Source organism: Lactiplantibacillus brownii (assembly GCF_031085375.1).
GTDB lineage: Bacteria > Bacillota > Bacilli > Lactobacillales > Lactobacillaceae > Lactiplantibacillus > Lactiplantibacillus brownii.
Map to the genome: position 1 here is coordinate 2710560 of NZ_JAVCWF010000001.1, position 57671 is coordinate 2768230.

45 protein-coding genes, 3 rRNA genes, 1 pseudogene and 1 riboswitch (1 of these 50 only partly in view) are annotated in these 57671 nt (G+C 44.3%); of the genes and pseudogenes, 17 read left to right on the top strand and 32 right to left on the bottom strand.

The window, feature by feature from the left end:
• The 3 genes and pseudogenes from RA086_RS12715 to RA086_RS12725 all read left to right on the top strand — a co-directional run.
• Positions 1 to 130, top strand: partial view of a GMP reductase gene (locus RA086_RS12715; RefSeq protein WP_308704150.1) — the end only. It extends 842 nt beyond the left edge of the window; only the last 130 of its 972 coding nucleotides appear in the window; its start codon lies off the left edge, out of view; the stop codon is at positions 128 to 130.
• A 102-nt stretch (positions 131 to 232) separates the two neighbouring features.
• Positions 233 to 1024, top strand: coding sequence for a tyrosine-protein phosphatase (locus tag RA086_RS12720; protein ID WP_308704151.1), 792 nt, complete (start codon positions 233 to 235; stop codon positions 1022 to 1024).
• Positions 1025 to 1180: 156 nt separating this feature from the next.
• Positions 1181 to 1887: pseudogene (locus RA086_RS12725) on the top strand (SDR family oxidoreductase).
• Positions 1888 to 2022: 135 nt separating this feature from the next.
• Here RA086_RS12725 and cls read toward each other — a convergent pair.
• On the bottom strand, positions 2023 to 3468 hold the full coding sequence (gene cls, locus RA086_RS12730) for a cardiolipin synthase (protein WP_308704152.1): 1446 nt from the start codon (positions 3466 to 3468) through the stop codon (positions 2023 to 2025).
• A gap of 128 nt (positions 3469 to 3596) precedes the next feature.
• Here cls and RA086_RS12735 point away from each other — a divergent pair, with 128 nt between their 5' ends.
• Both RA086_RS12735 and RA086_RS12740 read left to right on the top strand, forming a co-directional pair.
• Positions 3597 to 3749, top strand: a complete 153-nt coding sequence (locus RA086_RS12735) for a hypothetical protein (RefSeq protein ID WP_308704153.1) — start codon at positions 3597 to 3599, stop codon at positions 3747 to 3749.
• Between the two features lie 308 nt (positions 3750 to 4057).
• Positions 4058 to 6124, top strand: coding sequence for a KUP/HAK/KT family potassium transporter (locus tag RA086_RS12740; RefSeq protein WP_308704154.1), 2067 nt, complete (start codon positions 4058 to 4060; stop codon positions 6122 to 6124).
• 62 nt (positions 6125 to 6186) lie between these two features.
• Here RA086_RS12740 and RA086_RS12745 read toward each other — a convergent pair whose 3' ends face one another.
• Positions 6187 to 7215: an AI-2E family transporter gene (locus RA086_RS12745; RefSeq protein WP_308704155.1), complete on the bottom strand. Its 1029-nt coding sequence runs from the start codon at positions 7213 to 7215 to the stop codon at positions 6187 to 6189.
• A 458-nt stretch (positions 7216 to 7673) separates the two neighbouring features.
• On the opposite strand from RA086_RS12745, the gene RA086_RS12750 reads away from it, so the two are divergent.
• Positions 7674 to 8801, top strand: coding sequence for a vitamin B12 independent methionine synthase (locus RA086_RS12750; protein ID WP_308704156.1), 1128 nt, complete (start codon positions 7674 to 7676; stop codon positions 8799 to 8801).
• A gap of 120 nt (positions 8802 to 8921) precedes the next feature.
• On the opposite strand, the gene RA086_RS12755 is transcribed toward RA086_RS12750, so the two are convergent.
• From RA086_RS12755 to RA086_RS12775, 5 genes are all read right to left on the bottom strand, one after another.
• Positions 8922 to 9302, bottom strand: coding sequence for a DMT family transporter (locus RA086_RS12755; RefSeq protein WP_308704157.1), 381 nt, complete (start codon positions 9300 to 9302; stop codon positions 8922 to 8924).
• A gap of 16 nt (positions 9303 to 9318) precedes the next feature.
• On the bottom strand, positions 9319 to 9627 hold the full coding sequence (locus RA086_RS12760; RefSeq protein ID WP_308704158.1) for a DMT family transporter: 309 nt from the start codon (positions 9625 to 9627) through the stop codon (positions 9319 to 9321).
• A gap of 152 nt (positions 9628 to 9779) precedes the next feature.
• On the bottom strand, positions 9780 to 10412 hold the full coding sequence (gene trhA, locus RA086_RS12765; protein WP_308704159.1) for a PAQR family membrane homeostasis protein TrhA: 633 nt from the start codon (positions 10410 to 10412) through the stop codon (positions 9780 to 9782).
• A gap of 1209 nt (positions 10413 to 11621) precedes the next feature.
• Positions 11622 to 13532 carry a metallophosphoesterase gene (locus tag RA086_RS12770; protein WP_308704160.1) on the bottom strand — a complete coding sequence of 637 codons (1911 nt, stop codon included), beginning with the start codon at positions 13530 to 13532 and terminating at the stop codon, positions 11622 to 11624.
• Between the two features lie 536 nt (positions 13533 to 14068).
• On the bottom strand, positions 14069 to 14413 hold the full coding sequence (locus tag RA086_RS12775) for an ArsR/SmtB family transcription factor (RefSeq protein ID WP_308704161.1): 345 nt from the start codon (positions 14411 to 14413) through the stop codon (positions 14069 to 14071).
• Positions 14414 to 14552: 139 nt separating this feature from the next.
• Here RA086_RS12775 and RA086_RS12780 point away from each other — a divergent pair, with 139 nt between their 5' ends.
• Positions 14553 to 15440 (top strand): cation diffusion facilitator family transporter, encoded by an 888-nt coding sequence (locus RA086_RS12780; RefSeq protein ID WP_308704162.1) that lies wholly within the window; start codon positions 14553 to 14555, stop codon positions 15438 to 15440.
• Between the two features lie 133 nt (positions 15441 to 15573).
• Here RA086_RS12780 and RA086_RS12785 read toward each other — a convergent pair whose 3' ends face one another.
• Positions 15574 to 16389, bottom strand: a complete 816-nt coding sequence (locus RA086_RS12785; RefSeq protein WP_308704163.1) for a MurR/RpiR family transcriptional regulator — start codon at positions 16387 to 16389, stop codon at positions 15574 to 15576.
• 165 nt (positions 16390 to 16554) lie between these two features.
• On the opposite strand from RA086_RS12785, the gene RA086_RS12790 reads away from it, so the two are divergent.
• Positions 16555 to 17244 (top strand): N-acetylmannosamine-6-phosphate 2-epimerase, encoded by a 690-nt coding sequence (locus RA086_RS12790; protein ID WP_308704164.1) that lies wholly within the window; start codon positions 16555 to 16557, stop codon positions 17242 to 17244.
• Positions 17245 to 17441: 197 nt separating this feature from the next.
• On the opposite strand, the gene RA086_RS12795 is transcribed toward RA086_RS12790, so the two are convergent.
• The 11 genes from RA086_RS12795 to RA086_RS12845 all read right to left on the bottom strand — a co-directional run bounded on the left by RA086_RS12795 (position 17442) and on the right by RA086_RS12845 (position 28804).
• Positions 17442 to 17645 (bottom strand): AbrB/MazE/SpoVT family DNA-binding domain-containing protein, encoded by a 204-nt coding sequence (locus tag RA086_RS12795; protein ID WP_308704165.1) that lies wholly within the window; start codon positions 17643 to 17645, stop codon positions 17442 to 17444.
• Between the two features lie 136 nt (positions 17646 to 17781).
• Positions 17782 to 21825 (bottom strand): immunoglobulin-like domain-containing protein, encoded by a 4044-nt coding sequence (locus tag RA086_RS12800; RefSeq protein WP_308704166.1) that lies wholly within the window; start codon positions 21823 to 21825, stop codon positions 17782 to 17784.
• A 268-nt stretch (positions 21826 to 22093) separates the two neighbouring features.
• The gene (locus tag RA086_RS12805; RefSeq protein ID WP_308704167.1) at positions 22094 to 22852 is read right to left on the bottom strand and encodes a CPBP family intramembrane glutamic endopeptidase; all 759 of its coding nucleotides are present in this window, start codon (positions 22850 to 22852) and stop codon (positions 22094 to 22096) included.
• Between the two features lie 152 nt (positions 22853 to 23004).
• The gene (locus tag RA086_RS12810; protein ID WP_308704168.1) at positions 23005 to 23532 is read right to left on the bottom strand and encodes a DNA-3-methyladenine glycosylase I; all 528 of its coding nucleotides are present in this window, start codon (positions 23530 to 23532) and stop codon (positions 23005 to 23007) included.
• The gene (folP, locus tag RA086_RS12815; RefSeq protein ID WP_308704169.1) at positions 23529 to 24677 is read right to left on the bottom strand and encodes a dihydropteroate synthase; all 1149 of its coding nucleotides are present in this window, start codon (positions 24675 to 24677) and stop codon (positions 23529 to 23531) included. The genes RA086_RS12810 and folP overlap by 4 nt, the downstream gene beginning before the upstream one ends.
• Positions 24678 to 24686: 9 nt before the next feature.
• A complete protein-coding gene (locus tag RA086_RS12820; RefSeq protein ID WP_308704170.1) occupies positions 24687 to 25289 on the bottom strand; it encodes a non-canonical purine NTP pyrophosphatase in 603 nt (200 codons plus the stop codon).
• The gene (locus RA086_RS12825) at positions 25279 to 26622 is read right to left on the bottom strand and encodes a bifunctional folylpolyglutamate synthase/dihydrofolate synthase (protein WP_308704171.1); all 1344 of its coding nucleotides are present in this window, start codon (positions 26620 to 26622) and stop codon (positions 25279 to 25281) included. Before RA086_RS12825 ends, RA086_RS12820 begins: the two co-directional genes overlap by 11 nt.
• A gap of 65 nt (positions 26623 to 26687) precedes the next feature.
• Positions 26688 to 27257 (bottom strand): GTP cyclohydrolase I FolE, encoded by a 570-nt coding sequence (gene folE / locus RA086_RS12830; RefSeq protein WP_308704172.1) that lies wholly within the window; start codon positions 27255 to 27257, stop codon positions 26688 to 26690.
• A complete protein-coding gene (gene folK / locus RA086_RS12835) occupies positions 27250 to 27759 on the bottom strand; it encodes a 2-amino-4-hydroxy-6-hydroxymethyldihydropteridine diphosphokinase (RefSeq protein WP_308704173.1) in 510 nt (169 codons plus the stop codon). Before folK ends, folE begins: the two co-directional genes overlap by 8 nt.
• Positions 27749 to 28117 carry a dihydroneopterin aldolase gene (gene folB, locus RA086_RS12840; protein ID WP_308704174.1) on the bottom strand — a complete coding sequence of 123 codons (369 nt, stop codon included), beginning with the start codon at positions 28115 to 28117 and terminating at the stop codon, positions 27749 to 27751. Before folB ends, folK begins: the two co-directional genes overlap by 11 nt.
• Before the next feature lie 156 nt (positions 28118 to 28273).
• Entirely contained in the window at positions 28274 to 28804 is a 531-nt protein-coding gene (locus RA086_RS12845; protein WP_308704175.1) for a CvpA family protein, read from the bottom strand.
• Positions 28805 to 28977: 173 nt separating this feature from the next.
• Here RA086_RS12845 and RA086_RS12850 point away from each other — a divergent pair, with 173 nt between their 5' ends.
• On the top strand, positions 28978 to 29877 hold the full coding sequence (locus tag RA086_RS12850) for a metal ABC transporter solute-binding protein, Zn/Mn family (protein WP_308704176.1): 900 nt from the start codon (positions 28978 to 28980) through the stop codon (positions 29875 to 29877).
• 41 nt (positions 29878 to 29918) lie between these two features.
• Here the strand turns inward: RA086_RS12850 and RA086_RS12855 are convergent, their stop codons facing one another.
• From RA086_RS12855 to RA086_RS12875, 5 genes are all read right to left on the bottom strand, one after another.
• Complete coding sequence (locus tag RA086_RS12855) at positions 29919 to 31331, bottom strand: MFS transporter (RefSeq protein WP_308704177.1); 1413 nt, start codon at positions 31329 to 31331, stop codon at positions 29919 to 29921.
• 432 nt (positions 31332 to 31763) lie between these two features.
• Positions 31764 to 32024, bottom strand: coding sequence for a DUF2187 domain-containing protein (locus tag RA086_RS12860; RefSeq protein WP_308704178.1), 261 nt, complete (start codon positions 32022 to 32024; stop codon positions 31764 to 31766).
• A 170-nt stretch (positions 32025 to 32194) separates the two neighbouring features.
• Positions 32195 to 32311: ribosomal RNA gene (rrf, locus tag RA086_RS12865) — 5S ribosomal RNA — on the bottom strand.
• Between the two features lie 72 nt (positions 32312 to 32383).
• Positions 32384 to 35304, bottom strand: a 23S ribosomal RNA gene (locus RA086_RS12870).
• Between the two features lie 205 nt (positions 35305 to 35509).
• Positions 35510 to 37075 (bottom strand): 16S ribosomal RNA (locus RA086_RS12875).
• Together the 16S, 23S and 5S rRNA genes form the textbook arrangement of a ribosomal RNA operon.
• Positions 37076 to 37600: 525 nt before the next feature.
• Between RA086_RS12875 and RA086_RS12880 the strand changes: the two genes are divergently transcribed.
• Positions 37601 to 38092 (top strand): VanZ family protein, encoded by a 492-nt coding sequence (locus tag RA086_RS12880; protein WP_308704179.1) that lies wholly within the window; start codon positions 37601 to 37603, stop codon positions 38090 to 38092.
• A 71-nt stretch (positions 38093 to 38163) separates the two neighbouring features.
• On the opposite strand, the gene RA086_RS12885 is transcribed toward RA086_RS12880, so the two are convergent.
• Complete coding sequence (locus tag RA086_RS12885) at positions 38164 to 39147, bottom strand: serine hydrolase domain-containing protein (RefSeq protein WP_308704180.1); 984 nt, start codon at positions 39145 to 39147, stop codon at positions 38164 to 38166.
• Positions 39148 to 40058: 911 nt separating this feature from the next.
• Between RA086_RS12885 and RA086_RS12890 the strand changes: the two genes are divergently transcribed.
• Together RA086_RS12890 and RA086_RS12895 are read left to right on the top strand one after the other, a co-directional pair.
• Positions 40059 to 40979: an aldo/keto reductase gene (locus tag RA086_RS12890; RefSeq protein ID WP_308704181.1), complete on the top strand. Its 921-nt coding sequence runs from the start codon at positions 40059 to 40061 to the stop codon at positions 40977 to 40979.
• A 242-nt stretch (positions 40980 to 41221) separates the two neighbouring features.
• Entirely contained in the window at positions 41222 to 41635 is a 414-nt protein-coding gene (locus tag RA086_RS12895; RefSeq protein WP_308704182.1) for a hypothetical protein, read from the top strand.
• Between the two features lie 81 nt (positions 41636 to 41716).
• Here RA086_RS12895 and RA086_RS12900 read toward each other — a convergent pair whose 3' ends face one another.
• Positions 41717 to 42946: an ArgE/DapE family deacylase gene (locus RA086_RS12900; protein WP_308704183.1), complete on the bottom strand. Its 1230-nt coding sequence runs from the start codon at positions 42944 to 42946 to the stop codon at positions 41717 to 41719.
• Between the two features lie 321 nt (positions 42947 to 43267).
• On the opposite strand from RA086_RS12900, the gene RA086_RS12905 reads away from it, so the two are divergent.
• Both RA086_RS12905 and RA086_RS12910 read left to right on the top strand, forming a co-directional pair.
• Entirely contained in the window at positions 43268 to 43795 is a 528-nt protein-coding gene (locus RA086_RS12905; protein ID WP_308702430.1) for a helix-turn-helix domain-containing protein, read from the top strand.
• Between the two features lie 38 nt (positions 43796 to 43833).
• Positions 43834 to 44655, top strand: a complete 822-nt coding sequence (locus tag RA086_RS12910; RefSeq protein WP_308702431.1) for an IS3 family transposase — start codon at positions 43834 to 43836, stop codon at positions 44653 to 44655.
• A gap of 243 nt (positions 44656 to 44898) precedes the next feature.
• Here RA086_RS12910 and RA086_RS12915 read toward each other — a convergent pair whose 3' ends face one another.
• Positions 44899 to 45057, bottom strand: a complete 159-nt coding sequence (locus RA086_RS12915; protein ID WP_308704184.1) for a hypothetical protein — start codon at positions 45055 to 45057, stop codon at positions 44899 to 44901.
• A 376-nt stretch (positions 45058 to 45433) separates the two neighbouring features.
• Positions 45434 to 47101 (bottom strand): BCCT family transporter, encoded by a 1668-nt coding sequence (locus tag RA086_RS12920; protein WP_308704185.1) that lies wholly within the window; start codon positions 47099 to 47101, stop codon positions 45434 to 45436.
• Positions 47102 to 48022: 921 nt separating this feature from the next.
• Here RA086_RS12920 and RA086_RS12925 point away from each other — a divergent pair.
• Together RA086_RS12925 and RA086_RS12930 are read left to right on the top strand one after the other, a co-directional pair.
• Positions 48023 to 49861, top strand: a complete 1839-nt coding sequence (locus RA086_RS12925; RefSeq protein ID WP_308704186.1) for a heavy metal translocating P-type ATPase — start codon at positions 48023 to 48025, stop codon at positions 49859 to 49861.
• A 33-nt stretch (positions 49862 to 49894) separates the two neighbouring features.
• Positions 49895 to 50089 (top strand): hypothetical protein, encoded by a 195-nt coding sequence (locus RA086_RS12930; RefSeq protein ID WP_308704187.1) that lies wholly within the window; start codon positions 49895 to 49897, stop codon positions 50087 to 50089.
• Positions 50090 to 50632: 543 nt separating this feature from the next.
• On the opposite strand, the gene ade is transcribed toward RA086_RS12930, so the two are convergent.
• A complete protein-coding gene (ade, locus tag RA086_RS12935; protein WP_308704188.1) occupies positions 50633 to 52312 on the bottom strand; it encodes an adenine deaminase in 1680 nt (559 codons plus the stop codon).
• A gap of 71 nt (positions 52313 to 52383) precedes the next feature.
• Positions 52384 to 52482: riboswitch (purine riboswitch) on the bottom strand.
• Between the two features lie 149 nt (positions 52483 to 52631).
• Between ade and RA086_RS12940 the strand changes: the two genes are divergently transcribed.
• On the top strand, positions 52632 to 53735 hold the full coding sequence (locus RA086_RS12940) for an SIS domain-containing protein (RefSeq protein WP_308704189.1): 1104 nt from the start codon (positions 52632 to 52634) through the stop codon (positions 53733 to 53735).
• Positions 53736 to 53772: 37 nt separating this feature from the next.
• Here the strand turns inward: RA086_RS12940 and nhaC are convergent, their stop codons facing one another.
• From nhaC to RA086_RS12955, 3 genes are all read right to left on the bottom strand, one after another.
• On the bottom strand, positions 53773 to 55200 hold the full coding sequence (gene nhaC, locus RA086_RS12945; RefSeq protein WP_308704190.1) for a Na+/H+ antiporter NhaC: 1428 nt from the start codon (positions 55198 to 55200) through the stop codon (positions 53773 to 53775).
• Between the two features lie 419 nt (positions 55201 to 55619).
• Positions 55620 to 56609 (bottom strand): NAD(P)-dependent oxidoreductase, encoded by a 990-nt coding sequence (locus RA086_RS12950; protein ID WP_308704191.1) that lies wholly within the window; start codon positions 56607 to 56609, stop codon positions 55620 to 55622.
• Between the two features lie 56 nt (positions 56610 to 56665).
• On the bottom strand, positions 56666 to 57562 hold the full coding sequence (locus RA086_RS12955) for an alpha/beta hydrolase (RefSeq protein WP_407659071.1): 897 nt from the start codon (positions 57560 to 57562) through the stop codon (positions 56666 to 56668).
• Positions 57563 to 57671 lie beyond the last annotated feature (109 nt).

Sequence of the window (57671 nt, forward strand, 5' to 3'; positions counted from 1 at the left end):
GGCTGACACGTTAAATGAAATGCAAGAAGATCTTCAATCATCGATTTCCTATGCTGGTGGTCGCGACCTCAAGTCCATTACCAAATGTGATTATGTGGTCGTGAAGAACTCCATTTATAACGGAGATTAACTTAAAGAAACGAGTTTGGAAAAATCCAGACTCGTTTCTTTTTGTCACAACGGTAATGAAAGCGGTTATACTATAGTAAACGATTAATCGAGGTAATTTAGTATGGAACACAATCGCGTCTTACGTTTGGAACACGGCATCAACTTTCGCGAACTCGGCGGCTACGAGACCACTGGCGGTGCCACGATCAAATGGCAAAAGCTCTTACGCTGTGGCGGTATGTCGCTGTTAAGCAAACATGATCTCACTTATTTAGATGACTACGGCCTCCGCTATGACATTGATCTTCGGCAAACTAATGAAGCCAAGATGTCACCCGACCGCTACCCGAAACGGACAAAATACATGAATACATCCGTCTACCCATTTTCAGATAATCGTCGCTTCGATCGGCGACTCAAGCGACTTATTAAACGCTTGATTATCGATGATAGTTTTAATGCTCAGACCTACGCTCAAATGGTGACGGACAGCCATCCGGTCAAAGTTTGGCAAAATCTCTTCGCCACGTTGCTTGCTAACGATCAACCTGATCAGTCAGTGCTCTTCCACTGTGCGGCGGGCAAAGATCGGACTGGTGTCGCCGCTGCGTTAATCATGACCGCGTTAGACGTGCCGCGAGAAACCATTCTCAAAGACTATTTACTGACGAACGCCGTCTTCATGGCCGCTGATCAGCTCGATAATGACAGCATTATCACAGAAGCCAACAACGGTGACTTAGCCAGTCATTTTAACTCGGCCTTAGATGTGGAAGCTGACAACTTGAAAATGGTCTTTCATGTTTTCGATGATCTCTATGGCGGCGGTCTCGGCTATCTACGCGATGTCATCGGTTTAAGTGTTGCGGATATCAATACTTTGAAACAGCTCTATCTGGAAAACGCATCGTAAATCACCAGTGGCTTTAGTCCCAATATGGGGCTGCTTAGGATAGTCTGCCTAGTTTTTAACCATCGAACAAGTCACTTGTAGATTCAGCTATTTATGATATCCTCAGCCTTAGATGATCAATCTTAATAAACTTATCAAATAAATGAGGCGACTATTTTGAAACAAGTAAAGACGATCATTATTACTGGTGCAACTAGTGGTATCGGTAAAGCAACAGCATTATTAGCAGCCAGCCATGGGCATCAAATTGTCCTAGCTGCTCGTAAAGAAGCTGAGCTGCGTGCCACCGCTGAAACCATTCGGCAAGCAGGTGGTCAGGCGATTTTTAAACCAACCGATGTTAGCAAAAAAACTGAAGTTCAAGCTTTAATTGATTTTACCTTAGCGAAGTACGGTCGAATTGACGTTTTAGATTTAAATGCTGGCGTGATGAACTTTGCACCTATGAATGAAACTAGAGTTGATGAATGGGAAAAATGATAGATATCAACGTTAAAGGTGTTCTGTATGGTCTAGCTGCGGCAATTCCGGTGATGGAAAAACAAAAAAGTGGTCAGATTATTGCGACCGATTCAACAGCTGGTCACCAAGTTGGGCAAAATAATACGGTTTACGCTAGCACCAAATTTAGCATCCAGGCAATTATGGACGGTGTCCGAGCTGAAGAAGCGAGCTCACATATTAGAACCATGATGGTTTCTCCGGCATTTGTTAAAACTGGTTTCTTTGAAGATCAAAGAAACGCAAACTTGGATAAAGTTCCTAAATTGCGTCCCGAAGACATTGCTGCGGCCGTTCTTTTTGCTATTGAGCAACCGGATAATGTTGACATTAACGAAATTGTCTTACGCCCCACTTTATAATTCAGATTATTAGCTTTAAGAGGCAACTTAGAGATGACTGCAATACCGCTTGCCTATTTTAGAACGATACACGCTATCTAAATTAAAAAATCACTGATTTAGTTTTATGAATTAACTAAATCAGTGATTTTTTGACTATAAGATTGGTGATAGCAAGCGTGAAAAGGTTTGCTTGAACTTCAACCAGAATGACTGGTCTTTAAAGTCTTGTACTGTAACCAAACTACTCAAAGCCTGATCTTCCAAAAAGGCTGCTTCCAGCTCCTGCGCTAAGACCGTGTCATACAAGAAAGCATTCACTTCAAAGTTCAATTTAAAGCTACGGAAATCCATATTTGCCGAACCAACTGAGGCAACTTGCCCATCGATCACCATCGTTTTGGCATGAATAAACCCATTATTATAATAATAAATTTTTACGCCAGCTTCTGCTAATTCACGGGCATAGTATTGCGTTGCCCGGTAAACAAAGGCGTGGTCCGGTTTATCAGGTACCATGATCCGAACATCGACTCCCGACATGGCAGCGATCCGGATGGCATCCAAAACTGAGTCATCTGGAATCAAATATGGGGATTGAATCCATAAATGATCCTGTGCAGTCATAATCATTTTGATATAACCCATTTTGATCTGTTGACCATCATTATCTGGGCCACTGGACACAATTTGTAATGACGTATGCCCCTTGACCTTGATGACTGGAAACATCTCCGCTGAAGGAATGATCCGATGTTCGGTATCCGTGGCGTTCCAATCACGAATAAACCGTTCCTGCAATTCGAAGACTCCTGAGCCCACAATCCGCAGATGCGTATCACGCCAATAACCGAACTTTTTATCACGACCTAAATATTGGTCACCCACGTTGAAACCACCGACGTAGCCTACGCGGCCATCCGTCACCACAATTTTTCGATGATCGCGGAAATTCAATCGAAAGTCTAAAACTGCCGAACGTGCGCCCAAGAATGGTCGCGCATGACCACCAAGTTCTTCTAAGTGTTTGAAGAAACTCCGGAAAGTTCCCATCGACCCCCATGGATCGTAGAGCACCCGGACATCCACACCTTGAGCAGCTTTACGTTCCAACAAATGTAACAGTTCGTTACCAATTTTATCATTATAAAATGTGTAATATTCTATATGAATATGTTGCTTAGCCGCTTCAATATCTTGAAACATATCGTGAAACTTTTTGTGACCATCGGTATAAATTTTAACCCGATTCTTACGACTCAACAACGCGCCATCTGAATTCAGAAACAGACTGACCATGCCTCGGACCGAACTAGTAACCGCATCGGCCGGCATGAGGTCCGACCCTAATTCATCGCGTTGACGTTGAATCATCTGTTCCAACCGAATCTGGGTCTCTTTTTTCAAACGGAACAAGCGATTTTTCGGTAGCTTACGGCCGATAAACGCGTATGCGATAAAACCGACGACTGGAATCATGATCAAAACTAACAACCATGCCCAAGTTGCCGCAATATCGCGACGGTCTCGGAAGACCGTCACAACCGCTGCCACCGCGTTAAGCACAATGATGACATTGATGATTGGCAAAATATATTGCAATTGAGGCACCCACCTATTTTAATGATAATTTTATTTTACCGCAGATAGTGATTTGATAATAACCATTACGATTATAATTGTTGCTTTTTTTCAATAAAAAAGTAATAATTTCGTCAGGAGGAATTCCCATGTTAGCAATGTTAGCCATTCACGGGCTCGGACCCATTCGTATGTTTCATTTAACCGAACGTGTTGCCGGGCCTAAAGGTGCTATTGGCATCTTATTGATTATTGTTTTATTAATCGTCGCCTATCGTTACTTCAAGCGACATCAATCATAAGTACAACTGTAAAAGCGTGAGCTACCTGCTCAACGCTTTTTTCTTTTGTCCCCAAGACCTTCGAACAATTGGCTCACATTTTCAGCTATCTCAAAAACTAATTAGGATTTAGTCGCTGATTAAAAGACGAAGCGACGAGCCAAACCCACGACATTCTAAAAAAGCCAGAATCTTCAGTCAGTTAACACAAAAAAATGACCAAACGTCATAATTTAATTTATTTCAAATGATAAATTAAGCCGTGGCAATTGAAATCTAGTATAGTATGAGGCACCAATTAGATTGGGGTAATTGGGGGAGGATGCAGAATGGAAAAGCAGCAAGTTCAATCACGAACATTATTTGGAATGCTAATTACGTTAGGTGTCGTCTACGGAGATATTGGGACCTCGCCGCTATACGTGATGAATGCAATCATCAACGACGCCGGCACGCTACAACATGCGACGCCGGACTATGTTATTGGCTGTGTCTCATTAATTTTCTGGACACTGATGCTAATTACGACCATTAAATACGTCCTGATTGCCTTGCGTGCTGATAACCACCACGAAGGCGGGATTTTTGCGTTGTATGCCCTCGTACGCCATCGCGCGAAGTGGTTGATCATCGTCGCGCTAATCGGTGGCGCCGCACTATTAGCGGATGGGACTTTGACACCCGCCGTGACCGTGACTTCCGCAGTCGAAGGCTTGCGTGGTATCCCCGGTATGACGAGCTTTAGCCAGTATCCTTGGCTTGTTCCTCTAACAGTTACTGGAATCTTAGTTGTTTTGTTCATGATTCAAGGATTTGGGACAGCCATGATTGGCCGCTCCTTTGGTCCCATGATGCTGCTATGGTTCACCGGCATCGGCGTGCTAGGTGCGGTTAATATCGCACAGGCTCCCGGTATTCTTAAAGCCTTTTCGCCGATCTACGCGATTCAAGTGCTCTTTAGTCCCACGAATAAAATGGGTATTTTCATCCTCGGTAGCGTCTTTCTAGCGACGACTGGTGCGGAAGCTTTATATTCTGATATGGGACATGTGGGTAAAGCCAATATTGACGCGACTTGGCCTTTCGTTTACCTGACTTTAATCCTCAACTATCTTGGCCAAGGTGCCTGGATCATACAGCATTATCAAGATGCCGCTTACCGTAATACCACCAACTTGAACCCTTTTTATGAAATGATTCCGGCAGAACTGCGCGTGGCCGCAATCGTGATTGCCACTTTGGCCGCAATTATTGCTTCGCAAGCCTTGATTACCGGTTCATATACTTTAGTAGATGAAGCCATCGGGTTAAAATTTTTGCCCCGAATGGTTATTAAGCATCCGAGCCAAGTTCGCAGCCAAATTTATATTGGCACGATCAATTGGCTGCTCTGTGCCGTAACGTTGACGATTGTTTGGCTGTTTCAAACGTCTGCCCACATGGAGGCTGCCTATGGTTTAGCCATTACGATCACCATGTTGATGACCACAATTTTGCTGACACAATGGGTCTTAACGAAGGGCCATCGCGGCCTGGCACTCACGTTGGGTATCGGTTTTGGTACGCTTGAAACGATTTTCTTTGCCGCCAGCCTAACCAAATTTATTCACGGCGGCTACTTAACACTAGGGCTGACACTACTCATTTTCCTCGTGATGGTCGCCTGGTACTTTGGCAATCTTCGCCGCCTACGCTATAACCAAGACGAAGAATTAGTCAGTCTTTTGGACTATCGTCAGCAACTGATCCAACTCAGCCACGACGATGGGATTCCGCTATTCGCCACTAATCTGGTTTATTTAGCCAAAGTCGATAAACAGTACCGGCTAAAACGGACCATTTTGTATTCCATTTTAGATAAGCGGCCTAAACGTGCTAAAGTTTACTGGTTCATTACAATTAACGAGACTAATCAACCTTATGATTGTAACTATACTGTCGACATGCTGGGCACTCGTAACATTGTGGAAGTCCAGCTCAACTTAGGTTTCAAGAAGTCGCAACATGTCACTATCTATCTACGCGAAATCGTGACCCATCTCATTGCCAATCGGATTATTGATCCCCAACATCCCCATTTTGGGACGGAAAAGAACTCTCAAGTCGGCGATTTCAAATTTGTCGTCCAAAATCAGCAAATTATGGACTTAGCCAGTTACCCAGCGATGCGCCAACTGGATCGTTTCTTAATTGGTGGTCGGGTATTGTTGCAAGATATCACCCCATCGCCTGCCATCTGGTATGGCCTAGAATTCAGCGATGTGCTTGAAGAAACGATTCCACTCTTCACGATTCCTGCGACCGATATCACCTTGACCAATCAGGCGGTTCGCCATCAAATGCGGCCACCGAAAACTAGCAAGCCACGAAAAAAGAAACTAACTAAAAAGTCTTAATCAAAATTAAAAAGGGACGGCGATAATTTGGCAAAACCAAGTTATCACCGCCCCTTTTAGCTTTATTTCGAGACGATTCGCTTATGTTCCGAGTCTTGAACGCCTAAAATGTCCAAGAAGAATGCCACAATCGGAATCCCAACAATTAGGCCCCAAGCCCCGAGCAAGCTTTCCATAATAATTAACGTAATAAAAGTAGCAAAGACCGGTAGATCGGTCCGATCAGCCATCAAACGTGGATGGAGGAAATAAGATTCAAACGCATGAATCAAAATTACCAAGACGATAATCCAAGCAACCCGAACTAACCCACCAGAAGCAAATGCCAGCAACGTCAATGGAATCATCGATAGCAAGACCCCCGCGACGGGCACTAGTCCTAGGATAAACACGATAATCGACAACACCATAATACTAGGCATCCCGATAATGACGAATCCAATGGTCATTAAAATCGTATTAATTGTACAAATAATTAATTGGGTTTCAATAATTTTGCCAAGAATCAGTACAAATTTCCGTGATAAATAATAAACATTATAGAAAAATTTACTGAATTTAGAGGTCAAAAACTGTCGACCAAAACTCATCATCCGGCCACGAGTCAACGTGAAGATAAAGCTCAAGAAGATGGCTAAAATCACGTGCGTAAAACCAGTTCCCACGTGGCCAACCTCTTTCAGCCCCGTGACCAAAAGACTTTTACCATTTTGAATCAATTCGCTGCTATGAATCGCTTGATTGACCCATTTATCAATATTTTTATTTAAAACCGGATGATTCGTGATCGCCTTAGCCAGCATGTCTGGAATGACTTTCAGCTGTGTGACCAGTGTTGGTGCGGCATACGATAGCGCACCAATCAGAACTCCCAACACTAGCACGTAAACTAAGATGGCGGCGATCCAATACGGTAGATGGGTTTTTAAATTTAGCCACCGACTGACTTTGACGCCCAGAAAGGCGAAAATCGTGGTCAATAACACCACGGTCGCAAACCCGCGCATCAGATATACCACCACGATGAGAAACGCTAGCGTAAGATATAGTGAGACATCATCACGCTTCAAAAACCGACTGATTCGATCCATACCCGTACCCCCAATTAATTGCTAGTTGCCATTATAGCATTGCCATCGCATTAACACTGGTTCCAGCAATCAACTTAAATGATATTTGACTTTTAAAAATAAAACCGGTAATATGGGTTTAACATTAAAGAACGATTAAAAGATGAGTAGATAAGCAAACCGTTCAGCGAGTATCGGGTTGGTGTGACGATACCGGGGCACTTATCGAAGATGGTCTGAGTTAAAAGTTCACTAAGGTGAGTCGGTGTACAAGCCTTAGTCGTACTAACTGCCCGTTACCGCAGTTTCGGATTATATGTTACACAAACACTGTCCGACAGAGGAAATTCTAGCCATAGAATTTTAAACTCAGGTGGTACCATGACCAAACGTCATCCTGATTGATAACAATTATCAATTCAGGATGACGCTTTTTTTCGTTCTCCAAAATAAAATTAATTTAATGAGGTGCTCCAATCATGACAAAAACAACTTTAACCGTTCCCTTCCGTTTCGACGTTGTTGGCAGTCTTTTACGTCCCGCAACTTTGAAAAAAGCACATACTCAGCTAGCCGCTGGCGAAATTACCGCCGCTGAAGAACTCGCGGTCCAACACGCTGAAATCAAGCGCATCGTTGCTGAACAGGTCAAACTTGGCTTACACGCAGTGACTGACGGTGAATTTTCACGCAGTTGGTGGCACCTAGACTTTCTCTGGGGACTCAACGGTGTCAGCAAGTATGATTATCATCAAAGTTATAAATTCAAGGGGGATCACACGCGGACCGATAATGCCGAACTCACTGGCAAAGTCGCCTTTAATCCAGATCATCCGTTCTTCGCTGCTTTCCAGTACTTACAATCAATCGTTCCAGCCGGTGTACTCGCCAAACAAACGATTCCGTCACCCACGATGTTATTCCGAGACAACCGGAGCGATAATTGGGCAAAATTCTATCCTAGCTGGGAAGCGTATTTGACGGATCTCGCCCGCGCCTATCATGAAACCATTCAACATTTTTACGACTTAGGGTGTCGCTATATTCAATTAGACGATACGACTTGGGCCTTTTTAATCAGCAAGCTAAACGACAAGACACTCAGCGCCGATGACCACGCCAAATATTTACAAACTGCGGCGGATGCGGTTACCGTCATTAATGCCGCCTTAGCCGATTTACCGAGCGACTTGACCGTCACGACCCACATTTGCCGTGGCAACTTCAAATCAACCTACCTCTTCTCTGGCAGCTACGATGTCGTTGCACCATACTTAGGCCAGCTCAACTATGACGGGCTATTCCTAGAATACGACAGCCAACGTGCCGGTGGCTTTGAAGCCTTGGACCAGATTTGGCATGGCGACAACCACAAACGGCTCGTTTTAGGCTTAGTGACCTCAAAGTTTCCAGAATTGGAAAAGCCAGCTGACTTAAAAGCTCGGATTCAAGCCGCAGCGACCAAAGTACCCCTAGAAAATTTGGCGCTATCAACGCAATGTGGCTTTGCTTCCACCGAAGAAGGCAACGAACTCACCGAAGCCGACCAATGGGCCAAGTTACAGTTAGTCATTGAGACCGCCAAAGCCGTTTGGCCCGAAGCTTAATGCTGATTAGCTAAACCATCAGGCTGTGGTCTAATATCGAATTTGTTTAAATTAATAGCGTTGATCTCACAACTATGTCTAAAGTCGTGAGATCAACGCTATTTTTATATTTTAATTTAATTACCGCATCATGCGAGAACGCCAGCGTTGCCTCACAGTAGGGGTAACGGCACCATCACTTGCTTTGACTGGGATGTTCAATAAGATGACACCGAGGATAATCGCTAAAAAGCCAATGATTTTAGCGCCAGTTAAAACTTCGCCGAACGCCCAAATGCCGACAAATCCCGTAAAAGCAGTGCCAACACCGGCCCAAACCGCATAACCGACACTTAACGGAATTCGACTCAGGGCGCGGGAAAAACTAAAGATTGCGAAACCATATAGTAACATACCTAAGATACCAATAATTGGATGACTGAATCCCGCCGAGAGCTTTAATAAGCTCGTGCCAACGACTTCAACTCCAATAGCTAAAACTAATTGAATCCATGCTCGCATCGTCAAATCCCCCTTTTTAAACGTTCAACAAGATGGCACCGATCACAATCGCCATCAACCCACTAATCCGTGCTAAACTGAGGCGCTCACGATAGACAACCACGGCCAAGATCACCGTCGCGACGGTTCCGAGGCCGGCCCACATGGCATACGTCACCCCTAATGGTAAGCGTTGCATCGCCAGAGTTACTAAAACTAACGAACTAAAATACCCGATTAAAACCATAATCGTTGGTATCAAGTTCCGAAACCCGTTTGCCTTCTTTAGAAAAAAGCTCCCGATTACTTCCATCAAAATGCCACCAAATAATAAACCGTATGCCATCTTTATCACCTCGCTAAATTTTGTGCTGTCCTACTATTCTACGGAAGTTTATTTAAAAAGGCAATCAAAAGATACGCCTGGCTGATTACAATTCTGTGACAAAATGAAGACAATTTAAAAACGCTACCTTGGTTAAGATAGCGCCGTTTAAGTCAAATATAAAAATAAATTGAAAAGTACATCAGGGTCGTCCCAATCATGACAAAAATGTGCCAGATTACATGAATATACTTTACGTGTGGCAAACTATAAAGTAGCGCTCCCAAAGTAAACGCCACGCCGCCAGCCACTAATAACCAAAAACCAGTCACCCCAAGGTTCAGCCACAGTTGACGACCACCGGCTAAACACATCCACCCCATCAAAACGTAAATAACCGTTTCAATTTTACGGAGTTTGCCAGGCCAGACTGCATTGACCGTGATTCCCGCAATTGCCAGCACCCAAATCGTTAGTAGAATCGTCCAGCCGAGCCAACCTTTGATTGCCAACAAGCTATAGGGCGTGTAAGTGCCCGCAATCAAAATATAGACGCCACTATGATCAAAGATACGAAAAACTTCACGTGCCTTGGTAAAATAGAGACCGTGAAATAACATTGAACAGGTGTAGAGGATCAGGAGTGAACAACCATAAATGATAAACGCCGTCCACTCGAGTTGCCGACCATCTTCAAACGCCTTAAACATCAAGAATACAAACCCAATAATGCTTAATATTAACCCAATTCCGTGCGTCACCGAATTCAAAACTTCATTCGTTATTTGATACCGTCGCGATTGCATGTTGGTCACCTCAAATGATTATTGGTTACAGCATACCATCATATAGTCTTTATATCAAGATACCTAGTCTTCGAAACTAGATAGGCTTCATATTAGTTATTTTCATTTTTCAAAGTCAATATACAATTAGTAAAAACTATCATAGCTTTGCATCAGTGCACTTTATGCTCGACAAGTTTCTAGCACAACTTGGGCAAATCTACTTAGGAGGCTATAAAACTAACAATCCAATAAGAGTTGCCACAACAATTACCTTGACATCACTCTTTGCGTTATTTCTTGGTGTTCTTTATCTTAAATCTTCGAATCATAAACATCACATTACGACAGCGTAACTATATTTTATTAACCACATCCTTGAATACCATTCATGGATTTTAATGAATCCAACCAAATTAGAAAACCTCGCTGATCAAAGTTGGTTTGAAAACGATAGAACTGAGAGGCGGCGGATGTTTTGCAATTTAGTCAAGAAAACTGATAACCAATTAAAACGTCTTCATACCACGATCATGGCCTTAACTCTCTTGCTAATCATCACACTCTTCTTACTAGAAGTGTTCTGCAAGACGAATTGGGGTATAGTTTTATGGACTAGTAGTTTCATCCGTCCCATCATATAACTTATTTTCTATTTTACTTCTAGTTAGCCAAAAAAATATCGTTGCGTACAGAGACAGCAGGCACAACCAGCATTAATCGCAATACTGGAACATGGAAGCGGTACTCGTAGAACACTGTGCATCGCAAACCGGAAAATCCGTTCAAATCCACTCTCCTCTGTGACACTAAGATCGACAGAATACATGGCGTATATGAATAATGTCTTTTAAACTCTGAACCGAACTAATAATAATTGCATATTGGGTAAAAACTGCCCTAAAAAAGCATCTGCTCGCACGGATGCCATTTTGTCGTGTATCTGAAGTCTTAATTTATCATGATCAGATTCAAAAATAAATATTTCCGCAAGGATTTTAACCCGCAAAGAAGTATATGCGATTATACTATGTTTGTTGAGACATCGCCGGCGTGAAATTAACTATCTGAATAGTTGGATATTCTCTAGTTTTCACGTCTACCATGCTAAACCACAACAAATCCCTTTTTGATTTGCTTACTGAATGATTCTTCATATCTTCTTTTTCGAGTCGTAACGTGTGCCATCTCCAGCACTTAACGTTGCGACTTTTTTTGATACAGCCGATGTCAATTATCATAACCATTTAACCGATTCAAATAATCTATAGCATCATTCAAAACAAGAAATTGTTTTCTGTATCTTTTTTTCTTGATAACTTTATCGACTAAATAGCCATGTCCAGTTGAAGACCTGTAGATATTTGGCAATTCATCAACGGGAGTATCATGAGGCAATCTGCCAGTAATCGCCTTGAAGTTCATTAAAACATTTGGCTTGATCGTACGATATTTTCTTGGATTAGCAATTCTCGCTTTTTTTGGCTTTGGTGTAGGCTTGGACTTCACAACTGGGGCAAGCTCACTTTTCAATAAAAGTTGTTTCTGTGTTGCGGCTTCATCACCAAAGAATTGTCTATTAAAATCATAAGCCATATCGAAAAATGACTCGACACTTAAATGTCGTTTATTTATCACCGGTATTTTAATTTTAAGATTACCAATCTCAATTGCAGCATGACTTCCCCGAAGTGACTTTATGGTCTCTATATGCTTAACGTCAATTTCTGGAATGCTCATTATTGTTAAGTAAACCATCGCTTGCCTTATAATATCGTAAGTGGATACTTTGCGCATCTTGACCAACTTTTTTGATTCGAGGTTATATGCATATCCTGTAACAATCAAGCTAGTAAAAAATTCAAATGGGTTCTTGTTGTAACCATTTTTTAAAACTGCTATTCCTTCATTAATCGCCTTTTTTGCAATATACATTTGCGGACCTTTTATATCTGAATAACCAGCATTTCCAGAATAGACGTTCTTAATCTTGGCTGCCTCTCTCTGGACTCGCCTAATGTAGGCCTGATTATTTTTTAAATACGCTGCCAAAACTTGCTTATTTCCAGGATTTCCAGCTCGCTTGTAACCCTGCCGCTTTATGCTTGTAACCATATCGGTATAATCAAGATCTTCAGGGCTCAATACAGAGAAATCCTTGAATTTGGCTAGTGAATTGCGGATGTCAATCAAGCCATACATTTTTTGAGTTGGCACTAGAGCACCGAACTGATTTAACCGCAAATTCTCAAACCATTTCTCATCTTTATAACCTGCTTGTTCAGCAATAGAATTATGCTCATGTTTAGGCCGATGCGTATGGCCACTGATAAGCCAATATTTTTCATTGTTAATCCTGTACACACTATCTGAAATTGAGTCTTTTAAAGGCAAATTTGCATTTGTTTCCCACCAAGTATCTTTGGGTTCTCTTGCATCTTCGTTCATTGGCCAGTGTGTGATCACGAATAAAGCTTCATCATCAGGCGTCGCATCAATCGTTCTCCGAGCAAAATCGACCCAACTGTCATGCAACTTCCGAACGCTCTGACTGTCAAAATCAAGAATCTGCTCTGTGTCCTGAGTGATTTGTGCCAGTTGGTCCGTTGTCACCGTGTGAGGCCCCTCAGAATCATAGTACTCCAAGTTGCTAAAGCCAGAATCTCCTATAAAGGTCAAGCCACCAACTTGGTACTTTCTGCCCGTCACCAGTAAGTGGCAATAACGATAGCTCTCCGTGTCTTTGGTAGCAAGCGCAATGGACTGTTCGTAGGTAAGCTTGGTATCAGAACATGACCAGTAATCGTGGTTACCCAGCACGACAAAAGACATTATTTTCATTTTTTCCAATAATCCAAAAAAGTCCAAAGTTGCGTTCAAGTCATTGAAGAAATCTCCCGCCAGCACAAAAATATTTTTCTCTTTATTTTCGCTCAAAACATTTACGACTGACATCACATTATTTTTAATTTGTTCAGGCGAATATTGATACTTTGGATTAGTTCTGATCTTATATTCGTAGCTTTTCAATTCTTCTTGATCCCGTATCGTTCCAAGCTTTTTCATCACATAATAAGGTATTTTTTTGGAATCAAAATGTAAGTCACTAAGGATATATATATTTGGCTTGCTATCACACATGGTTATCCCCACCTTTTTAAGAAAGCGCTTTCGATAATATTTAACTAACGTTAGTACTGGTCTCGTAGCATTCGTTTAATTACTCATTGATTAAAACAAATTACATGCAAAAAGCCCGCATTGGCGTTAGCTTCTAAGGTCACTAACCCAGAAGGAAGAAACGTAGATGCAAGGTTGTCTTAAAGCTGTACCAAAATCCAATATAATTCAAGCTAATACTCAAAGACTCGTCAAAATCACCATCAATTGAAAGTTAGTGACATCACGATCATAGCCTATATGCCTGCATGAATAGATTTACGTGACCATCCGAAAAAACATCTCCAGCTCGATTGAGACAATGATCGACGGCATCCGGCACAGCTTCAATCAACTTATTGTTGGAAACAGTGATAACGCCCCTTACTGCTCTTAAATTTTTAATCTTTTGATTTTATTTATAACTACAGGTAAAGCTTTTTAATTAGCCATGCCAGAAGAGCCATTATTGAAATCACTATTTTATCGGCGAAATAGACCCACCCAAAGAAGGTCCCTTATTTTTCAGCTTCCTCGGCATGCGCCGCGACTTGTTGAAAAATACTAATAATATGTTTATCGGCGAGTTGATAGTGCACATTGCGCCCACTCCGCGTCCCAATCACCAACTTTAACTGCCGCAAAACGGACAGCTGATGTGAAATGTTCGACTGCGTTAGGCCAAGTCCGGTAGCCAATTCGCCAACACTCAACTTAGAGACCGCCAGCGCATAGAGCATCCGTGCACGCGTCGGATCACCTAAAGCCTTAAAAATTGCGGTAATCTGACTTAATTCCTCAGCTTGTGGGATGAGGTTAGGTAAGTCTTTAACAATCGTTTCATGTTTTAATTCTGAATTCATTCGCAACCTCATTTTTCTGATTGTCGCCTGCCATTAATGGTGTTACAATACACATGAACAGTCATTCATATGTCTGATCATTCATAAATAATTATAGCAATTTAAAGACTTAATTCAAGGACAAAGGTGGGGTTGTCACATGTCACAAACACATGCAGTGAAGCAAGAGACCACTGCTTTTAAAGTGGGCGTGTTACTAAATTCAATATTTATCGTTTTGGAAGCGAGTTACGGATTTGCCAGTGGATCATTGGCGCTAGTTGCGGATGCGGGCCACAATTTAAGCGACGTGCTCGGGCTGCTTATTTCTTGGTTAGCAATCTGGCTTGGGACTAAAAGCGCCAATGCCAAATATACTTACGGCTATAAGAGTTCGTCAATCTTAGCAGCGTTATTTAACGCCGTCTTCTTACTCGTGGCGATTGGTGCCATTTCAGTCGAAGCTATCCAACGATTAGCTAATCCCGGCCCCGTTGCCGAATGGGACGTCATCATTGTGGCTGCTATTGGGGTCGTCGTCAATGGATTCACGGCCTTTCTGTTCATGAAAGGACAGAAGCATGACTTAAATATCAAAGGGGCGTTCTTACACATGGCCGCAGACGCTGGCGTTTCAGTCGGCGTGGTTATTGCTGGTTTCGTTATTTTGAAGACCGGCTGGTTCTGGCTAGATCCTGTGATTTCATTATTAATCGCAGTTGTCATTTTGATTGGCACTTGGGGCTTATTACGCGATGCAATGAACTATTCGTTGGAGGCTGTTCCCAGCAATATTGACCAAACCAAAATTTATGATTTCTTAATGGCTCAGCCAACAATCAATCAAGTTCACGACTTGCATATCTGGGGAATGAGTACGACAGAAACCGCCATGACTGTGCATTTATGTCGCAGCACACTTGATCACAATAATGAATTTCTGGAAAGTATGAACAAACAATTAAGTGAGCGATTCCCGTTAACGCATATCACCATTCAAATTGAGCTTGGCAAAGTTGATTATGAAACGACTGACAATTCAATTTAGACCGGATATAACATGTTTCGGCTATCATAGTTGCACCACAAAAAAGGTCGTTCAGGAATCTTTAATTGATTTCTGAACGACCTTTTTATGATCTTCTCTAAAGGTCACCAACGAGCTAATCACAGTGCCTAATTTAATCAATGCGCTTATCGATAATCGCTCGCAAAACTTTCTCACGGAGCGCGACCGCATCAACTTTATTCCGGTTTTCATACCCCTGCGTCAAGACGTCACAAATATACAACTGAGAAATTCGACCAGCGACCGACCCACCATTCAAGAATTCTTCGATGGCTGTTTGTAAAATAACGTCCCCTAAATGTGCAACTGGACTATTCAAATTATTCGTAATCGCTAAAATTTTGGCACCATTATCCTTGGCAATCTTCAATGAATCATACGTGTCTTTCGTACGCCCACTCAATGATAACCCTATGACTAAATCAGTTGGGCAAAGCAGTGAAGCCAGTTGCGCCTGAATATGTGGATCCCCAACTGGCGTCGCTTGGACACCAACACGCAACAAAATCGCAGAGAATGAAGCGCCAGTTTGCGCACTACCGCCGATCCCAAAGATATAAATATTTTGTGCCTGGCTCAGCAGATCGACTGCTTGATCCAATTTTTCAGGATCAATGAGTTTCGCTGTCGCCGTCAGCGCTTCTTGTAAATGTTGGCTGATATCATCGTAATAATCAACCGGCCGCGTTTGTTCTTGTTGCGTAAAGTCTTCTTTGGCAATTTCAATTTTAAAATCAGAAAAGCCACTGTAACCTAGTTTCTGACAGAAACGAATAATTGTCGCATCACCAACTTTGGTGGCGGTTTTAATATCACTCATGGTGGCATAAATCAGTTGACTGCCCACCTTCAGCACATAGTCCGCGACCTTCTTTTCCGAACGCGTTAAGGTCGGATAATAGTTTTGAATCAAGTAATCATAGCGCATCCCCGTCACCATCCTTATGTCATATTATACGCTACTCCAAGGTTATTTCGATATGGAGAAATTATCCATATCTCGTGGAGAAAGCCTTTACATTATCCAATAGGCCTGATATATTAGTCGTGGAGACAAAATCCGAAATATGTGTTTTTTGGAGGATTGTGGATAATGAAAAAATCAGATTTTTTGAAACAAGTTAAAGCTGGCCTAATTATTTCATGCCAAGCACTACCTGGTGAACCCCTATATACTGAAAGTGGCGGCATCATGCCTTTGATGGCCAAAGCGGCACAACAGGCCGGCGCGGTCGGTATTCGCGCCAATTCAGTACGTGACATTCGTGAAATCAAGGCAGCTGTTGACCTCCCCATCATTGGCATCATCAAAAAGGATTACCTACCAGAAAAACCGTTTATTACAGCGACCATGCACGAAATCGATCAACTGGTCGCGGTCGGTGTAGATGTCATCGCCCTTGACTGTACCTCACGGAAACGACACGACGGCCTCACGATTAATGAATTCATTGCACAAGTTAAAGCAAAATATCCCAATCAATTATTGATGGCGGATATCTCGAATTTGGCAGAAGGCTTAAATGCTTGGCAACATGGCATTGACTTGGTGGGCACTACTTTAAGTGGTTACACTGAAGAAAGCACACCGCTGGTTGGCCCCGATATTGACCTGATCAAACACCTAGTTGCAGCTAACGTTGATGTCATCGCTGAAGGCCGGATCCACAGCCCAGAACAAGCTAAAGCTGTCCACGATTTAGGCGTGGCAGGCATGGTCGTCGGCGGCGCCATTACGCGGCCATTAGAAATTGCTACGCGTTTTGTCAACGCAATTAAATAGCTCACTTTCAAAGAATCATAAGTAACCAATATTAGCCTGAAATTAGTTATCACTGAAAAAAGGCCAGCACTGAAAATTGTGCTGGCCTTTAACTTCAATTAATCCTGACAATAAGCAATCGCATCGGTTAGCATTTTAGAAAAGTTCAAATTCAACGCTAGACAGACTTTATTCGTTGATAGTCATGCTTGTTGATTCTAATCATCACTTTCGGCCAACCGACTTAGTGTTTCAGAATAATGAGTCAGGGCATGATCGACCAAATCATCCAGAACTTTATCTTCAATCCCAATATTAGGATCAACAGTCAAAGTTTGATCTTGATTCAGCGTAATCTTAACCTTTTCACCTTTCACTAACTGCAATTTATTAACAATTTCAGCTGGTATCGTGATTGCCAACGAATTTCCAAAAGCAGTAATATTTCTCTGATAATTTTTTCAGTCATATTAGATTCCTCCGTTTCCAAAGGAACATTAACATATATACGTACATACATCTATTTTAATCATTCTAAGTTTTAAAACGCCGGCTCAGCTAATCGTCCAAATGCCGTTTCCGTTTCAAGTAGCGTTGCATAATTAAAATACCGCCGCTGACCAACCCAATTAATGAGAGCAATAAGGATACGCCAACCGCCACTTCACCAGTTGCTGGCAAGTTTTGGAAAGCTTTGACCGGATCTTTAGCAACTGTTTGAAGCTTAGTCGCTAAATCTTTCACGATTGGCACGACCGCCGCTTGCTGACCTTTGACGTTGACCGTCAAATCAACCGTTTTGCTAGTCAGCCCATTCGATAATTTCACTTGAACATGATAAGTTCCTGCCCGCTTGAAATCAATCTTTTCAGGATTCAAAAGTTCCGCACGGAATGGCATTGACGGATTATCCGGCTTGATTTCCAGTAAGCTGAGTAAGTGCGAAATATTCGTGGCTTCAAACGTATTGCCATCGGCTGCGTCAATCGGTTGATAATCAATCTTATCCTTAGCAAGATATGGTATTGCTAAACCATGTTCATCGGTCCCATGGTCTTGACTACCACTCTCGGCTTGTGAGGCTTTATCGGCAATAATGAAGCTGATTTCTTGGCTGCCTGTCATATGATTACCATTAGTAATTTCAAAATTATACGTATACGCGCCAGCCTTCCGATAATTGCCATTGTTGAATAAATTGGCATCATCTTCACTAATCTTCAACAAATTATGATCGATTTGGCCGCTATCGGCAGCGCTGGCCGTGATTTTACCACGAATCTGTTTCAAAATATCGGCGGGAGTGCCTGGCTGGAGAACTAAATAGCCTTGTGAATTCGTGTTAGTGACCTTAATCGTTGGAATCGCATGCGCCACAGTAATCGTAATAACTTTTTTAGCCTGGTTACCAAATTTATTGGTTACCGTATAAGTCACTTGATACTTACCCGCCTGCTTCGTATTAACCGTCTCAGCGCCGGTAACTTTCAATTGTTTTGAAAGGTCACCTTCAACCGGATCCAGGGCAAAGCTATTTTGCAACGCTTCCTTTGTGGTATACGCCGAACGCCCATATGGCATCGTCATATCCGCAGGTCCTTTAATTTCAGGGATATCGCTCTTAACCTCGACGTTAATATTTTGGCGGGCTGTTTCACCAGCTGAATTGGTCACACTAGCCACAACAACATAGGTCCCGGGAGTAGTCATTTTAACTTGACTCGTTTCATATTTAATTTGTGATTTCAGTGACCCATCGACCGAATCTTCCGCGGTAAAGCCACCCTTACCCAAGGCTGCCATCAAATCAGTCCCCTGGGTGACGGTAATGTCTTTAACATTGAGCGTCATCGGCTTAAACGAGGCGACCATCACATTCATCGTCGCTTTCGTCACTGTCCCATTAGCATCCGTATAGGTTAATTTAACCGGGTAAATCCCCACTTTTGCCGTATTCACGCCACTCATATCAACGCTAACTTGATCAGTCACATTGCCAGCTGTTTTATGAGTCGCTTTAAAATGTTGCCGAATTTGCTCAGCCGTCACGGTGGTGCCACGTTCGACGGTAAAATCATTGGCTTTAATCGTCGTCAGCGGCTGGGCTTTCACATGAATCACAACTAATTGTGACGTCAACTGACCCCCAACTTTACCCGTAAAAATCACTGGATAGTCACCAGTCTGATCGAATTTCACGGCACTTGTATCCACTGCGACTGCCGTCAAATCGTGCCCGTCATTGACCGGTTTAACACCGGCTAATTGTCGGAGTTGCTCACTATTTAGGACGCCATCTGCCATGACCGCAAAATCATGTGCTTCAAAAATCGTCGATAAGTTCGTCTCATCCGTGACCGTCACCACTCGTGTCACCTGACCAGACAAGCCATCTTTCGTATGAACGTCATAAGTCACGTGATATAATCCGGGCTTGGACGTCTCCACGTGACCACGCTTAACATCCACAATCAACTCATCCACTGAGTGACCACTTGCATCTTTAGCAGTAATTCCTTCCCGAGCGTTAAAGGTCTCGCCGGTCTTAATCACCATACTTGGCGCAGTGACGGCGAGTTGCGTTGACCCCACCGTGACCGTGAAGGCTTGACTCACTTGTTGGCCAAATGAATTCTTAACGGTGGCCGTTAAATGATAGGTTCCAGCTTTATGAGAATCAACTTTGTCCCCACTCAGTGAAATTTCACCCGTCAAATCACCATCGACATCATCACGAGCCGTTAAATTCAAGGCCGTTTTGACATCGAACTGGCTCCCCACATTGACCGTCACATCTCGCCCACTAAGGACTGGTTTGCTAGGTTTAACAATCAATTTGACCTGCTTTTTAGCCGGCACATTCATCGAATTAATTGTTTTAAGGGTGACTTCATAAGTGCCTGGTTTGTCGAATTTCACCTTACTCGTGTCGTACTCGATTGGATCCTTATTCTTGTCTTGCCAGTCATCGAGTTTATCGACAACCTTGGCCTCATAACCTTTAAGGGCCACACTTGGATCAACGTTTCCAGGTGCTTGGGCCGTAATGCTCAATTCAATGTCGGCCTTTTTAACTTGTTTAACTTCAATCTTAGGGACAAAGAAATCATTAGCCGTTCGGACTTGATTCCCACCCTCACTGTAATTAGATGGCAATTGATTCGTGAGCAAGTTACCATTCGGCCCAGTAACCACTTTAGCCGAATTAATATAGTTATTATTCTTATTTTCGATACCGTGGATAAGATTATCGTAACTATCCGTTGCACCAGCTCGTTGACCAATCGCCAAAAAAGTATGATTATCCTTACTTTTCATTCCCACCAATGTGTTGCTGTTGAAAATTGATTTGGTCATGTCACGTTGGGTAAAGGCCGCACTGGTATTGTTACCTTTTGATAAGCTAACATCTTCAGGAAGCCTGCCAGCATTATAATTCATCGTCATATCGGCATATCCTTTATCATCTGGGTTAGCCGCTGATTGTCGAAAAATATTATTAGAAATATTGATGCCATTCGCATTGGGAAAGTGAATAATACCAGTATATTTTTCTAACAATGAATCGGCACTATTGACGGCATTAGGCTGCAATTTAGCCCCCAAATTCCCCATCGAATCTTTTGCTGGCGTAATCGCATTTTCCACATAGTTACCCGTAAATTCAACCGGTCCAACCATGGCATCCGAATATTGAATATGTTGTCCAACTGGATTAGGGGCGCGCCGTTCTAGGCCCTCATTATGCCAGATATCCCCTTGTTTTTGATAAATCGGTAAAAAGCGTGAATTTGTAATTTTGACATTTTTAGTCGGTAAGCCATCCATATACAACGACTCATTAATATGCCATTTAGGGTCGGCAATGAGCTGACCATCCTTCATTACGGTCAACTTTTCATCAGAGTTCGTCGAGGAGGAGGATAAAATCGTATAATCGACTTGAATGGCTTCTTTACGCGTATTCGCAGAAGTGGCCGCATACCCTCTAAACGTTGAATTCTTAACTTCAACCCCGTCGACGCCACCCAAGTCAAGCGAATGTCCCGGCGCGGTTTCCGTCCGGTCAAAGTCACAATGGTCAAACTTGATATCTTTTGAATGGGTGATAGCTTGTAACATTTGCATCCCGCCATTGGTCGAATTCTTGTCTACCCCACCGTTAAACGTGATATTGTCCCAGTACACGTGATTCACATTTTTATCGCCGCCATAACCCTTTGCTTGGGTTGGATACCACCAAGTGGCTCGTTTGTACTTATAGACATTACCGTTAGCTTCGGTCGTTGGCAGCGAGACCATATGACTCTCGTTAGTCCACTTACTGTCTTCCGAGGCCACACCACTCAGGATTAAATTACTATGTAGCTTGATGACGCCACTAATCCCAAAATACCCCTTTGGAAACTTGAGACGCGTCAATGTTCCCGGATCTTGCGCATCAATAATCTTCTGGATTGCCTGCGTATCATCTGGTGTAACTTCCTGAGATTGCCCAATTTTGAATCCGAACATTCCTTCAGTCACGACGACCGTTTTCTCACCATCCGCTTTAACTGGTAAGGCTGACAAGGCCGATAAACCGGTTAAATTAGTTGCCACGAGACTGGTCACTAGCACGATGCGGCTCAACTGCGTCACTTGTTTTGATTTGATAAGCTATTCCCCTATTCAAATGGATTGCCAGCCCCCACGGCAGCGCACTTCCAAACGTATCCCCGACGTTTTCATAGGTAACGCATTTCTAATCAAAGCTATTCCAGTATTATACGTGAAACAAGACTATGACATTTAGCTTCTGTTATTATAACAAAAGCCAGTGCTGGATAGCCCTTCCTTACTTTTACTGTACAAACTTGATACAGTAATTTTACATTTGGCTGTGTTGATGACCATTTAAATGTGCCAATCGAATCTGGATCATAGCGATGCCACAAAACAGGACCGTCAGTCCTAAATAGATCACAGCTGCCAGCATCAAGTCATGCGAATTAGGTGCTGAAAGCGACCCACCGGACTTCACTAGAAATAATGGCAGATCATCACAAATATGCAACAATATCGTTAACGATAAATTGTGAGTCGTCAAATAGACCGTTCCCCAAAGGATACCGGTCGCAACCACCAAGATTATTTGTAAAAAAACGATCGTAGCTGACATATTAAAAACATTGACAAGATGGGCAACACCGAACCCGATACTACTGATCAGCACCGCTGCAAACGCGTGGTTGTGCGTCAGTGACAAGCTCAGCGGTAACAACAAGCCACGGAAAATCAGTTCCTCTGCCAGCGCAATAAAAAGAACCGTTAACAGGATGCGCAAGCTCAGCTTCTGCCATGAAACTTGTAACCAAGTCGTGAATCGTGAAAACAATAAGAAGAGGATGGCCGGCAGACATTGTAACAACTGCAACCAAAACTTTTTCCGATTAAATAATTGGAGTTTAACTTGCCAAAAATAATGATTGAGCAATAAAGCAATGATCACGATGACCAGATCATCGGCCAATTGTCCATATCGTTGTGGCACGGCAAACCTGATTAGGTATGGAAAACCAGCTAAGACGGTTGGCACCAATAGAAAATTAACAATTATCCCGAGCCAATTCATTTTTCGCGTTAGCATTTAACGGACCCCCTATAATAGCTACCTAAGTTCAGCATATCACAATCAAATTAAGATCACGGTTTTTATTTTGGCGGGACTGGTTAATCAACCGCAAAAAAAATAGAACCAGCCGGATAACACGTGACTGATTCAATTTAAACTGTTCAGTTTTAAGTCAATTTAATTAGCCCTGCCGCCAACAAGAACATATGCGTGACAACTGGGCCAACAAAGGTAAAGCCGTGCCGATGTAAGTCGGCCGCCACCCGCGCCCCTAATGGCGAACGCGTGGGCAATTCATCATCCGGTGCTGGCATTATAAAAGGCGTCGCATCAACAAATTGCCACAAATAAGCACTAAAGCTCCCATATTCGGTCTGCAAAGCCATAATGGCCCGCGCATCTTGAATAATCGCTCGTAATTTGCGGCCATTATGCATCACACCTGGCGTCTGCATCAAGCGCTCCCAATCAGGTTCGTCTAGGCCAGCGACAGCCGGAATGCGTAAGCCTGACATTTCACGACGTAAAATTGGCAATTGACTCGCAGCAACCCGCCAGCCTAAACCAACATGTAAAATGCCAACGATTAGCAATTCAAATAACACATGATCATCGTGCGTTGGTGTTCCGAAATACGCATCGTAATCCGTCACCCCATTCGCCGTAATGTCGTTAAAATCGTCCGGGGCAATCATTGCGGTGCCGCCAACCAGTAGCCATTTTCGATTCGATCAAGCAAGGTGACCATCTGTTGCGTTTCAGCGACATCATGGACCCGCAGAATTCGGCCACCTTTGAGCATCATTGCGGTTTCAGTGACCAACGTCATCGGTAGCCGGTCTTCCTTCTTTAAGCCCAGTAACAAGCCTAAATAGCCCTTCCGTGAGATAGCAACCATCATTGGACGCTGTAGGTAATTAAATTCATCAATGTTGCGCATCATGACATAGTCTTGCTCACCATGTGCGACTTTCGAATAGCCAATACCTTGATCCAAAGCAATCCGTTCGAGATCAATCCCCGCACTAGTCAGCTCCGCCAGATTATGTTCAAAGAAGTGCCGCATACTGCTCGTCAAGTCCGCATATTCTTCATCACGACTACTATGCATCGTTAATAGACCGACCCGACTATCTGCCATCAAAGCCAGCTTTCGAGGATCATCCGTAAAGGCGTTCACATCGTTAATAATGCTAATCCCCTCAGTCACCACAGCCTTCATCACAGGATACTTGTAAGTATCGATCGCCAAGACCGCTTCTGGAAAGCGTTGTTTAATCGCGCGAATATAAGGCAACGTCCGATCCAATTCAACTTGCGGATCGACTTCTTTAAAACCAGGCCGTGTCGTTTGACCGTTGACTTCGATGACATCGGCTCCGGCTTGTAACATCTCTGCCACGTGATTTAAAACATCGTCCATCGTTTCATAACGCCCGCCATCGTAGAACGAATCAGGCGTGATATTCATAATACCGTAAATCAGGGGCCGTTTCGTCAAATTAAAACGGTGTTCTCCAGCTTGCCAATAAATATCATATTGCTTCATGATCTGCGTTAGCTGCAGTTGCACGGTCGCATGATTATGGAAAACTTGCGACCATTGTTTAGTCAACTGGCGGCCAGCTGCTTGACTGAGCAAGACGGTCAATTGATCAGGACCCGCTTGCACCACGCCATCTAATTGATGACAAAGTTGCGTTAATTTGAGCTGTTGCTCCCGATTATAATCACTAAATTGTAAAATTAACTGTTGTTGACGCGCGGCTTGCGCACTCAGCGCCTGACTCGCAAAATCCGTTGCGCGTGCAAAGGAACTCGTCATATCTTGAACTAACATCTGCTGCACCTAACCTTTCATCATCCTCAGTTGTGTGACTAACTTACAAGCGGCCTGACCGCGATGCGTCAACGGTAACCGCCATTGATCTGGCAATTCAGCTAGCGTCCGACCATAACGTGGCAACCAAAACAACCGGTCAAAACCGCCAGAATAGTGACCAATTTGAAATTGCGCGATATAACCGGCAATCGTTGCCTGTGCAGTGATCGTGCGCCCATCTGGCCAAGCTAACGCCAAGGTTGCGCGCATGACTGCCTGGCGCTGCTCATTTGGAACTTTGGCTAGTGCCGTGAAAATGGCGGCGTTACGATCACCACCACTGGTCTGAACCCCTAAGTCGCGCGCAGTGGTCACGCCGAATTTGTCGGGTAATGCTGGCAACTCAATGCCACTATCATCCGCGATCACCGGTCGTTGCAACTTTTGCGCCGCAAACTGGGCTTTGGTCACCGCATTAGCCACGTAACTAGACGTCGTTTCCGTGGGAAATTCGAGCGGATCTGCGTCTGATAAATAAGACTCAGCATTGAGCCCATAATACGCTAAGCACAAGGCCAAATCACGACTTTTACCACGATTATTAGAGCCAATCAGCCAGTTATTGGTCATCTGGAAACACCTGCCAACCTTGTTGTTGCAGCTCGCGCATCACATAAAATGACCCGGTGACAATAATGGCACTCGTTGCGGTTGCTTGTTGCTGTGCTAAGTTTAACGCGTCTTGGATCTCATCCGCTACTAAAATCACTGGCGAATTTCCTGATCTCAAGGCTGTCGCAGTTTGGGCTAATTGGGCCGCTGGCAGTGCTCGCTCAGGATTAGCGGGCGTGTTAGTAATCAGCACATCCGCCGCTGGCAAGACGGTCGTCAACATCGTTTGATAGTCCTTGTCGCGCAAGACGCCTACGACCCAGATCAAGTGACGTTGCGGCAATAGTGCTTGGACGCTCTTGACTAAGGCTTGGATGCCATCCGGGTTGTGGGCCCCATCGGCCAAGATCAGCGGCTGTTGCTGTAACACCGTTAAACGTCCTGGCAACGTGACCTGTTGCAACCCTTGGCGCACTGCCTGTCCAGAGATTGCCACGTGTTGCCGTTGTAGCACTGCGAGGGCCGTCAAAACAAGCCCCAAATTTTGTACCTGATACGCCCCAACCAAGCCCAACTGTAACGCTGACCAGTCAAATAAATCACTGGTCGCGGTAATCAGCGTCCCTTTGATTGTGGCTTGCTGGACAGTGAGCCGTAAATCGTGAGCTTGAATCAGGGGCACCCCTTGCCGATCAGCTTCCGCTTTTAACACCTTTAAGGCCGCTGGATTTTGATCTGCCAACGTAACCACTTGTGTTTTAGGTTTGATAATTTTCGATTTATTCTGTGCAATGGCCGTTATCGTCCGGCCCAAAATCTTTTGATGATCTAACGCAATTTTAGTAAAAATAGTTAATTGCGGTCCTGCCAAGGCATTAGTGGCATCGTATTGGCCACCTAACCCGGCCTCGACCACGGCCCAATCGACCTTTTGATTGCGAAACCAAACCGTTCCAATAAGAAAATACCATTCAAAAATGGAAATATCGGCTGCTTGTAACCCCATATTAGTGAGTACCGACACGATTTCGTGATAAGTATCGATAAAGTCAGCCGGACTGATCCATTGCCCATTAAGTTGCAGCTGTTCCCGGTCATCATTGATTGCGGGACTACTAAACCGGCCAACCCGATAACCTTGGGCGCGCAAAACACTGGCTAACATAGCGCCCGTAGAACCCTTGCCATTCGTACCAGCTAAATGACACACATGATAATAACGATCCGGTTGCCCCAAATGCGCCATAATCCGACGCAACAAGGGAACCCGATCGTGTTTTGTGACCAGCATGGCCTGATTAAGTTGTGCCACTAAAGCCTCATATTGTTGTTGAATTGTTGCTGAATCCACACTGTCACCTGCTTATTCTATTGCGATCAACCCACTTTTGAACCAACCGCCACCATAACACTATTTTAATTGACAATTCTTTGTAGAAATTCTCGCTTTAACTCCATATCTTCTCGGAATTGCCCACTATAATAACTGCTTTCCGTTTGAACACCTGGTTTGCTGACGCCGCGCATTTCCATACACATGTGTCGCGCTGAAATCGAAACGGCAATTCCGGCTGGATCTAAGATCCGTTGCAATTCTTTGGCAATCGTCACGGTCAAACGTTCTTGCACATTCGGTTGTTTGCTACAATAGTCAATCAGCCGAGGAATCTTGCTCAACCCAATGACTTGGTGGTGTTGTGGCACATAGGCCACTTGGACCGTGCCAAAAAATGGTAACAAATGATGCTCACACATTGAGTAGAACGGAATATCTTTCAATAGCACCATTTCAGTTTGGTCGGTTACTTTGAACAACTTATAGTTGTCAAATGGCGCGGCCGTCTTGGTAGCGAATACTTCGGCGTACATCCGGGCGACTCGGTCAGGGGTTTCTACCAACCCTGGTCGTTCAGGATTTTCTCCCACCGCTTCTAATATTTCTCGGACAGCGTGCCGAATCTTTGCCTGCTTGCTTTCATCAATCATCTTTCTCACTCACATTTCTTACTTTTTTAATCCAACTCGTGTCCTGGTTCGCCGCTAACATGGTTTGCACTTGTGGCCCAACTTGGGGGTCATTTTTGGCAATCTCAGCCGTGGGTAATAACACAAAGTTACGTTCAGCCGCATGGGCGTGTGGCACCGTTAATTCAGTGGTTTGAATTTTACGTGCCCCCCAAAAGGCAATATCTAAATCAATGGTCCGCGGCCCCCAATGAATCTGGCGTTCCCGGTGACCCTGTTGCTCAATGACATGTAACTGAGCTAATAGGTCAGTCGGCGTCAAGGTTGTCGTCAGTGCCACCGCAACGTTGTAGAAGTTCGCTTGATCCCGTTTTCCCCAGGGCTCTGTCTCATACCAGTCAGATACCGCCACAACGGTGATACCCGTTGACTGTCGCAGCATCGTAATGGCCTGTTTAATCCGTGCGACCCGCGGATGGATATTTGACCCAATACTCAAATAAACGCGTTCGTTACTTGCCATGTGGCGCCCCCTCCACCTCAATTTCAACGTCATCAAAAATTCCTGGCATTGGGACACTGTATTTACGAATCTTTAAATTAATCGCGTCAACCGTTGGAAATTTTTCCAATAAGGCTTGTAAAAGGTGATTGGCTAACGATTCAATTAATTTATAAGAATGGGTGGAGACAAAATCATCCATCACCGCCCGTACTTCAGCATAATTGATTGTTTCGTGAACATCATCATGTTGAACTGCCGTTTCAATCGGATACTTAATTGCAATATCCATCGCCAATTGCTGGCCATTGCGCCGTTCTTCTGGTAACACCCCATTGAACGTATGAAAACGTAAATTATTAATGCGAATCATTCCCATAAGTATCCCTCTTCATTTTTTAACTATAATCATAGCATGAAGCCGCCCGTTAGTGATAATAATCCGACAAATATCACCGATTAACCTGCCGAATGTTTGTCATTAGTTCAGGCTACAAAAAAAGCCTAAGCGTTGCGGCCCAGACTTGACTTGTTCTTATGAATTTTGCGTACTCGTTTCAAATTTAAAAATCTTGCTCAAAGACTGACTGGTTAAGCCAGGGGTTTTATTAACGATAAAAGTGGCTACTGGCGAGCTGCTCATCTGTGTTTGGATAAAATCAGTATTAACTAGATTGGCGAGTGATAACACCACAAAAATCACCAAATAGGCTATGATAAATGAAACGGCGCCACCAGCCACACTATTGACTTGCTTGATCACAGGTAGCCATGTAATGCTCCGCGACAAACGCGCCAGCATCCGGACCACTGCCCAACCAAGCGATGTTAAGATAAAGAAAGCCACGAGGTTGATCACCAGCGTGCTCCCCGTACTAACATCGATCAACTTTAGCTGGCTCAATAAAGTACTCAGCATCGAGCCGAATGGTTGGTATACTAGCCGGGCAAAGATCAAAACGGCAATGGTCCCTACCAGGTGCAGGATTTCAATCACTAAGCCACGGTGAAACCCGCGCATGATTGCGGTCAACAATAATAATAAAATGACAATGGTAAAAATCATTCGGTCTTTCCCCCTCTTTAGTCGTAAGGCTATTTTAGCAGGTTATGGCCCAAGTTGCGCTAATTTCGACCAAAATTAAACTTTCCTTAGCACCTTGACTTGAATTCAATTGTTCGTTAAAGTTTAACAGTAACCATTACTATTTAAATAAGAAACGGAGCGTTAGAGTTCCCTTGAAAAAAATACTATTAAGTTTAATCGTCCTGCTTGGTTTGAGCAGCCTCCTAGCCGGTTGTCAAACTGCGACCAAAGCAACTCCGACTAGTACCGGTAAAATTCGTATTATTGCCAGTTTGGATTTCTATGGTCAAGCCGCCCAAAAGGTTGCTGGCAAGTATGGTGAGGTCACCTCAGTCATCAATCGACCAGGCATCGACCCTCATGATTTTGAAGCCACTGTCAAAACGGCTAAGGTGGCTAGTCGTGCCAGTCTCATCATTTATAATGGGCTTGGGTACGACGATTGGATGAGTAAGCTAATCGTGAATAAGGCTGATAACGCCAAAGTGATTCAGGTTGGTACCACGATTGCGGGTCAAAAAGATGGTGCTAACGAGCACGTCTGGTATGATCCAACAACGATGCCAAAACTAGCCCATCAGATTGCCTTAGAATTGGCTAAAATTCAGCCGGAACACAAACAGTACTTTCTCAAACAAGCGCATCAATATCAGGCCAGCTTGCAACCATTAACCACTGAGATCACCAAATTGAAACAGCAGGCCCATGGCCAAAAGGTTGCAGTCAGTGAGCCAGTCTTTGACTACTCTCTAGCGGCTATTGGCTACAAAGTTAGCAATAGTCACTTTGCGATGGCCATTGAGGAAGGTTCTGACCCTTCGCCGAAAGACATTAAGCAGATGCAAACGGCCATCAAGAAACATCAGATTGCCTTCTTTGTGGAAAACATCCAGTCAGCCAGCAATATTGTGGATAACATGGTCAAGCTATCTCATCAAAACAATGTCCCCGTACTCAAAGTCACCGAAACATTACCTGCCGGGCAGACTTATGAGAGCTGGATGCTATCACAATATCAACAACTCGCTAAAATCCAAGCTCAAAGTCACTAATAAAAAACTGCAACGCCAAATGATGACGTTGCAGTTTTTATTTACCCTTTTTGCCGTTCATCGCGTAATAGTAACGCTAAGATAAAGCCAACAATTTCAACACCGAGCATCGTTAGAAACACGGCATGATACCCTTGCAAGTTAGCAGTCAGCGTCGGTACTCCTGATTTGAGCTGAGCAGCGGTCACATTTGACAAAATCAAGGTCGCAATCGCAACGCCAGCTGACCCTAAGATCTGCCGAACCGTGGTAATTACCGCGGTTCCATGGGAGATCAAGCGATTAGGTAACGAGTTAGCGCCTAAGGTCACCGCTGGCATCATGACAAATGCATTGCCACCTTCAATTAACGCTGCAATTAAAATCATGGTCAGTAGTGTTAATTTGGTAGGAATCAAAGCCAGGATGAGCCAGCCAATGACAATCATCGCCATCCCAAACAGCATGATCTGTTTATAACCAAATTTTTCGGCTAGCTTCCCAGTTAGCGGATTCAGAATACTTAAGAAAACCGCCCCTGGAACTAAAGATAAACCAGAAATAAATGGCGAGACCTTCAGTACCCCTTGGTAATAGAGTGGGAAGACAATGGTAACCACAATCAAGGCGACATAAGAAATCGCGGTCAAGAAGATTGCCAAGTCATAATTAAAGGTTTTTAGCACTCTCAATTCAAGCAGTGGCGTGGTGAGGTGGAATTGTCGATAAGTGAAATAGGCCACCGCAATAATTGAGACAATCAATAAGATCCAGCCCAAGGTCCAATTAACATTCGGCTTGCCAATTTCATTCACTACATACAGAATACCGGCAAACCCTAGTAGCATCACAATTGAAATTAAATCTAATTTAGATGGCTTGCTGACCATCACATCTTGAATCGTGACAAAGCTTAGTAAGATTAAAATAGTCGCAACCGTAATGAAGACTAAGAACAGGCCATGCCAATCCGTAAACTTCAATACGACCCCAGAAATAATCGGGCCAGAAGCTAACGCTGACCCCATCACCAGGCCAGCGATACCCATCGTCGAGCCACGTTTAGATTCTGGGGTAATGGTCAGAAGGATAGATTGGTAAGACGGGAATAACACGCCCACTGCAGCAGCCTTGATCAACCGACCAACCATCATGACCGCAAAGCTTGGAGCGAAATAGATAATGATGGAACCAAGATCAAATAGGACCAAAACGGTCAGGAATAATTTCTTGAAACCAATATTGTTAAGCAACCAGGGGCTAATTGGCATCATCACGACCATCGTTAACATAAAGCCTGTCGTGAGCCATTGAACCGTCGATGCTGAAATCCCAAAATCATGCATAAAGGTTGGGTAAACCGTCGATAATGACGATTGACTGATCGACATCGTCCAAGTCCCCGTTAATAAAGTAAAAATGAACCAGAACCGCCGCCGACCTGCCAAAGTCAACGTCGTCTTTGCCTTGTCCATGTAAATGCTCCTCTCTCACTTTAGAACTGTTATTAACTAACGATTCCTATTGTACCCATTTTCCGCTTCCATGTACAGGCGATGCACGGTTAGGAACGCAAAAAGGCCACTGACAAATTGCCAGTGGCCTTTACTTACTTTTCAAACTAAATTATTTCAATGGCCCACCATCAGTCACGCGTCTGACTCAACTTGAGAGTGGGACAAAAGGCGGTTTGCTACCGAGCATAGCCTAGAAAGTCGAATGATTGGCATTTTCAATCGTTTGACTTTCGTAGCTAAGCGGAGGTCGCAGCCTTTTGTTCCACGTTTCGGCTATAAATATTAGGAATACCAACAAGAGTCTGGGGTTTTGTCCCAGACTCATATCTATAAGTGTCGGCTCAACTTACCGCTCCGGGTGGTCTGGACTGATACTGGAACGATACCGCACTAGTCGGCGAGCATGGCAGCACTAACCGCCTGCATCTGTTCTTTTTCGCCGTCACTAGGTTGGGCAAGCGTCATCTTCTTCAATGAAATCACGGCCCGATATTGAAGTTCAACTACGTTAATGTCATCCCGAGAATCATAATGGGTAATTGTGACATACGCGGAGTTTTCGTAAATCTTTTCGACCTTAGCATAAAAATCATGATCGGTATTACCATTTTTTTGGCACTTGACCCGATCCCCCACATTAATTTCAGCCATTACTATCACTCCACTTCATAAAATATGCTAATAACATAGCACTTAATGATGTGAATAACAATTATTGGTCTCTAATTTTCAAGTTTTTGTAGTAGTTGCGCTAGTCAACAATCAAATTAATATTTTTGGGTGCACGAAAAAAGGAACCGATATAATCGATTCCTTCGTTTGCATGGCAACGTCCTACCCTCGCAGGGAGCGATCCCCCAACTACTCTCGGCGCTAAGAAGCTTAACTTCTGTGTTCGACATGGGAACAGGTGTATCCTTCTTGCCATCGTCGCCACACTATTGAGAACTTGTGCCCTCAAAACTAGCTAATATCAAATAATTTCTCCTATGAACCTGAACACCAATTGCTTGGTTAAGTCCTCGACCGATTAGTATTAGTCCGCTTCACACGTCACCGTGCTGCCACTTCTAACCTATCTACCTGATCATCTTTCAGGGGTCTTACTTCCATATAGGAATGGGAAATCTCATCTCGAGGTCTGTTTCACACTTAGATGCTTTCAGCGTTTATCAGATCCATACGTAGCTACCCAGCGATGCGCCTGGCGGCACAACTGGTACACCAGAGGTATGTCCATCCCGGTCCTCTCGTACTAAGGACAGCTCCTCTCAAATTTCCTACGCCCGCGACGGATAGGGACCGAACTGTCTCACGACGTTCTGAACCCAGCTCGCGTACCGCTTTAATGGGCGAACAGCCCAACCCTTGGGACCGACTACAGCCCCAGGATGCGATGAGCCGACATCGAGGTGCCAAACCTCCCCGTCGATGTGGACTCTTGGGGGAGATAAGCCTGTTATCCCCAGGGTAGCTTTTATCCGTTGAGCGATGGCCCTTCCATACGGTACCACCGGATCACTAAGCCCGACTTTCGTCCCTGCTCGACCTGTCTGTCTCGCAGTCAAGCTCCCTTGTGCCTTTACACTCTGCGAATGATTTCCAACCATTCTGAGGGAACCTTTGGGCGCCTCCGTTACTTTTTAGGAGGCGACCGCCCCAGTCAAACTGCCCACCTGACACTGTCTCCCGCCACGATTAGTGGCGCGGGTTAGAGTGGTCATACAGCGAGGGTAGTATCCCACCAACGCCTCCACCGAAACTAGCGTTCCGGTTTCTATGGCTCCTACCTATCCTGTACAAGCTGTACAAACACTCAATATCAAGCTACAGTAAAGCTCCATGGGGTCTTTCCGTCCTGTCGCGGGTAGTCCGCATCTTCACGGACAATATAATTTCACCGAGTCTCTCGTTGAGACAGTGCCCAGATCGTTACGCCTTTCGTGCGGGTCGGAACTTACCCGACAAGGAATTTCGCTACCTTAGGACCGTTATAGTTACGGCCGCCGTTTACTGGGGCTTCAATTCTGAGCTTCGCCGAAGCTAACCCATCCTTTTAACCTTCCAGCACCGGGCAGGCGTCAGCCCCTATACGTCATCTTACGATTTTGCAGAGACCTGTGTTTTTGATAAACAGTCGCCTGGGCCTATTCACTGCGGCTGATCTTTCGATCAGCACCCCTTCTCCCGAAGTTACGGGGTCATTTTGCCGAGTTCCTTAACGAGAGTTCACTCGCTCACCTTAGGATTCTCTCCTCGACTACCTGTGTTGGTTTGCGGTACGGGTAGTTAAATACTCACTAGAAGCTTTTCTCGGCAGTGTGACATCAGACGCTTCGCTACTAAATTTCGCTCCCCATCGCAACTTGTCCTTAAAGTGAAAAGCATTTGACTCTTCACAAGACTTATTGTTTGGACATTCTAATCCAACAGAATGCACATCTTAGCCTACTGCGTCCCTCCATCGTTCAAACGCATTTAACTAGTACAGGAATATCAACCTGTTATCCATCGTCTACGCCTCTCGGCCTCGACTTAGGTCCCGACTAACCCTGGGAGGACGAGCCTTCCCCAGGAAACCTTAGTCATTCGGTGGATGGGATTCTCACCCATCTTTCGCTACTCATACCGGCATTCTCACTTCTAAGCGCTCCACAAGTCCTTACAGTCTTGCTTCACCGCCCTTAGAACGCTCTCCTATCACGTGACCTAATGGTCACATCCACAGTTTCGGTAGTATACTTAGCCCCGGTACATTTTCGGCGCAGGATCACTCGACTAGTGAGCTATTACGCACTCTTTAAATGGTGGCTGCTTCTGAGCCAACATCCTAGTTGTCTATGCAACTCCACATCCTTTTCCACTTAGTATACATTTAGGGACCTTAACTGGTGATCTGGGCTGTTCCCCTTTCGACGGTGGATCTTATCACTCATCGTCTGACTCCCGGATATGAATCAATGGCATTCGGAGTTTATCTGAATTCAGTAACCCAAGACGGGCCCCTAGTCCAAATAGTGCTCTACCTCCATGATCCTTAATCCGAGGCTAGCCCTAAAGCTATTTCGGAGAGAACCAGCTATCTCCAAGTTCGTTTGGAATTTCACCGCTATCCACACCTCATCCCAGCAATTTTCAACTTACACGGGTTCGGTCCTCCAGTGCGTTTTACCGCACCTTCAACCTGGACATGGATAGGTCACCTGGTTTCGGGTCTACAACCTCGTACTAAAAACGCCCATTTCAGACTCGCTTTCGCTACGGCTCCGACTTTTCAGTCTTAACCTTGCACGGGATCGTAACTCGCCGGTTCATTCTACAAAAGGCACGCCATCACGCATTAACGCGCTCTGACTTATTGTAGGCACATGGTTTCAGGAACTATTTCACTCCCCTTCCGGGGTGCTTTTCACCTTTCCCTCACGGTACTGGTTCACTATCGGTCACTAGGTAGTATTTAGCCTTGGGAGATGGTCCTCCCAGATTCCGACGGAATTTCACGTGTTCCGCCGTACTCAGGATACTGAACTGAGAAAGCTTGATTTAATCTACTGGGCTATCACCATCTATGGCGGATTTTCCCAAATCCTTCGACTATCAAACTTTTTGGTAACTCAAATGTTCAGTCCTACAACCCCAAAGAGCAAGCTCTCTGGTTTGGGCTGTTCCCCGTTCGCTCGCCGCTACTTAGGGAATCGAAATTTCTTTATTTTCCTGCTGCTAATGAGATGTTTCAGTTCACAGCGTTTACCTCCGACTAGATTATGAATTCATCTAGCGGTAACAGTTGATTAAAACTGCTGGGTTGCCCCATTCGGAAATCTCCGGATCATAGCTTACGTACAGCTCCCCGAAGCATATCGGTGTTAGTCCCGTCCTTCATCGGCTCCTAGTGCCAAGGCATTCACCATGCGCCCTTGTTAACTTAACCTTATTTTCCAAAGGAAAATACGATTAATTGAGTTTAGCGATTAAACTTCTTTTAAAAAACTCAAAAAACGCGGTGTTCTCGGTTTCATTATGAAAAAATATATTTGATATTATCTAGTTTTCAAAGAACAAGTTTGAGAGTTAGACCTCTCAAAACTAAACAAAGTTTCAACAATCATGTGTAAGGTTTCCGTAATATTCCTTAGAAAGGAGGTGATCCAGCCGCAGGTTCTCCTACGGCTACCTTGTTACGACTTCACCCTAATCATCTGTCCCACCTTAGGCGGTTGGCTCCCGAAGGTTACCCCACCGACTTTGGGTGTTACAAACTCTCATGGTGTGACGGGCGGTGTGTACAAGGCCCGGGAACGTATTCACCGCGGCATGCTGATCCGCGATTACTAGCGATTCCGACTTCATGTAGGCGAGTTGCAGCCTACAATCCGAACTGAGAATGGCTTTAAGAGATTAGCTTACTCTCGCGAGTTCGCAACTCGTTGTACCATCCATTGTAGCACGTGTGTAGCCCAGGTCATAAGGGGCATGATGATTTGACGTCATCCCCACCTTCCTCCGGTTTGTCACCGGCAGTCTCACCAGAGTGCCCAACTTAATGCTGGCAACTGATAATAAGGGTTGCGCTCGTTGCGGGACTTAACCCAACATCTCACGACACGAGCTGACGACAACCATGCACCACCTGTATCCATGTCCCCGAAGGGAACGTCTAATCTCTTAGATTTGCATAGTATGTCAAGACCTGGTAAGGTTCTTCGCGTAGCTTCGAATTAAACCACATGCTCCACCGCTTGTGCGGGCCCCCGTCAATTCCTTTGAGTTTCAGCCTTGCGGCCGTACTCCCCAGGCGGAATGCTTAATGCGTTAGCTGCAGCACTGAAGGGCGGAAACCCTCCAACACTTAGCATTCATCGTTTACGGTATGGACTACCAGGGTATCTAATCCTGTTTGCTACCCATACTTTCGAGCCTCAGCGTCAGTTACAGACCAGACAGCCGCCTTCGCCACTGGTGTTCTTCCATATATCTACGCATTTCACCGCTACACATGGAGTTCCACTGTCCTCTTCTGCACTCAAGTTTCCCAGTTTCCGATGCACTTCTTCGGTTAAGCCGAAGGCTTTCACATCAGACTTAAAAAACCGCCTGCGCTCGCTTTACGCCCAATAAATCCGGACAACGCTTGCCACCTACGTATTACCGCGGCTGCTGGCACGTAGTTAGCCGTGGCTTTCTGGTTAAATACCGTCAATACCTGAACAGTTACTCTCAGATATGTTCTTCTTTAACAACAGAGTTTTACGAGCCGAAACCCTTCTTCACTCACGCGGCGTTGCTCCATCAGACTTTCGTCCATTGTGGAAGATTCCCTACTGCTGCCTCCCGTAGGAGTTTGGGCCGTGTCTCAGTCCCAATGTGGCCGATTACCCTCTCAGGTCGGCTACGTATCATTGCCATGGTGAGCCGTTACCCCACCATCTAGCTAATACGCCGCGGGACCATCCAAAAGTGATAGCCGAAGCCATCTTTCAAACTCAGACCATGCGGTCCGAGTTGTTATGCGGTATTAGCATCTGTTTCCAGGTGTTATCCCCCACTTCTGGGCAGGTTTCCCACGTGTTACTCACCAGTTCGCCACTCACTCAAATGTAAATCATGATACAAGTACCAATCATTACCAGAGTTCGTTCGACTTGCATGTATTAGGCACGCCGCCAGCGTTCGTCCTGAGCCAGGATCAAACTCTCAAATTAATGATGAGTTCTAAAAAAGCTCATTTAAAAAGTTGGTTCAAATTTATTAATTGTTTTCACGAATTGACTTCGCAAATGTTTTGCTAACAATCACAAGGATTGCTAGACCCTACACATTTGATTTGTCGAAACTTTGTTCAGTTTTCAAAGGTCTAATTTGTTGGTTGATTACCTCAACGCAACTTAATCATCATAGCATCTGAAGCGCTTACTGTCAAATACTTTTTTCAAAGAATTTAATTGGCTTTTTCAACTATCGTTGCCGTTGCGACAACAGAAACTATCATATCAATTACTGAAGAAGTTGTCAACAACTAATTTCAATAATATTTTTGGTTTCATCAGCACTGGGCTGACCTGCCGTAGCAGCAACGTGTACTAATATACCAATTTGAAATGAAAGTGTCAACGGTTTTTGACATCTTTTTTCATAATTTGCCAAATTGACCCGAATTTCTCTATAATAGGCCATATTATCCGTCCGAAAGGAGACAATTAGTCATGCTAGCCTGGTGTCCTTTTATTTTGATAACACTTATCGTCTTGATCATTAGTGGTCGGCTTTGGCATTCAGCGCCAACAAAGTCCCAATTTTTCAAACGTGTCATCCTCTTGGCATTTCTTTGGGTGCTCGCGGCATTCTGTTATACACCAACAAGTTACAATTTTAGTAGCGGCGTTCAACTCCCCTATATCGAATGGGGACCCGCAAAGATTATTTATAACCCAATACGCCAATTAGACTTAGGATTTTGGTTAAACGTTCTATTAACCATGCCACTCGGTTTCCTAATCGGTTGGAATTGGCCGAAGATCCATTGGCGACGTCTCATTTTGTTAGGCCTCATTACTGGGCTCACACTTGAGACTGGCCAATTCATTCTAGATTGGCTCGTCCATATTGACCGCTGGATTGACATCGATGACGTCCTGACAAACTGGGCAGGCGTTGTTTTGGGGTTCGGCGTCTACCAATTCATCAGTCGGTTACCCGGCTTTCGCTGGTTACAAAAATAACGAGTCCAAGGCAAAGGCCTGGGCTCGTTATTTTAATTAGTCATCACATCCGCTACTAAGGAGCTATCAGCTTAATCATTAAAGAAAAGATCAAAGACGTGTTGCCGATCACGATTCCAAACACGATTCTCACTAGTTGGATAAACGCGATTAGTTAACAGGACCAAACCGACTTGCCGATCCAAGTCAAAAGCCACTGCCGTTCCAGTATAACCAGTATGCAAATATTGATGCCGACCATTATACCGTTCCCAACCAAGGGTCCGACCTTCCGCATCATACTCGCCTAACCAATCGAACACATTTTCATCCAACACACGCTTGCCTTGGTACTCCCCAAAGTTGAGCATCATTTCAATATAAACGGTTAAATCCGTCAATGTCGAAAATAAACCCGCATGTCCACTTTCTCCGTTTAATAAGAATGCCTTGTAATCATGAACTTGGCCTTGAATCTGACCGCGGCGTGGATCAAACTCCGTGGGGACAAACCGAACCTTAGGCCGATTCAAGTTATAGCCAGTATTTGTCATCGCTAGTGGATAAAGCACATGATCCTGAATACTGCGGGCCAAAGCACCATCAACTGCCCGAATAATCCAACCCAGAATAATGTACCCCACATCGGAATAAACATACTTTTCACCGGGCCGATTGAGTAACTTGGCATTATAAACTGCCGCAATCAAATCTTCTCGATTCATCGTGTTCAGGTTTTCAATGTCCGCTGGCAACCCACTATTATGAAGTAAAAGTTGCTGGATAGTTATTTCTTTATGCGCAAAACCCGGTAAAAACCGTGCTACTGGGTCATCTAACCGAATCGTATGGTCGGATAATAATTGAAAGACGCGCGTGGTCGTTCCCACGACTTTCGTCACTGATGCTAAATCATAAATCATCGAGGGATCTAACCCGATTGCAAACTCATCTTTACCTTGTTTGCCATGATAATATTGATTAATCCCTTTTGGCGTAATCACACTGAACGACGCCCCATAGATATCACCCGCATCAATGCAACTGTCAATGTATTCTGCTATTTTTTTAATCACGTGTTATGGGCCTACCTTTCGTCATTGCCGTCACTCAAACCCATGCGGCTTGCAGACTGTTGTACCCTTTTATCATAACGAAAATCCGGATAAAAGCAACGGCAATAACTTTTTAAACTTTTGAAGCTTTAGTGTTGCAATCGCTTACACAAGCTGTTAGTATACTAGGTGAGGAAAGGAATTAATCCTCATTAGCAAGCTTCTCAAAGAGATTTGGTTGTCGCTGTCATGTTAGACAACTAGTAACAAAGCTCTGGTCGTTATCGAAACCATTTCGGGCGTTGCACAACGTTATCGGTCTAACGAGTGTCGTGAGATTGTCGTTGGATGGCTGAACGCTAACCCTTGAATAAACGATAACCGCAACAGAATTAATTGGTGTTATCTAGACTATCAAGTTTTGATCTTTAGATTGGAAACAGGGTGTCGCCGATGCCAAGTTTAAAGTTCCACTAGTACAGTTCCATTGTAGGCTTCAGGTTTTAAAAAGTTTAAACGGAGGTGCATGTCTGTTACGAAGACATTCCTAAGTTTTAAACGCGAGTTCGGCTTTCGTTAAAACCCGTTTGACGAGTCATGAATCAAGTATCTAGGTACTTTTGATCGACTAAAGCAGATAGTAACAAAAAATACGGGTTAGTCCGTTAGAAGTTGGACACACGTAAAATTGAATAAGCATGAAGGTGTAACGTATTAAGAACACTGAACAAGTATTTCTTGCTAATATGGATTATTCCTCATAAGTAGAACTCAAGTTGAGAAGCCTTGGGTTCTATTTTTTTGTCGTTTTGTTTAAAACGACGATTGTTATTTATATAGAAGAAAGTTGACTTATCTCACCGACCGGCAACCGTTTACATCCCTATGGTTAACCCGTATACTTGAATTAAACTTTAAGGAGGAACTTTTACTTGAAAACAATTAATTTAGGTCACAGCGGCATGCAAACATCCGCGGTCGCTTTAGGCATTATGCGCATGAATCGCTTGGACGTTGATCAAGCGACCAAAGTGATCGAAACCGCCGTTAAACTCGGCATCAACTATATCGACTCGGCGGACATTTATGGTGGCGGCGATTCATCAGCCATCTTCGGTAAAGCTTTGAAGCAGTCATCTGTAAGCCGTGATCAACTCTTTATTCAATCCAAGGGTGGGATCGTGCCTGGCAAACGGTACGATTTTTCCAAAGCTCACCTGCTTGAAGCCGTTGATGGTGAACTTGATCGACTAGGCGTTGACTATTTAGATAGTTTCCTTCTACACCGTCCCGATCCATTAATGGACCCAGCCGAAGTTGCCGACACCTTCAATGAATTACAGACCAGTGGCAAGGTCCGCCATTTTGGCGTTTCTAACTTCAATCCTATGCAAGTTGACCTATTACAATCAGCCTTAAATCAACGTTTAATGATTAACCAATTACAGTTTGGGGTCATGCATACTGGTGCCATCGACTTTGGCTTGCACACGAATATGCAAGATGATCGCAGTATTAACCATGACGGCGAAATCATTGAATACTCACGGCTGCATCAAATGACGATTCAAGCTTGGTCACCTTATCAATACGGTAATTTTGCCGGCATCTTCTTAGACAATCCTAAGTTTCCAAAATTAAACGAAACGATGCAAACTATCGCTGATGAAAAACACACGACTAAGAGCGCCATCGCTACTGCTTGGATTCTTCGTCATCCAGCCAAGATCCAAGTTATCTTGGGGACCATGAATCCTGAACACCTTGCTGAAAATGCTGCCGGTGCTGAAGTCGATCTCACTCGGCAAGAATGGTACGACATTTACTTCGCAGCTGGGAACGATTTACCTTAATCTGTCTCTAAAAGTTAGCCTGTGATGAAAAGGAGTCTTGGATAAAAATCCAGACTCCTTTTGTGATTATCCCCACAGCGAATTTTCTTTAAGTTTAACGTAAGAAGCCTAAAATCCCAGGAATTCCAAGTTTTTATATTTCGATTTTTAGTAAAATTGCGCTATCATTAATATTGTAAGCACCAATTTTAACTAATAAGTCTAATAATTATTTTAATTGCATGTTCAAGGGGAGCCCTGCTATGTCAAAATTCAACATTACACTCATCAACGCTGACCGCGCCAAGGCAATGCTGACGGAATATAAGGAACAACGTAAGAATTCGATTCCGCGGTTAGCCCATCCGGGACGCTATATTTTACCGGATTATAAATTAACTCGTCGTCGGGCGGCGTTCAAGATCGTGAAACACACTTTCTTAACCCCCCATTATAAATCCTACGTTGCCATGGATTCTGACAATGGTCATACGCTTTGGTTCCATAATTTCGGTTCCTTAACCGAAGCCCTATTTTGGTTAGAAACCGGGCTTAAAATCAGTGACACCGACTCCCATTCCAACTATAAAGAATGGACAGTCAAACACGCAGACGAAATCAGTGCTTTTAAAGGTACTCTCCGTGAGCGTAAAGCAAACAAGAAAAAAGTTAAATAAACTGGGTAAGATTCCATTGCCTAGTCTGAAAAATAAAAAAGTTATCGCAACTCAAAAAAATGAGTGCGATAACTTTTTTTATTAACCTTCACCGTTTAAGTAGGCTGGGAAAAGGGCTTCATAGAGTTTAATGAAATCAAGATACATCTTCGCTGAAAGCGACTCATTGGCTTGATGGGACGTAAAATTACCGGGACCGAAAACCGTGTAATCAGCGCCCAACGGCTGATCAACTAAGAATTGTCGGGCATCCGTCCCACCGGCAGCTCCCAATGCTGGAATCGTCTGACTATTAGCTGGTAACCCTACCGTGGCCAACGCCATCTGATTGATTTTTTCTTCAGCAGGAGTAAACTTCGTTGCTGCCAAATAGGGTTGACCCATTTTCTGGATAAGATGTAACATGCGGCCTTCAGGATCACCAACAACCGGTTGAACCGACATTTCAACGTGCAACCTAATATCGCTATCGTTTTCGGCATTATATTGCGCGAGCGTAGTCTTGAAAGTGTTAATCAAGGCGTCATTACTAATCTCTGGAATCGTCCGCATACTGATCTGAGCCTTAGCCAGATTCGGAATCGTATTGACTTGATTCCCACCATGGAACACATCAATGTTAAAAAGCGTTTCAGTATTCAACGTGTCATTCTTAATCCCAGCCGTTAACTTAGTCACGTTCGTTTGGATCTGGTAGAGGGCATTCACCAGGTGCGCAACCGCATTGCTCCCCATTTGTGGCATCGAGCTATGGGCCGTTTTCCCTTTGGAAGTGAGCGTAATATCCACCGAACCTGCTTGGGCGTAACAAACATGATAAGCCGATGGTTCAGCAATCATTAAAGCAGTCACATCTTTCATGTAGCCGGCGGTGGTCAAATCTGCCGCGCCTTGCTCAGCAAACTCTTCGCCATACGTCGCTAATAGCCGAATCGTCCCTACTAACGGTACTTTATTGGCTTTCAACTCGATCATCGCAATAACTAGAGCAGCCAGACCGCCTTTCATATCACAAGCGCCACGACCAATTAATTGGTCACCCTTTGTCGTCAGGGTAAAGGGATCTTGGTCCCAGTCTGCCGTAGTGACCGCCACCGTATCCATGTGACCAGAAATAGCCAATACTGGCTTACCCGTCCCAATCTCAGCCACAAGATTAGCACGATTATTGCCAGCTGGTAAGATCTGACAGCTAATCCCCGCTTGATCAAAAAGTTGTTTCAAATACTTAGCAACCGGTAGTTCATTGCCATTGACTGACTGAATCTTAACCAGTTGACGCAAAATCTCAATCTTTTCAGTACGTTCCATTCAAGGCACCCTCTTCTATTAACCCACGTGGTTATTCACCACAGTCACTCATAACTGTGGCAATCAGTTTGTAGTCATCATAAGCCCAGCTTAGCTATATTACAATGTTAATTAAGTGGTGGGACCACTACCGTTAGCCAATTCTGTTGATTTAGCGCTGGCGCGGCCTTTCGTAAGGTGACTTAGCAAAAGGACACGTGCTACGACAACCTTTCAAGCCCTGCGCGATACGACCGCCAGTTGCAAAAAATGAGTCTGAGATAACTTGAAGTGCCCTACAATTGTTAGACAGATGAGTCTAACGATTGTGGGGTTTTTATTATGACTAAATATAGCAGTAAATTTAAAGCTAAGGTGGTTCATGAATATTTGGATGGGGGGATTGGATTAAATGAATTACAACAAAAGTATCAGATTGCCCGGCATAGTACTGTTTCTTCATGGGTAAAACGTGCTCAAGTTCATGGTATGAGTTCACTAAAAGTAAGTCATCATCGTAACAAGTATTCACAGGATTATAAGATAAGCGTGGTAGACTATATTCAAACTCACGAGATCAGTCGTAACCAAGCCGCAATTCACTTTGGAATTTCCAGTAGCCAGGCTAATAGTTGGATGAAAATTTACCAGGAACAAGGTGTGGCTGGATTGCGTCCTAAACCTCGTGGAAGAAGGTCAACCATGAGTAAACATAAGAATCAAAACCGCTCCCCAAAACGATTAACCGCAACTAAAGAGGAAAAATACAAACAACAAATCACTGAATTAAAGCGGCAACTGCACAACGCTGAATTGGATCGTGACATTTTAAAAACACTAGCGACCATAACCAGGAAACAACCAAAGTAAAAGCTAATATTGTCTCTAAGTTACGGTCGCGATATCCGTTGAAGGAACTACTACGCAAGCTTAAATTGCCTAGAGCGACTTATTATGACCGTTTAAAGCGTAACCACAAACCTGATAAATACGCTAAGGTCAAACATTTTATTCGACAGGAATATGTTAATTCTGGAGCCAGCTATGGTTATCGACGTATGCATAAAGAGGCCATCGATGCTGGATTCACGTATTCCGAAGAAACAATTCGAAAAATCATGACCGATATGGATCTTAAAGTGACCTTATTCTCCAAACATACTGGCAAATATAGCTCCTATAAGGGGACCGTTGGTAAGATTGCGCCGAACTTGCTCAAACAAAAGTTCAACGCCACCAAGCCTTTAACTGTCTTGCACACTGATGTAACCCAAGTGGCACTATATAATGGTAAATGGAGCTATATCTCAGTCATTATTGACGAAGCCAGTAAGGAAGTGCTCTCAGCAGTGACAAGTTATTCACCTAATAAGAAGCTAATCAAAGCGACCTTAAGGACAGCCCAAAAGCATATTCCAAATGATCTTCACCCAATCCTCCATTCCGACCAAGGATGGCAATATCAAATTCCTGGTTATCAATCAAAGCTCAAAGAAATGGGCATTATTCAAAGCATGTCCCGAAAAGGGAATTGTCATGATAACGCACCCGTAGAGAGTTTCTTTAGTCTACTTAAGCGGGAGTGTTTGAACCAATACAAGATCAAGAATATTACCGAATTACGCGGTATCCTAAACGCTTATATTGAATGGTTTAATCATGATCGAATTTCAATGAAGACAAAAGGCTTAAGCCCTATAAGTTACAGGACTCAAGCCTTAGCAGCATAAATTAAATTACCATTTGTCTAACTTTTCTATTGCACTTCAACTTCCCAGACTCATTTTGGTATTCCTGATAGTTACAGCCGCCACGTGTGACAAAAGTGGCTATGCTCGGTAGCCAGCCGCACTTTGTCATACGCCCTGTTAATTATCACACTCAGCTCGACAATCCCCATTGCCAAGACCCACCTAAGCGAGATAACTCCTCCAAATCACTACTCCCCAAACCCTAAACTCTTCTGACCTTGATTATGAATTCGGTACTGGTTTAAACCGACCAACCCGAACGCTAGGTTGCCAATGCGCTTTAACCGGCATTGGTTCCGCGGGAACTGGCGTTGGTGCTGTCGATGGTAAAGTGAAACTACCGGCTTGTTGTTGCCGATGTAACAGCACTGGACGGTTCATCGTTGTCGCTGATGAGTCAACGAAAGGAAACTGGATGCGGTTGATGCCACCGAACTAGGGTCCCCCAACCACTAATCACTAGTCCCAACCCCAAAACTGTCAACAGTTTACGTCCTTGCTTCATCATCACCGACCACCTTACTCAATATTTTTCGATTACAACTATGAGTATAATGACCGCGTGTAAAGCTAATAGCGTTGTCAGGTAAAGTTCTTGTTTAGATTGCGTAAATTTACGACCAATTAGCGTTGTAAATGAAAAAGAGCCTGAAAATCAGACTCTCTTTCACAACTACTACCAGCGAAACGTGTCACAAAAAGCCATGCTTGCGCACACTTTTTATCCCACGCATCGTTAATTTAATTTTTTAATAACCTAATCTGTCTCCGAAGCCGATTTACGATTAACCCGGTGTTCGCCGGCATAGTCGGACTTAGTTGAGATTTCAACATCTCGTGCCAAGGCTTCGCGCTTCGCTGCAACTTTGGCTTTTGCTGCCACTTTAGCGGCTTCTTTGACCGGATCTGTCGTCAAATCATGATAGATCGAGTATAACAAGATCAAGCAGACCGCAATCAGTGGGAAGCCAGACATGGCACAGATCGCCTGAATCGCCTTAAAGCCGCCGACCGTGACTAGTCCTAATGAGAACAAGAGGAAGATAACGACCCAGCTCATACGATTGAACCGACTTGGTTGTTGGCCAACTGCCAGTTGTTTACTGGTAAATGACGACGTAATAAAGGCGAATGATGAAACCGTCGTTGCCAAGAAAATAAAGCATGAGAGACAATACAATGCCAACATGATCATTTTAAGTGGCAACGTTGTTAAGACCGCTGCGATAACTGCGGCTTGACCTTGGGTGTTTAAAATATGAACCAAGTTAACAATACCCATCTTTTGTAAGTACAGTGCGTACCCACCTAAAACGGCATAGAAACTAACACAGCCCAGTGAACCCCAAAGTAACATGCCACCTAAGACCTGACGAATCGTCCGACCACGGGAAATTCGGGCAATAAATAACCCCATAACTGGCATAAAGGATAACCACCAGCCCCAGTAGAAGATCGTTTGACTCTGCATTTCGGTCATAGCGCCATTTGGTGACGAGTTAAAACTTAAGCTAACAAATTTATTGATAAATAAACCGATACTATTCGTTTCTGAATTTAAAATATAGGTGGTTGGGCCAACTAATAAGACGACCACCAAGAACCCGATTGCCAACCAAATATGAGCTGAGCTTAAACGACCAATCCCACGTTTGAGGCCATTGAAGACGGCCATCGCAAAAATAACGAATAAAATGGCAAATAATCCGAGTTTCAAGGTCATCGTGTCGGCGATCCCGGTCACGGTACTCAAAACTTTCGAAATAACTGGGATTTCCATCCCAACAGAAGTACCGACACCACCCATGATGCCGATAATAACTAAGAAATCAATCAGGTTGCGGGCTAACCGTTTGAGGGTTCCCGGACCTGCTAAGACTGAAATGGCGGCACTGAGCCGTTGCACTTTGACATGCTTCACATACATTGCATAAGCAATCCCAATGGTGGCTGGTGCGAACATCATCCACGCCATTGGGCCCCAATTAAATTGACCGAGCATGTGCGCATAGTTATACGCGGAAGTTGAAAATGGTTTGACGCCAAATGACGGACTTTGTAAATACCGCAAAGGATCAGCAATACTCAACATCAAGATGCTGGCATCGATCCCAGTGGCATAAACCATGCTGCCCCAATGGAATGTTGAAAATTCCGGTTTGTCTTTGGGACCGCCAAGTTTGGTTTTACCGAGCTTACTAAAAGCTAAGTAAATGAAGAAGATAAAGTTGATGACATAAACTAGCATGTACAGCCAGCTCATATTACTGGTTAACCAAGTTAGGATTGAATCCAACCCAGTCTCCAAGGATTTACCACCGACTAATAGAAAAATTGAAGCGACCGCAAACAATCCAATAGTTGGTAAGTACACCCACCAATCAATATTCTTGCTTTTTAAAATAATAAACCTGCTACTGAACATATACTTTCTATATCAAATATTCGTGGTTCTTCCTCCCATTAACTGGGAGTCCCCACGCGTTAATTTCCGACTAGCAATCGGTACACCCCTCCGAGATTGGTTCCCCGGAGCACTCAGTACCCTTATTAAATAAGGTTTAATCGGCATTGTCTGCAGAACTCGGTTTGTGCTAACTCAAAATCAGTAGCAGAATTTCCTTCTTTCCGTTGGTTGAATTCCACGGACGCCATACTGACAATTTTAATTGGCTAATCTACGTTGGTATTTACCATAAGCTTGAGTCAGAGTGTGAACGAAGGCGGGAGCTGGTGAGCATTGCCTAGCTAATCACATAATGCGTTTTTGGCATTCTGTGACTAGCGTAGCAAGCGGAACCCGCTGCCTGAGTGAACACGTTTCGACCATAATAGTAGAAACGCCTTCGCGCGCACTCTAACACACAACGTAACGATTAAAGTAACGACTAAATTGTTACATTCAATATCTTGCTAATGGATAACCCCCTTGAATTTATCAGATAAGTTAGTTGCATGCAGTCGCCTAGCAAGTTTAAATGGCGCCATCATACACAAAAAGGTCGCACGACAGGGTAACAAGTTACCACCTGTACAGCGCGACACCGCTAATACAAATGCTGATTTCAGTATTTATTCTGATATCTGATATTCATATCTTAGTATACTAGCATTAGAAAATATGTAAAATAACCGCCCTTTGGGACGTTTAAGCCTATCATGATAAGCTTAAACACCCTTTTGGCCGGCTATTTTAGTGCTTTTTTCAGAAAATTAATTGGATTTTCCGCAAAATATTATGTTTTGTTTAGAATCATTCTTATCTATTTAAATGACTTCAAATTAGTGTTACGCTTGTGCTAATCATAAAGGAATCGGTTACAAAGTTCAAGAGGAGGGGATTTAGATGCGACATTATTACAAACTAACTTTAACCATTAGCGTCGGTATTTTGGCATTAATTTTACAATTTGGGTTCCAACAGCAGTTAGCCGCCCAAATTATTATCACGTTGATGGGGTCAATTATGGCGCTTTCGATGCTCGTCGAAATGGTCAAAACGTTACGTTCAGGAAAATATGGGGTTGACCTACTGGCCATTACCGCCATCGTTGCAACCTTGGCTGTAAGTGAATACTGGGCTGGGTTAGTTGTTTTGATCATGCTGACGGGCGGTGACTCACTTGAAGACTACGCAGCTAAGCGCGCCAATACTGAATTAAAAGCTTTATTGGATAATTCACCACGAACAGCCCACCGACTCGTCAACCGTCAGCTCACAGATATTGCCGTTGAATCGGCTATCGTATCAGATCAGCTTGTCGTCAAACCAGGTGAGCTCGTGCCAGTCGATGGTCATTTGATCGATGGTAATGCCCTTTTCGATGAATCATCCCTAACTGGCGAATCAAAACCAGTTGAAAAAGTGGTTGGTGATGACGTGATGTCTGGGGCCGTCAATGGCGATAGCGCAGTCACCATGGTCGTTGATAAGGTCGCGGCTGATAGTCAATATCAACAGTTAGTTAAATTAGTCAAAGAATCAGAAGCGCGTCCCGCAAAATTTGTGCGCCTTGCCGATCGTTATGCCGTCCCATTCACCTTAGTAGCTTACGTGATTGCAGGCGTGGCCTGGGCACTAAGTGGTGATCCGCATCGGTTCGCAGAAGTCTTGGTCGTGGCTTCACCTTGTCCCTTAATTTTGGCCGCCCCAGTTGCGCTAGTTTCCGGCATGAGTCGGACAAGCCGCAATGGGATCGTGGTTAAGACGGGTGACATGTTGGAAAAGCTTTCCACGGCAAAATCAGCGGCCTTTGACAAAACTGGGACGATTACTAGTGGTCAATTAACCGTCAATCAAATTACGCCTCAGGCTGATTTTACTGCCGAACAAGTTCTACATTTAGCTGCTAGTGCCGAGCAAAACTCTAGTCACATTCTGGCACGTTCCATTGTTAAATTTGCCAACGACACCCCTTTAAGTCCTGCCAATGACTTAGAAGAAGTCACGGGTAATGGCGTCACCGCGCAAGTCGATGGTCATTCGGTCAAAGTCGGTAAATTGAACTTTGTTGACCCTAAAACGACCCAGACGCCATTGGCACAAACGGCGATCTATGTGGCGATTGATGATCAGTACGCTGGCGTCATTACCTTTATTGATAACGTACGCCCAGAAGCTGCGTCAACTTTGCAAGCCCTTCATGCTGAAGGCGTTCAGAATGTGATGATGCTGACAGGCGATCAACGGGCAATTGCTGACAAAATTGCAGCAGAAGTTGGTATCGACACCGTCCAAGCGGATCTTTTGCCAGCTGATAAGATTAAGAATTTAAAAGCAATTCCTGAAGCTGGTCGGCCAGTGATTATGGTTGGCGACGGCGTCAACGATGCGCCATCACTGGCTGTCGCGGATGTAGGCATCGCCATGGGTGCCCACGGATCAACTGCCGCAAGTGAATCAGCCGATGTGGTCATTTTAAAAGACGATCTCAGTCGCGTGGTCACTGCAATTCAAATCGCCAAAGACACGATGGCCGTTGCCAAGCAGGCGGTCTGGATTGGGATTGCTATTTGTACCATTTTAATGTTGATTGCCAGTACCGGTATCATTCCCGCACTCTTCGGCGCTATGCTCCAAGAAGTTGTCGACACTGTTTCCATTTTATGGGCTTTGCGGGCATTACGTGATCGGCCACATACTAAAGTCGAACCCACTAAACCAACAGCCATTCGTCAAAATTAATAACCGAAATGTGTTAAGCTGGAATGAAACGAAATGGACGTGATTGAATTGCCTAAATGGGTACTCGACTGGTCAGAAGGCTCCTTAATTTTCATCGTGGTCTTAACCTTAGTTTCAGTGATTTTACTCAGTGTACCGTTAAGAGAAACGATTCCAGTCGACTTTTTCTACATGCTAATTACTTTTTACTTTGCTTGGCGGCGAAGCAAGCGCACGAAAAACCAATGACTATTTCTCAGTCAATACAAAAACAGATTGCTCATCCAACAAACTTCCATTAGCGGAAAAAGTTGGCAGTGAACAATCTGTTTTTTTACGCTTTTAAAACAATCTGTTTTTTTACGCTTTTAAATTATAGCTTTCCGGATTTGACCTAAGAACTGCTATTTTGAAATCAGTGCTTAATTCTCCGTCTCCGTGGACCAGCACATTCGCTGTGAGGCAAGCCAGACACTAACCTGGGAAGGATCACCCAGCTAAGTGTCTCGACACGGCAAACAAACTGGTCCACTCCGACGTTAAATAACAATTTTAATCTAAGCAATAGTAAAAAAGCCAATTAATATTAGGTTCACTATTTAGCGCAAGGCGGGCTGGATGATGCTCAGTGGTGAAATTTCTCTTTGCTGGTGAACTTTCCAGCTTAGAGAAAGCCCGGCTTGTGAGACCGCCCTTTGGCTCACAAACGTGGCCACCACGTTCCAGCATCAGTCCAGACCAACCGGAGCGGCAAATTAAGCAGATACTTGTAAGTGTGATAGCTATACCACCCTAGGCCTGAATTTCAACCGGAATAAAATCAAATGAATCATAGTCAAACAAACCCCGATCCGTTAGCTTAATCGTTGGAATAACGGGTAATGTCAGAAACGATAAGGTAATGAATGGATCAAATGACATCTCATTTTCACAAATTTGATTATAGGCTGCCTTGATTTTGGCGAGTTGTTCGGCCGCAACTTCATATGAGCTGACTGACAACAAGCCCCCGATAGCTAGCGGCATCGTCGCAACGACCTGCTCATCATCCGTCACCGCAATGCCCCCATTTGTTTGGGTGATTTGTGCAATCGCCTGTAGGATTGCCGCATCTGAGATCCCAACGGCGACAATATTGTGCGCATCATGCGCAATAGAACCAGCCACTGCGCCGTGTTTTAACTGAAATCCGTGCACTAAGCCAACCCCTACCCGACCAGTATTCTTATGGCGTTCAACTACCACCATTTTCAACACATCCTGGGTCGTATCAGTTTGAAAATTGCCATTGACTACTGGCACATCCATGACGAGATGGTCAGTTTCGATATGATTGGGTTGTACACCGATCACGTTCACATGACCAGTCGTCAGGGGCAACGCTAAGTCGGCTAAAGTCACGTGTTGATGAATACGAGTCGCCGTAAATGGCAGCGGCTGTGTTTCCGGCTCAGTCGTCACCCACTGCCCACTTTTCATCGTTCGGGCAATTTTCACCGTTTCAACGTCATCTAAAACGACCAGATCTGCTAACTTGCCCGCACTCAAACTACCGCGATCACGTAATCGGTGGGCGTTGGCGGCATGATAACTCGCCAGCGTGTACGCCAATGCCGGCCGCATGCCACTTTTAATGGCTATCTTGACATTATCGTCAATCGATCCCTCGGTCATCAAATCTGAGATCGTTTTATCATCCGTACAGAAGGCAAAGCGACTGGCATTCGCTTCGGTCACCGCACCAATTGTTCCAAGCATATCGCGTTCCACAGTGCCTTCACGCAAAAAGACAAACATCCCTGCTTTGACACGATTGAGTGCTTCCGTTACCGTCGTACATTCGTGATCCGTGTCCAGTCCCGCATTGCACATCACATTTAATTGATGCGGATTCAAACCGGATGCATGTCCATCCGCATGGTATCCCCGCACATTTGCATCATGAATTTTTGCCAAAATATCCGTGTCCCCACGCGCAACCGCGCCGTAGTCCATAACTTCCGCTAAGCCTTTCACTTCCGGCTGAGCATACAACGGTCGCAAATCAGCCGCGTGTAAAGTTGCCCCATTATCATCAAAAGGCACACAAGGTACTGAGGATGGTAGCATGAAAAAGACATCTAATGGTGTTTGACGGGCATCATCGATCAAGTATTGAATTCCAGCCGTTCCAGCGACATTCGCCAACTCATGAGGGTCGGTCGCAATCGCCGTGACACCGTGTTTTAGCAACACTTTGCCTAATTCACTGGGAGCGACCATGGCACTTTCCATATGGACATGTGCGTCGATCATGCCTGGAACTAGCCATTTGCCAGTGGCATCATAATGATGGGCAGCCTGGTAAGGTTCATCCTTAAAGTTACTAATAATGTGGCCATTCTTGATCCATAAACTGGTTGCCTCAAATTCACGCGTAAAAACGTTCAGGACTTGGGCACCGGTAATCACTAAATCTACTTTTTCCGTCAAAAGATTCTCCTTCTGCCTATTCAGAAAGAAAAAGAGCCGACTACGATCCACGGCAAAAAGAGCAGTGGAAGGCAGCGACTCAATTCGCTTATAGTCCAACATTTACGGTGCTGGGTAGAAACTCGCCATCCTTATCATGGCATTATATAGGCAATTAAATTTATTTAGTCATTTTGTTTGTCAGTAATCTTAGCAGAGTTCAGATTCAAACGCAAATTTCGTAATGGTTCCACGTTGCTTTCGGTCGTCCGACCAGCTATGCTATTAGCAACGATTTAAAACTTAACCAACTCAGTTACTTTTAAAGGGGTAATTCTTTATGATGATGATGAATAATCCAACCATGCTCTCGTACATCCGCCGTGAGCAGACGGTTCTTGGTAGTTTGTTGAGTGCTTATCCTGACGCAACTGCCAAAGCACTAGCTAATGTGCCTAAGCATACCCAACACTGGCTCATTTTGACCACCGCGTCCAGCCTTAATGCCGCCAAAAGCGCCCAACCTTATATGGAAAAAATGGCTAACATCCAAGTCGACGTGCGAGATGCCGGCGCTTATTTAACCTATGGTCACGTCAATCCAGCAGTGGATACAATCATTGGTATCTCACTCAGTGGCACCGATCCCATTATTCTGGCCGCTGTTAAGCGTGCCGAAACGGGGACTCAGGCAACGACAATTGCCATGACCGCTCAAATGGACAGTGAACTCGTCAGCGGCACTGCGACAAGCTTTAACTTACTCACAGGCAAAGAAACGATTCCCTACATCACACTAAGTTACAACGCCATCGTGCTTTCGCTCATGTTTTTGAGCTTGCGCAGTGCCGCTGATCGCGACTTATTACCAGTTCTAGCAGTCAATCAGGAGCTTGACGACTTTGGCTTGATTATTGAGCATATCAACGAAACCATTCAGCGTGCAAATGACTACTACCGTAAATTTACGATTGATTTCGGGCTGGCCACTGAATTTACCAGCATTGGCGCCAGCAGTTTGGCCGGAACTTTAGCAGAAATGCAGACCAAGTTCACTGAAATCGTACGAGTGCCAACCCATGGCTACCCGCTCACTGAATTTATCCATGGGGCTTACCTTGGCGCGCATGAAACGCACCGTCAATTTTACCTAGAAATGCCTACTGATCCGACTGTTATGGCCACTTTACAAGCGGTCAAAACTTATGAATCGCGGTTGACCCCCCACATCTACACAATTAGCTTTACAGGTGAGCAACCCACGCTTAATGACGAACAGACCTTGATGCTCTATCCAATTGAAGATCCACTCAAAGTACCATTGTTGGCAATCATTCCGTTCCAAGTTCTAGCCTGGTTCATCGCCAAGGCTAAAGGGATCAATTTATCGCATCCTATTTTCGATAATTTCCAAGCTAGTCTAAAAACTAATAGTGAGTCATAGTAAAAGGCGTTCGAGCTAAACTCGAACGCCTTTTGACTTAATTAACTTCAGCCTGATGTAACTTGGTTTGACTCGTCTTAGCTTGACCAACATGTGCCAGACCAATACCCGTAAAACCACTAATAATCGAAATGATTGGGCAAAGTAAGCTAAAGAACACGAATGGCAAGTATTGAATCGTTGGCACGCCTAGTGTCGTGGTCAAGAAGACCCCACCAACGCCCCAAGGCACTAAGTAGTTGATGACTGTCCCGCCATCTTCCAAAACGCGGCCTAAGGATTGATCCGCTAAGCCACCCGCATTGAACGCTTGGCGGAAAGCTCGTCCAGGTAAAATGATGGATAAGAATTGTTCGCCAACGAAGACGTTGACGCCGATACAAGTTAAGATGCCGGCAGTGATTAATTTACCATCACTGGTCAAATGTTTGGCAATAGGCGTCATAATCTGACCAATCAAGCCAAATTTCATCAATAACCCGCCAAGTGATAAAGTGACCACGATCAACGCCACCATACTCATCATGCTAACGATGCCACCACGTGATAACAACGTGTCCACACTCGTGTTGCCAGTTTTTGAAACAAAGCCGGTATTGATAATAGCCGTTAATTTGGTCATTGTCATTTTAGGTTGTTCAACTAAAATTAGGCCAGCTGAAACGAAAATATTGAGCAACATGGTGGGAATTGCGGGCATTTTAAAGCCAGCACAGACAAAAACTAAGATAATCGGCAATAATGATAGCGCCGAGATACTGAAATTACCCGTTAAAACGGCGACCGTTTCATGAATCTTCGCTAAGCTAACGTTGGCATTATCGTGACCTAAAATCGCGAACAAACCAAGACTGATCAGCCCTGCTGGCAAGGTCGTCCATAGTAAGTGCTTGATATGATCGAATAAATCCGTATCAACCACCGCTGAAGCCAAGTTATTGGTTTCAGACAATGGGGATAATTTATCTCCAAAAATGCCACCACTAATAATTGCGCCAGCAACTAATGCCGGATTCAAGTTCATTGTAACGCCCATTCCGAAGAAGGCTATCCCAACCGTTGAGGTCACCGTGAAGGCACTCCCTACTGCCGCACCAACTAAGGTACAAACGATAAAGACGGATGGCAAGAACCATTGGATATTGATTAGTTTGAACCCGATAACCATCAAAGTTGGAATCGTTCCGGCCGCGATCCAAGTCGAAATCATCGCGCCAATCAGAATGAAAATAAAGATAGGAATAATGCCTTGATCAATACCTTCTTTAATTCCAGCATTCACTGCGGACCAAGGAAAGCCGCGTAGCATTGCCCAGGCAGTAACCACGCCCATCGCTAACAAGACTGGCACTTGAGGGGAAAGGCTAAAGCCGATCACCCCAATACTCATAATGCCTAAAACGACTACCAAAACGATCACTGCTTCTAAGGTGCTAATTTTCGGGGTACTTTTGGTTTTATTCATGATTAATAACTCCTTTAATCAAGCCTTCAGTAACAACCAACTAGCAGCCCCAATATCGAGCAATCCCACCACAACGTTTAATTTCCATCCTAATCATCCTTTTCTATAACAAAAAATCGCCCCCATTGTTCGTTAGAACAACAGGGACGATTAGACTAGTCGCGGTACCACCCAGGTTGAGGATTTCAAAAAAGAATCCTCCACTCACTAGAAGATAACGGTTCTAGTTATTACCCGTTCAAAATTGAAACTCCGCTACCGTATTTCAATAACAGCTCCTGATCGGTTCGCAGCAACCACCGACTTCCTGACACCCAGACCTGCATCTACTTGATGTAACGTTCAACGTTCATTTATTAACTTGTGGTTAACAATACCACCGTTCATTTTAATCGTCAAGACATTATTTTAATCTCATTCTAATCTGATGCTTCCGTCGGGGCCTCAACCCCATTAACAACGGCTTGCGGCGCCTGACCTGCTAAAACTGCGATCGCGTTAGTCGTGACGATCTTCGCCATCGCATCTCGAGCTTCAACCGTGGCATTACCAATATGCGGCGTTAAGACAACATTCTTCAAGTCCGCAAAGCCCGGTGTCAGCTTGGGTTCCGTTTCATAGACATCCAGTGCCGCGCCAGCCAATTGCCCTTGTTGCAGTTGTGCTAACAAAGCCTGCTCATCAATTAATGGCCCTCTGGCAGCGTTGATCAAATAAGCGCTAGGCTTCATCAATGCCAATTGATCAGCACCCAACATGTGTTGTGTTTCGTGAGTTAATGGCACGTGTAAGCTGACGACATCCGCCGTCTTCAACAAGTCTTCCAAGGACAACTCAGTGGCATCCGTTTTGCTAGCCGTGAAGACGTCTAGTGGCCGACGTTGTGTATAAACGATTTTCATCCCAAAAGCGTGTAATCGTTTCGCGACGGCTTGACCAATCGCTCCCATGCCAATAATTCCTAATGTTTTACCTTGCAACTCATGCCCCAAGAAAAATAGTGGCGCCCAACCGTTAAAGCCGGTGGTTCGCATCAACCGGTCGCCTTCAACCATGCGATGCATCAACGCTAGCACTAGGCCAACCGTGACTTCGGCTGTACTTGCCGTCGAGACGCCGGGCGTATTCGTCACCGCAATCGCCTTGTTAGCCGCATAATTGACATCAATATTGTTAAAACCAGCACCAAAATTAGCAATTAATTTTAATTTGGGCGCATGATCGATCACATCACGATCCACTTGTGTCGAAAGTGGCGTAATCAGCACCTCGGCATCCGCGACACTCGCAACCAAGTCGGCGTGACTAATCAAGCCACTTCCTTGATACACGGCTGGTTCATAACCAGCTTGTTGTAAGGCCGTAATCCCACTCGTCGGAATCGCTGCTGAAATAAAAATTTTTGCCAATTGAATTGCTTCCTTTCGAAAAAAGAGTCCTCACCAAAGCGAGTGACTCATCACACTTACCATAGAAATGAAATCATCGACCGCGCGACTTGTGGATTTTGGTTCAATGCACAATGCGCCGCCGTAGTGCCACTATAAAACTGTTCCTCGTAGGTTGCCAGCTTATGCTGCAACACATAGCCAATCGACCGGGCTGAAGCCACGCTGACGTAACCATCATTATTGAAGCCATCATCAGTATCTCCGATCACGTTCAACATCTTGACGTTTTGAGGGAAATTTTGACGATGCTTTAACATGGCCGCAAAATGATGGGTAAAACGCACCGGTTTAGCCGCCACCTGACGGACCTGATGCTCAGTTTCAGCGTTCAAATAACCTGTCAGTCCATCAAACGGCCCACCAATCGTCACAATTTTATTCAATTTCGGTAATCGTTTATCGTGCCCATATTTCAGCGCCTGATTAACAATATCGTTAGCACCCAGTGAGTGCCCCACCGCATTATAACGCGCGACACCGTATCTGGTTTTCAGCTGCACCAAAACTTGATGTAGCCAATAAACTTGCGTCTTTTGTGAAGCATGATTGTCTTGAAAAACAACCTGAACCATTGGATTCTTAATTGACTGATGCCAGTATCCTTTAAACGCCATGACCCCATTTTTATAAACATGGACGACCAAAGCCTTTTGCGCCGCGCCAGCCTTTTCAGCATGTTTAATTAAATAATTCGTCGAATAGGCGCCACCATTATAACCATGCAAAAACACCGTGGCGGTCTTCGACTTTTGATAGTGATGACTGAGCTTTAATGCCGCTTGTGGCTTTAATTGGCTCGTCACCTTTGTAATCTTTGGATCATTATTGCGGGCACCAATTAAAATGACTGTGGCGCCAATAACAAACACCAACAGGATTAATTGAAAAACCCTTCTAAACCGTCTCACCAAAATTTTCTGCGCTCCCCGCTCTGTTCACTCTTTCTATTCTAACCGATTCAAGGCAAATCTCAATTATTATCTTTATGAGAAACAAGTCAATTTATCAACTGGAAAGTCG

Bases quoted from the DNA above. Each gene is read 5' to 3' on its own strand.
- folE (WP_308704172.1), bottom strand. From the start codon at position 27,257: ATGATTGATGAAAGCAAGCAGGCAAAGATTCGGCACGCTGTCCGAGAA.
- RA086_RS12810 (WP_308704168.1), bottom strand. From the start codon at position 23,532: ATGATTGCCCCGGACGATTTTAACGACATTACGGCGAATGGGGTGACG.
- RA086_RS12925 (WP_308704186.1), top strand. From the start codon at position 48,023: ATGCGACATTATTACAAACTAACTTTAACCATTAGCGTCGGTATTTTG.
- RA086_RS12920 (WP_308704185.1), bottom strand. From the start codon at position 47,101: ATGTTCAGTAGCAGGTTTATTATTTTAAAAAGCAAGAATATTGATTGG.
- RA086_RS12805 (WP_308704167.1), bottom strand. From the start codon at position 22,852: ATGCTAACGCGAAAAATGAATTGGCTCGGGATAATTGTTAATTTTCTA.
- RA086_RS12940 (WP_308704189.1), top strand. From the start codon at position 52,632: ATGATGATGATGAATAATCCAACCATGCTCTCGTACATCCGCCGTGAG.
- RA086_RS12785 (WP_308704163.1), bottom strand. From the start codon at position 16,389: ATGCGCTATGATTACTTGATTCAAAACTATTATCCGACCTTAACGCGT.
- RA086_RS12845 (WP_308704175.1), bottom strand. From the start codon at position 28,804: ATGATTTTTACCATTGTCATTTTATTATTATTGTTGACCGCAATCATG.
- RA086_RS12735 (WP_308704153.1), top strand. From the start codon at position 3,597: ATGTTAGCAATGTTAGCCATTCACGGGCTCGGACCCATTCGTATGTTT.
- RA086_RS12780 (WP_308704162.1), top strand. From the start codon at position 14,553: ATGTCACAAACACATGCAGTGAAGCAAGAGACCACTGCTTTTAAAGTG.
- RA086_RS12860 (WP_308704178.1), bottom strand. From the start codon at position 32,024: ATGGCTGAAATTAATGTGGGGGATCGGGTCAAGTGCCAAAAAAATGGT.
- RA086_RS12750 (WP_308704156.1), top strand. From the start codon at position 7,674: ATGACAAAAACAACTTTAACCGTTCCCTTCCGTTTCGACGTTGTTGGC.
- trhA (WP_308704159.1), bottom strand. From the start codon at position 10,412: ATGCAATCGCGACGGTATCAAATAACGAATGAAGTTTTGAATTCGGTG.
- folP (WP_308704169.1), bottom strand. From the start codon at position 24,677: ATGTTAGTTCAAGATATGACGAGTTCCTTTGCACGCGCAACGGATTTT.
- RA086_RS12755 (WP_308704157.1), bottom strand. From the start codon at position 9,302: ATGCGAGCATGGATTCAATTAGTTTTAGCTATTGGAGTTGAAGTCGTT.
- RA086_RS12740 (WP_308704154.1), top strand. From the start codon at position 4,058: ATGGAAAAGCAGCAAGTTCAATCACGAACATTATTTGGAATGCTAATT.
- folK (WP_308704173.1), bottom strand. From the start codon at position 27,759: ATGGCAAGTAACGAACGCGTTTATTTGAGTATTGGGTCAAATATCCAT.
- RA086_RS12855 (WP_308704177.1), bottom strand. From the start codon at position 31,331: ATGGACAAGGCAAAGACGACGTTGACTTTGGCAGGTCGGCGGCGGTTC.
- RA086_RS12760 (WP_308704158.1), bottom strand. From the start codon at position 9,627: ATGGCATACGGTTTATTATTTGGTGGCATTTTGATGGAAGTAATCGGG.
- RA086_RS12820 (WP_308704170.1), bottom strand. From the start codon at position 25,289: ATGACCAATAACTGGCTGATTGGCTCTAATAATCGTGGTAAAAGTCGT.
- RA086_RS12895 (WP_308704182.1), top strand. From the start codon at position 41,222: ATGTCAAAATTCAACATTACACTCATCAACGCTGACCGCGCCAAGGCA.
- RA086_RS12770 (WP_308704160.1), bottom strand. From the start codon at position 13,532: ATGTGTGATAGCAAGCCAAATATATATATCCTTAGTGACTTACATTTT.
- RA086_RS12915 (WP_308704184.1), bottom strand. From the start codon at position 45,057: ATGAACCGTCCAGTGCTGTTACATCGGCAACAACAAGCCGGTAGTTTC.
- RA086_RS12905 (WP_308702430.1), top strand. From the start codon at position 43,268: ATGACTAAATATAGCAGTAAATTTAAAGCTAAGGTGGTTCATGAATAT.
- folB (WP_308704174.1), bottom strand. From the start codon at position 28,117: ATGGGAATGATTCGCATTAATAATTTACGTTTTCATACGTTCAATGGG.
- RA086_RS12790 (WP_308704164.1), top strand. From the start codon at position 16,555: ATGAAAAAATCAGATTTTTTGAAACAAGTTAAAGCTGGCCTAATTATT.
- nhaC (WP_308704190.1), bottom strand. From the start codon at position 55,200: ATGAATAAAACCAAAAGTACCCCGAAAATTAGCACCTTAGAAGCAGTG.
- RA086_RS12775 (WP_308704161.1), bottom strand. From the start codon at position 14,413: ATGAATTCAGAATTAAAACATGAAACGATTGTTAAAGACTTACCTAAC.
- RA086_RS12720 (WP_308704151.1), top strand. From the start codon at position 233: ATGGAACACAATCGCGTCTTACGTTTGGAACACGGCATCAACTTTCGC.
- RA086_RS12745 (WP_308704155.1), bottom strand. From the start codon at position 7,215: ATGGATCGAATCAGTCGGTTTTTGAAGCGTGATGATGTCTCACTATAT.
- RA086_RS12900 (WP_308704183.1), bottom strand. From the start codon at position 42,946: ATGGAACGTACTGAAAAGATTGAGATTTTGCGTCAACTGGTTAAGATT.
- RA086_RS12930 (WP_308704187.1), top strand. From the start codon at position 49,895: ATGGACGTGATTGAATTGCCTAAATGGGTACTCGACTGGTCAGAAGGC.